This is a genomic window from Desulfonatronum sp. SC1 (assembly GCF_003046795.1).
GTDB lineage: Bacteria > Desulfobacterota > Desulfovibrionia > Desulfovibrionales > Desulfonatronaceae > Desulfonatronum.
Genome location: NZ_PZKN01000002.1, coordinates 115,343 through 173,013, shown reverse-complemented (window position 1 = coordinate 173,013; position 57,671 = coordinate 115,343). Strand labels below are relative to the sequence as shown.

Sequence of the window (57,671 nt, the reverse complement as noted above, 5' to 3'; positions counted from 1 at the left end):
GGCTTTGGACGTCCTCGGGCAGAACCCCGGCTTGGTCCATGCGCTCACGGTAAAACGGGCTGCCCGCGTAGGCGTGCGCCACGGTCCAGCGCAGCCCGGCGGTCTGGATGTCGACCAGTTGCTCGGGGGATGTTTTTGGGATGAAGGTCATTTGGAATAATGGTTGAGGGTTGAATGGTTCACGGTTTACGGTTTATTCCGTTTCGCGCTCAATGATACGGATAGCCTGGGCGTCCTCATAGTCGAAATCGAAATCGCTATCGCCGTCTTCCAATGACGGATTTACTTTGCTCGATTTCGATTTCGATCCTGGCTCCTGAATACTAATTTCCCCCCTCACTGCGCCCAATGAATCAATCCCAGGGAGTGCGGGTCCAGCAGGAGTTTGTGGTTGGGGAGCATGCGCACGGTGAAGCCGAAGCGTCCGGGGGCCTCCGGGATGAACTGGCCGGAGTAGCGGTACCAACCGTCCTTGAGGGGTCCTGTCAGGTCCATGCAGGCCGTGCCGCGTTGGGCGAAGGAGCCGTCCGCGGTGACCGGACCGGCATAGATTTCCACCCGGACGTCTTCAGGATTTAACCCGTTGAGGTAGACGTCTGCCTGGATGTCCATGGCCTGGGTTACGTGCAGGATATTGGGAACATTGGCCTGAACATTGGTGATCCGCAGGGCGTTCCACTTGGTCATGATTTCCATCCGCCAGGAGGCCAGCTGCTTGGCCGGGGCGAAGCTTTCCTCCATCAGGCTGACAGAGTTCTTGTAGGCCGGCTGGTAGGCGTTCTTGACGTAGTCCGCGACCATCCGGTGGGAGGTGAAAACCGGGGTGAAGAGCTGGAGGCATTTTTTCATCCGGCGGATCCACTCCCGGGGCAGGTTGGCCTGGCCTCGTTCATAGAAGGTGGGGATGACTTCCTTTTCCAGGAGAGTATAGAGGATCTGGCTTTCCACGAAGTCCTGGTAGGCCGAGTCTTCATACTCCTCGCCCTGACCGATGGCCCAGCCCACGGCGCTGTCCATGCGGTGCGCCTCTACCCACCAGCCGTCCAGGGTGCTGACCTGGAGCACACCGTTGGCAATGGCCTTCATCCCGCTGGTGCCGCAGGCTTCCAGGGGGCGGCGGGGGGTGTTCAGCCAGACGTCGCAGCCCTGGACCATGTACTCGGCCACCTCCATGTCGTAATCCTCCAGAAAGACCAAACGCTTGCGCACCTCAGGCTGCTGGCAGAACTGGACAAGCTGCTGCATGAACTTCTTGCCTTCGTTGTCGTGGGGGTGGGACTTTCCGGCAAAGATGAACTGCACCGGACGGTTGGGATCCGTGAGCAGGCGCAGGAACCGCTCCCGGTCCGCCAGGAGTAGGGTGGCCCGCTTGTAGGTGGCGAAACGCCGGGCAAAGCCGATGGTCAGGACTTGCGGATCCAGTACTTCGTCGGCTTCTTGCAGTTCCTTGCGCCGGGCTCCGCGCTGGACCAACTGTTCACGTAGACGAAAGCGGGCGTAGTCCACAACTCGCTCCCGCAGCCTTTCATGGGCCCGCCACAGTTCTCCGTCCGGGATGGTCTCGGCCTGCTGCCAGACCCGTGTGCAGTCCGGGTCTTCTTTCCAGTTGCCGCCCAGGTAGCGCTCGAAGAGCATGGCGATGTCCCGGGCCACCCAGGAGGCGATGTGCACGCCGTTGGTCACCGTGCCGATGGGGATGTCCTCAACCGGGTACTGGGGCCAGACCTTTTGCCACATCCGCCGGGAAACATGGCCATGCAACTCGCTGACCCCGTTGTTGAACCGGGAAAGACGCAGAGCCAGGACGGTCATGCAGAACCATTCCCCGTCGTTGCGCGGGTCTTCCCGGCCCAGGGCCAGGAGCACCTTGAAGGCTAGACCCAGGCTGCGGGCATAGCCGTCGAAATAGCGCTGCATCAGTTCCGCTGGGAAACGATCGTTGCCGGCTGGGACCGGGGTGTGGGTGGTGAACACGCTGGTGGAGGCGGTCAGTTCCATGGCTGCCTCAAAGGACAGCCCGTACTCGGCCATGAACACCCGGATGCGCTCCAGGCCGGCGAAGGCGGAGTGGCCCTCGTTCATGTGGATCACCCGGGGCGTCAGGCCCAGGGTGTTCAGAGCCTTGATCCCGCCGATGCCCAGTAGGATTTCCTGCCAGATGCGCATTTCCAGGTCTCCGCCGTAGAGCCGGGAGGTGATCTGCCGGAAGTGGGGCGGATTCTCGGAGATATTGGAGTCCAAAAGGTAAAGCTGGATCCGGCCCACCCGAACCTTCCATATCTGGGCGGACAGCGGCTGACCGGCTAGGTCCACGCTGATGGAGACCGGCTTTTGATCTTTATCGCGGACAAGCTCCATGGGCATTTGGGAGAAGTCGTAGTCCGGGTAGCGTTCGTTCTGCCAGCCATCCGCGGTCAGGTACTGCCGGAAGTAGCCCTGCTGATAGGCCAGGCCCACGCCCACCAGAGGGATGTTCAGATCGCTGGCGGACTTGAGGTGATCTCCGGCCAGGATGCCCAGGCCTCCGGAATAGATAGGCAGGCAGAGGCTCAGCCCGTACTCCAGGCTGAAGTAAGCCACCAGGGGCTGGTTTTCTTTGTAGGTAAAAGGCAGCGCGGTGCTCTTGCGCTCCATGTAGATGTCCTGGCTGTGCTTGACCGAACGCAGGCGCTCCAGAAAAAAGTCGTCCTTGGCCAGGGACTCCAGGGTGGCTTGGGGTAGGTGATTGAGAAAGGCGATGGGATTTCCGTAGCTTCTGGCCCATAACTTGGGGTCGATTTGGGAAAAGAGCCCGGTCACCTCGTGGTTCCAATCGAACCAGACGTTGTAGGCCAAGTCCCACAAAGTGTGCAGCTTGGAGGGGAGCTTGGGAATGACGCTGTAGGTGCGGAGCGGTTTCATGGAGTTCTCCTGAATCGAACATGTTGGGAAGGCCGGGAGTGTTCCGGAAGGCCCGTTTCCCGCGGGCCGATGCCGAGGGTGCGGGGAGAAGCGTCGAGGCAAGCCCCGGCTTGACTGAGAGTTTTGCCAGGGAACGGCCAAAAGTTCAATGGTCGAGGGCCGTATTATGGAAACAGCCCCAAAAACTGTTGATGCCGTGGCCGACGACTTGCGAGGGTTGGACGCAAGGGCTATTGAGAAACAACGCGACGGCACGCAGTAAAAAACATTTCATAAACCGAGGAATTTTTCATGCATTCCATTCCAGTCGATGTTCGCGTTCTCAGCCCGCTGTGGTCCCATTCCGATCTTCGGGGCGCGACGCCGGGGTCTTGCGGACTGGATCTGATGGCCTGTTTTACCGAAGAACAACGAGTCTTGCTTCCGGGAGAACGCACGGCGGTTCCGAGCGGTCTGGCCATCGACATCCGCCGACCGGGAATCGCCGGGTTCGTGTACTCCCGCAGCGGGCTGGGCACAAAGCAGGGCTTGGTGGTCAGCCAGGGTGTCGGGGTGATTGATCCGGACTACCGCGGCGAGATCATCGTCTCTTTGCTGAACACCTCCGGCGAGGAGCGGACCATCACCCGCGGCCAGCGCATTGCCCAGTTGATCTTTCAGTCCTATTTTCCGGCCGAGTTCACGGTCCGGGACGAATTGACCGCCACCCAGCGCGGGGCCGGCGGATTCGGGCATACGGGATGAGGGGGAAGGGAGAGGGCTGAGGGTTAAAAACTGAGGGCTGAAGTTAGAGATCTGTGGACTGACAATTGAGTTGCAGGCTTTGCCTCGTGTCCTTTATCAACATGCAACGAGTAACCTGACGAATTATGCCTACGACAACTTCTCTTGCCGCGCTCCAGAAGCGCGAACAGCGCGTATTGTGCCGGACCTACGGTCGTTATCCTCTGGCCGTGGCTTCAGCCTCGGGATGTACTCTCGTCGATCCGGACGGACGGGAGTATCTGGACCTGCTGGCCGGAATCGCCGTGTGCAACCTTGGGCATTCCCATCCGGAGCTGCTGGCCGCGATGCGGGATCAGGCCGAGCGGCTGATCCATGTCAGCAATCTATTCTACCAAGAGGAGCAGTTGGTCCTGGCCGAAAAGCTTCTGGACACCTGCGCCCTGGACAAGGCCTTTTTCTGCAATTCCGGAGCCGAGGCCAACGAGGCGGCCATCAAGCTGGCCCGTCGGTACATGCGCAAGGTCAAGGGGCGCGAAGCCTACGAGGTGATCTCCCTGGCCGGGTCGTTTCATGGCCGGACCCTGGCCACGCTGACGGCCACGGGCCAGGACAAGGTTAAGGACGGCTTCGGGCCGTTGCCCGAAGGGTTTAAGACCGTACCCTTCGGGGACTTCTCCGCCTTGGAGGAGGCCGTGTCCGCGAAGACCGCGGCCGTGCTCCTGGAGATCATCCAGGGAGAAGGCGGGGTGCTGCCCCTGACTGACGACTACCTTGCCGCTGTCCAGGAATTGTGCCGGGAGACGGGCGTGCTGATGATAGTGGACGAGGTGCAGACCGGGATGGGCCGCAGCGGCAAATTCTGGGCCCATCAGCATGCCGCGCTTCGTCCGGATGTCCTGACCACCTCCAAGGCCCTGGCCAACGGTCTGCCCATGGGGGCGATGCTCTGCACCGACGAGGCGGCCCTGGGGTTCGAGCCGGGCAGCCACGGCACCACCTTCGGCGGCGGCCCGGTCCCGTCCATGGTGGCCGCCAAGGTGATCGACATCCTGTTTCGGGACAACCTGCCCGACAGGGCCGCGCGACTTGGCGAACTGGCCCAGGGCCTGTTTCGCGAGGTTCAGGCTGCCCATCCAGGCAAGATCACGGACGTGCGCGGACGCGGCCTGATGCTGGGCATTGAGCTGGCTTTTCCCGGCCAGGACGTCTGGCGTGGGCTTCTAGAATCGGGCTTCGTCCTGAACCTGACCCAGGATCGGGTACTTCGCCTCCTTCCGCCGTTGGTGATCACGGAAGCGGACCTGCGGCGGTTCAGTCAAGCCTTGGGGGAAATCCTGGTAAAAAAGGCCTGACCGGGAGCGTCAAGGGGAGGGCAGGGGGGCTTCAGTGTCCTCCCCGTATTCCGGAGCGTCATGATCCCGGACGACTTCAATGCCTGTGCCCGGAAGCGGGACGTCTTCGTAAATCAGTTCCAGCGGCAGTTCCACGTTCAGGCACTCAAACAGGACCGAGCCCGAGGTCATGATTTGGCCGACCCAGTTCTCCGACTGGCGATGTACTTGAACCAGTTCGCGCTCCTGATCAACGAGCACGTATTCCCGCAGGCTGGGGATGGTGATGTAGGTGACCAGTTTTTCCTGCTGATCCACCCGGCGCGTGGAGGCGGAGAGAACCTCGACGATCAGGCACGGGCTGGTTCGGAAGTAGGGTTGCCGGTCCTTGGGGTCGCAGGACAGGACGAGGTCCGGGTAATAGAAGATGGTTTTGCCTTGAAGCTGGATGCGGACCTTCATGTCCGACATGAAAAGCTGGCATGGCGTGCCCCGGACGTGAGGCCGCAGGGCCGCGAAAATGTTCCCGGCGATCAGGCCATGTCGATCACTGGCGCCGACCATGGCGTAGACCGCGCCGTCGATATACTCGTGGCGGACGTCGCTTTCCAACTCACCGGCCAGGTAATCCCGGACGCTGATGGTCTCGACGGGTTGTGCTCTGCCCATGGTTGCCTCCGTCTGTAAGGATTCGGGTGTTGCGGATAGGGGCGTATTTGGCGGCCTTGGATGGTGGAGCAACGCCGTTGTCGGCAAGACAAGGTTTGACCGATCGTGGTCAAGGTAGGTAGAGTGTCTTATTCACAATCCAACAAGGATGATGACCATGGACGTTTCCTCGGCACAGGCCCAGGTTGCCGCGGCCAAGATCGAAGCGGAGCGAGAGCGGGGCAGGGAAATCGCGGAACAGGAGCGACTTCAACAGCAGGACATCCGCCGCCAGGAAGAGCTGGCTGAAGCCTCCAGATCCCCGGAGCAGGCCGCCGGACAGATCGTTAACGAAGCGGTGTAGTTCCCCTTCTGCTCATTCGTTAAATCGCATCGACACCTTGTTCCCCGGTACGGATGCGAATCACGTTTTCTACCGGAAGGACGAAAATTTTTCCGTCGCCGACCTTGCCGGTCATGGCCGTCTTCTGCACGGCCATGACCACGTCGTCGAGCATCGAGTCATCCACCACCACCTCGATCTTGATTTTCGGGGTGAACTCCACTTGATACTCAGTCCCGCGGTAAACTTCCTTATGGCCGCGTTGCCGACCAAAGCCCCTGACCTCTGTGATGGTCATGCCCTTGACTCCCAGGTCGGTCAAAGTCGTTTTCACGTCGTCCAACTTGAACGGTCGAGTGATGATCTCCACTTTTTTCATGACGTCGACTCCTTGGGCTGGAGGTTCACTTTTTTAGGCTCAGAGGCGAGCGGCATGCGCCGGGAAGAAGCACGGGACGACAACTGTTCAAACCGTCTGAGTAATCGTGGGACCGTTGGATCTCAAGGTTGATTCGTGAGAGCGAACCTTCGGAAACCTCACTGAAACCAGCGCAGAATCGTATCCAGGAGAGAGCGAAAGATGCCGCCTTCCTTGACGCTGCGCAAGGCCACCAGAGGGTGGTCAGCAACCAGGTCGTCTTCCAGATAGACCCGCAGTTCTCCCACGGGCTGTCCGACTTCTACCGGAGCTTCGATCCGTTCTTCGAGAGCTATTTCCAGACGAAGGCTTTCCCGACTGCCTTTGGGGATGGAAGCGAAGAACGTCGTGTCAACGCCCACGGGCAGGCGGGTCACCGCTCCGAACCACAGCCGAGGTTCAACGAGGATATCTCCGGGTTGTTGAATGGTCGCGGTTTCAAACTGCCGAAATCCCCAGTTCAGCAAGGCTTGAGATTGATCCGCCCGAGCCCGGCCGCCATCACGAGAGCTGGAAGCTTCAATGCCCATGACCACGGCCACCAACCGCATCTCGTCGCGCTGGGCCGAGGTTACCAGATTGTATCCGGCCGCCGAGGTCCAACCGGTTTTCACGCCGTCCACCGAGGGGTCCCGGCCCAAAAGAAGGTTGCGGTTGTGCTGGGTGATGTTGTTGTAGGTGAAGCTGCGTTCCGAGTAGTAGCCGTAATATTCCGGGAAGCTGGTGATCAGCTCTCTGGCCAAGGTGACGATGTCCCGGGCGGAGGTGTACTGCGCTTGTTCGCTGGGCAGGCCGTGGCTGTTCTGGAACTGGGTGTCGTTCATACCCAGGGCCAGGGCCTGGGCGTTCATCAAGTCCACGAAGGCCGCTTCGGTTCCGGCGATCCGTTCGGCCAGGGCCACGCAGGCGTCGTTGCCGGACTGGACGATCATCCCTCGGATCAGGTCTTCCACGGTGACGTGGCTGCCCACATCGATGTACATTCTGGACGCCCCGGTCATCCCAGTGCGCCAAGCCTGTTCGCTGACCAGTATTTCCTCGTCAAGGGTGAGCCTCTCGGCTTGCAATTCCCGAAAGACTAAATAGGCGGTCATGATCTTGGTCAGGCTGGCCGGTTCCACGCGCAGATCAGCGTCTTTTTCCGCCAGGGTCGCCCCGCTACGTGCGTCCATTAGAAAATAGTTGCGGGCCGTCAGTTCGGAGGGCGGACTGATGTGCAGGCGGGCGTGGACCGACGTGGTCAAAAGCAGAAAAATGAGAAAAAAGAAAGAAATACGTAACAGTCGCATGATACGCCATCCTGGGGAAATGTTTTCAGACAATGCGGAGTCTGAGGTTGAGGCATCCGCAATATGATCGGATGAACTTGAGACGGGAAGCACGGGAAATCAATTCCGCTCCGTCGACGTGAAAGGTTCGCATTATTGAAAACAAAACTCAACCGTGAACTCACCATGATCCGTGGTGAATGGAATGGCCATGATCGGCTCGGAGGATATATGGTGGATGGTGTGGCCTTTGCCCATGATCACCGTGGGCGTGGCGGATTGGATGGTCAGCCCGGTCTCGGCCAGAAGTTGACGAGATTTCCCGGAAATCATGTTCGTAATTTCCCCCACGGCGTCCTTGGTGTCCAAAATGATGTCTTCAACGGCGTCGCCCAGCATATTTTTGACAACAGCCAGAGCGCATTTTTGCGTGAAGGTCACGGAGATGGTCCCGGTCTTATCTCCGGTCAGACCGATCACGCCGGTGACGTCGCCTTTGGCCATGCTGTCCTTCTTGACGTACGGCTTGCCCGCCACGGGAGTGATCATGGCCATCGTGGATAGGACTTCCGTTGTTGCCTTGATGAAGGATTTGGCGATTTCTATGCTCATGGTTGGTGCTCCTTGAGGGATTGGTGACGGATCGGCATCAAGCCACAAAAAAAATGTAATGGCAATGGGTCATGGGCTAAAAGATTTGCCGCAACAGGTCTTCTTCCGAACTCGGCCGCCCCGTGCCGCCGTTCATTCGCGAACTGGCCACCCGCTGGGGCTGAGTCCCGGAAATAAAAGGCAGCAGGTAGGTTTCGCCTTCCCAGGCCGGTCCGGCCAGCAGACCGCTTTCAGCGTCGACCCGAGCCATGATCAGTCCGGGGGGAGGGGTGAAGTTTTGCGTGGGATACATGCTTTCCACCTCTTGGCGATAGGCCAGCCAAGCGGGCAGCGCGGCCCGTGAACCGGTTTCCAGGCGGCCCAGAGGGGCAAGTTGGTCGAAGCCGACGTAGACCCCGGTCAGGAGATACGGCGTGTAGCCGATGAACCACGCGTCGTGGTGGTTGTTGGTGGTTCCGGTTTTTCCGGCCACCGGGCGTCCCAGGGCGCGGGCCCGGCGTCCGGTGCCGTCGCGAACAGCCTCTTCCAACATATTGGTGATGATGTAGGCGTTCTGGGCGGATATGGATGGATAGACGTGAATTTCATTTTCCAGCAACGGTTCACCCCAAGCAGTATGCACGGAAAGGATGGTCCTGGGTTCCACGATGGAGCCGTCCCGGGCAAAAGCGGAAAAGGCCTGGCACATGTTCAACAAGTTGACCGGAATGGAGCCGAGGCTGACGGAGAGGTCGGGGGTGAAGTCGCCTTGCAGGCCGAGTTCCCGCGCCCGTTGGATGATGTTGGTGATGCCCACGGATTGGGCCACCCGGATGGTGACCAGGTTTCGGGACTTGACCAAGGCGGTACGGAGCAAAGTCGGGCCGTAAAACCGGCCTTCGAAATTTTCCGGTTTCCAGGTGTCGCGGGTCGCGGCGTCCGTGAAGACGATGGGCGCGTCCATCACGATGGATGCGGCGGTGTAGCCATGGTCCAGGGCAGCGGAGTAGACGACGGGCTTGAACGTGGAGCCGGGCTGGCGCACGGCCTGGGTGGCTCGGTTGAAATGGCTGCGCTGAAAGCTGTAACCACCGACCAGGGCCAGAACGTCGCCGGTCACGGGATCGATGGAGGCCAGGGCGCCTTCCACGGTGGGTTCCTGCTCCAGGGCCAGCTCCCATTTTCTGCCCAGTAAGGCTTGGACGAATTCATCGACCTTCTCGGCGTTCTTCGCTTCCAACTCCAGGGTCAATTCGTCCAGGCTTTCGTCATCCATCGGAAGCAGCGAGGCCCAGACAACGTCGCCGACCTCCAGGACGCGTTGAGCGTCCCGGACCGGGGGAACATCCTCCGGGGCCCGAGCCGGGTTCGGGGTCCGCGCCCAGCCCATGGTCGCGACGTCCAGCCATCCGTGGTACGGGCCGAAGCGGACATACGCGCCGTCGGCGCGCACGTCCGTGACCAGGACCCGAATCCAGTTGCCGTTCAGCACGGCGTCCATGTCGACCTGCTGGCCTTGCAGGAAATCGTCCGTCGCCGTGCCGGTCAGCCGCTCAATGGGACCGTGCCAACCTTGGCGTTTGCCCAGGGCGGTCAATTCGGAGCGCATGGCCTGTTCAGCGGCGACCTGGTGGCGCAGGTCCACCGCGGTGCGGACCTTCAACCCGCCGGTATAGACTTTTTCCTCCCCGTACTTGGCAATCAGGTCCCGGCGGACGTCCTCCAGATACCAGGCTCCGCGCCGCCAGGAGGGGTCGCTTCCGCTGTCGAAGACCAATTGTTGTTCCAGGGCCGCCGAGTATTCTTCCGGAGAAATCCATCCCAGGGCTTGCAGACGATCCAATACGTAGACTTGTCTGGACCGAGCCCCGGCGGCGTTGCGCAACGGATTGTTCACGGAAGGCGCCTTGGGCAGACCGGCCAGCAGGGCCACCTCGGCCAAATCCAGTTCATGGGCGTGTTTGTTGAAGTAGGTCCTGGCCGCGGCTTCGATGCCGTAGGCCCCGGCCCCGAAAAATATCTGGTTCAGATAGATGGTCAGGATTTCGTCCTTGGTCAGGTAGCGCTCCAGCCGGTAGGCCAGAATGGCTTCCTTGAGCTTGCGCTCATAGCTGCGTTCCGGGGTGAGCAGCAGGGACTTGATCACCTGCTGGGTGATGGTGCTGCCGCCCTGGACGATGCCCCGGGCCTGGATGTTGCGGATCAGGGAGCGCAGGATCCCGGAGATGTCGATGCCCTCATGGTGATAGAAGTTGCTGTCCTCGGCGGCAAGGAAGCTTTGGATCACGTGAGGAGGCAGGTCCGTGGACTCCACCAGAAAACGGCGCTCGTTGTAGAAGTAGCCCAGAACCTCGTCGTCGCGGCTCAGGACCGTGGTCACCAATGACGGGTTGTAATCCGTGATTTTTTTGAAGCTGGGCAGATCGCGCGCGGCCCAGACATACAGTCCAACGAGGCCTCCGGCCCCGGCCAAAGCCAGAAGAACCAACAGTATAAGGCCAATGATCAGCAGTTTGCGCATTATTTCCGTCTCGGCTCATCCGCGAAAAGCCCCCAGGCGGTCAGCAAGGAATCGTGCAGGGCGCGCAGGGCGGATGGATCGGTCTTGAACAGGGCGAACAGCCCCGAGGTTGACGAACAGGTGTTCACGGCCAAGCATTCCGACGAGGTCAACGTGAACAGCTTGGAATGAATAAACCAGAATGGATAGAGTCGGCAATAATAGGGGCGATCCTCCACGGGCAGAACACAGCCGTAGTGGTCGAGAAAAATACAGCTTCCGTCCGCGGTTACCGACAAACGAGAGTGAGTGTTTCGGGAGGGAAAGAGCTTCTGGATTTGTTCGCGGCGACCAGGAAACAGTTTGTGTACGGCCCGCAAGAAGCCTTCGGAATTGGGCTCATCCACGCAGACCGGAACATCCGGCCCAGAGGCGTGGAGCGTAAGGCGCGAGCGTTCCTCCGCGCTGATGGGGATGCAGGAGGCTTCCATGCCGGGAACAATCCGGCAACAAGTCGGAAATTTTTCGGCGCATCGAGCACAGATGTCGACTGGTTCGGCCTGGGTAATCATTGAATCTTTTTGAGCATATGCAAGTATGGTCTCGCCCGAAGAACTATCGGGCGAACTATCGGGCGAACTTGACGCCCCCCTTGCCCAGCAGGTCGTGCAGATGGACCATGCCCTGGAGGAGGCCAGCGGCGTCCACCACGGGCAGGACTGTAATGGCCGCGGACTCCATGACGTCCAGGGCCAGGGCCGCGGTTTGGTCCGGATGGACGCTTCGCGGGGACATGGTCATCACCGCGTCCACCGCGTCGGCCGGGTCCAGCCGTTCCTGACAGAGCATGCGCCGGACGTCGCCGTCCGTGAGAATGCCCGTGAGACGGCCGCTGTGGTCTTCCAGCACGGCCACCGTGCCCAGGCCGCCGGTATTCAGCACGGTCAAGGCCTGGGCCAGGGAAGCCCCGGCTCGGACCACTGGAATGTTTTCCCGATGCATGACGTCCCGAATCAGCAGCCGCAATCGTTGCCCCAGGGTGCCGCCCGGGTGGCAGCGCCGGAAGGCGCAAGCATCGAAACGCTTCCAGTGAATCAGGCAAACGGCCAGGGCGTCGCCCACGGCCAGGGCCGCGGTAGTGCTGGCCGTGGGGGCCAGCCCCAAGGGGCAGGCTTCTTTGGGCACGGCGACTTTAATCACGATGTCGCTCAGACCGGCCAGTGAGGAGCGCTCGTCGCGGGTCAGGGCCACGACGCGCACCCCCAGGGAGCGCAGGGCGGGCAGGATGGCGTTCAGTTCGTCGGTTTCTCCGCTGTTGGAAATGGCCAAGGCCACATCCTCGGGACGGATCATGCCAAGGTCGCCGTGAGCCCCTTCCACGGGGTGCAGAAAAAAGGCCGGAGTGCCGGTGCTGCTCAGGGTGGCCGCGATCTTGCGGCCCACCAAGCCGGACTTGCCCAGGCCGATGACCACGACCCGCCCGGAGCATTCGGCCAGGGCCTCCAGGGCGTCCAGAAAGCCTCGGCCCAGGTCGTCACGCACGGCAATCAGTCCGGCAATCTCCACATCCAGGACTTCGCGGGCCAGGGCCGGCCAGTCGCGGGTCAATGGTTGAGATGGGTCTTGAGATGAGATCTGAGAAGGAGCCTGGGGCGGAATCTGGGTCATCGTCGCCCTCCGGAGGTTATCCGCAACACTTGTCCTCCAGACACATCTTGGAGCAGGCGGGGTCCACGTCAACCGGGTAGCGGCCGTCGAAGCAGGCCAGGCAGTAGCCCATGTCCTTGCCAACGGAGTTCAGCAGCCCGTCGATGCTCAGGTAGTGCAGGCTGTCCAGGCCGATGTAGCGGGCGATGTCCGGAACCGGATGGTTAGAGGCGATCAGTTCTCCCTTGGAGGAGAAGTCGATGCCGAAATAGCAGGGGTGCCGGATGGGCGGGCAGCTGACCCGCATGTGGATCTCCCGGGCCCCCATCTCACGCAGCTTCTTGACCCTGGTGCGGATGGTCGTGCCCCGGACGATGGAGTCCTCGATGATCACCAGGCGTTTGTTCTTGATCAGCGAGCGGACCGGATTGAGTTTGACGCGCACGCCGAAGTCCCGCATGTCCTGGGAGGGTTGGATGAAGGTCCGCCCAATGTAGTGGTTGCGGATCATGCCTAGTTCGAAGGGCATGCCCGAAGCCTGGGCGTAGCCCACGGCGGCGTACATCCCGGAGTCCGGGAAGGGCATGATGAAATCCGCGTCCACTGGAGCTTCCTGGGCCAGAAGTTCCCCCATCCGCTTGCGGGCCGCGTAGACCTCCCGGCCGAAGACCAGGGAGTCCGGCCGCGCGAAATAGACCAACTCGAAGATGCAGGACTTGGAAGGCGCGGCCTCGGCGAAGCGCCGCGAGCTGAGGCCGTGATCCTCGATGACCACCATCTCCCCGGGCTCGATGCATCGCAGGTATTCCGCCTCCAGCAGGTCGAAGGCGCAGGTTTCCGAGGCTACCACGTAGGCGTCGCCCATCCGGCCCAGGGCCAGGGGGCGAAAGCCCAGGGGGTCGCGCAGGGCGATGAGCTTGTTGTTGGCCAGAATGACCAGTGAGTAGGCCCCTTGGATCCGGGAGCAGGCCAGGGCGACGGCTTCTTCCAGGCTTTTGCCGTTCAGGTTCCGGGCGATCAGGTGAACAATGACCTCGCTGTCCATGGTGGTCTGAAAGATGGACCCTTGCTCTTCCAGTTCCTGACGCAAGGCCTGGGCGTTGACTAGGTTCCCGTTGTGCCCGATGGCCAGACGGTATTCCCCGAAGCGGACCATGAAGGGCTGGGCGTTGCGCAGCAGGGAGGCTCCGGTGGTGGAGTAACGGGTGTGGCCAACCGCGGTGGAGCCCTTGAGTTCCTTGCCCAGATGGCGCTCGTTGAACACGTCGGCCACTAGGCCCATGCCCCGCTGCTCCCGGAGCTTGATCCCGTCCCAGGTTACGATGCCCGCGCTTTCCTGGCCGCGATGCTGCAAGGCGTACAGTCCGAAATAGGCCATCCTGGCCGCTTCCGGATGCCCGGAAATGCCGACGAGTCCGCAGTATTCTCGTTTCATTCGTTTATCCCGATTGTGTTCTCAAAGTGCGACGGTTCGGTTCAGCCTCGATGATACTCTTGCAAGCTCTTTACTTCCATACCCCGGCCTTTGAGTTCCTGGAGGGCCTGGGCCATGGCTTTGGCGCCGGCCAGGGTGGTGGTGTAGGGGATGCCGTAGAGCAGGGTGGTTTGCCGGATGGAGGAGGAGTCGTGCACGGTTTTCTTCCCGGAGGAGGTGTTGATCACAAGGTCGATGGCCTTGTTTTTGATATGGTCCACCACGTGGGGACGGCCCTCGTGGACCTTGAAGACTTGCTCCGCGGTCAGGCCATGTTCCTGAAGCAGGCCGGCGGTGCCCTTGGTGGCCAGAATGCGGAAGCCCAGTTCCTGGAATATTTTGGCCACGGGCAGGACGTCCTGCTTGTCCGCGTCGTTCACGGAGATGAACACCGTGCCGGATTCGGGCAAGCGTTGGCCCGCAGCGAGCTGGCTCTTCATGAAGGCCAAGCCGAAGCTCTCGTCAATGCCCATGACCTCCCCGGTGGAGCGCATTTCCGGTCCCAGGAGCACGTCCACACCGGGAAAGCGCCGGAACGGAAAGACGGATTCCTTGACCGAGATGTATTTCAGTGGAACCTGGTCCGGGATGCCCAGGTCCTTCAGCTTCTGGCCGAGCATGATTCGGGTGGCCAGCTTGGCCAGGGGCAGGCCGGTGGCCTTGCTCACGAAGGGCGCGGTGCGCGAGGCCCGGGGGTTGACCTCTAGAATATAGATCGTCCCGTCCTGGACCGCGAACTGGATGTTCATCAGCCCGATCACGCCCAACTCCCGGGCCAGGGCTTCGGTCTGGCGGCGGATTTCGGCGATGATCTCCTCGGGCAGGGTGTGCGGGGGCAGGACGCAGGCCGAGTCGCCGGAATGGATTCCGGCTTCCTCGATGTGCTCCATGATCCCGGCCACCAGCGTATCCTGGCCGTCGCTCAGGGCGTCCACGTCCACTTCGATGGCGTGTTGCAGGAATTTATCGATGAGAATCGGGTGCCCAGGGCAGACCTGGGCCGCCTCGGTGAAGTAGGAGCGCAACTGGGCCTCGTCAAAGACGATTTCCATGGCCCGTCCGCCGAGCACGTAGGAGGGCCGGACCACCACCGGATAGTCGATGCGTCCGGCGATGACGATGGCCTCGTCCGGGGTCATGGCCGTGCCGTTGGCCGGTTGGCGGAGATTCAGCTTCTGGAGCAGGGCCTGGAAGCGTTCCCGGTCCTCGGCCCGGTCGATGCTGTCCGGGCTGGTGCCCAGAATCGGCACCCCGGCGCGCATCAGGGGCACGGCCAGGTTCAACGGTGTCTGCCCCCCGAACTGGACGATCACCCCCTCGGGCTTCTCGGTCTCCACGATGTTCAGGACGTCCTCGAAGGTCAGGGGCTCGAAATAGAGGCGGTCCGAAGTGTCGTAGTCCGTGCTCACGGTTTCGGGGTTGGAGTTGACCATGATCGATTCCAAGCCCATCTCCCGCAGGGCGTACGAAGCATGGACGCAGCAGTAGTCGAACTCGATGCCCTGGCCGATGCGGTTCGGGCCGCCGCCGAGGATGACCACCTTGCGCCGGTCGCTGGTACGAGTTTCGCTTTCCTGCTCGTAGGTGGAATAATAATAGGGAGTGTAGGCCTCGAATTCCGCGGCGCAGGTGTCCACCAGCTTGTAGGCGGGCAGGACGCCCAGATCCTGGCGCAGCTTGCGGATGTCCGACTCGGCCCATTTCCAGGCCGCGGCCAGTTGGGCGTCGGAAAAGCCCATCTCCTTGGCCCGGCGCAGGATGTCCGCCATGTTCGGGTTGGCCGAGGAGAGGTTCTCGGCCAGAGCGAATCGCTTCAGTTCGCTCTCAAAGACGACGATCTCCGCGATCTGGCGGATGAACCACGGATCAATGCCCGTGGCCTCCACGATTTCGGTTTCGCTGAGTCCGGCCACCAGGGCCTGGCGCAGGACGAACAGACGCTTGGAGTGGGGCAGACGCAGTCCGCTGAGAATGGTTTCGTGGTCCGGGACGGACTGAGAAAGATCCGAGCTGAGCCCAGTGACTCCGACTTCCAGTGAACGCATGCCTTTTTGCAGGGCTTCCTTGAAGGTCCGGCCAATGGCCATGGTCTCGCCCACGCTCTTCATGGACGTGGTCAGGTAGTCCTGGGAGCCGGGAAATTTCTCGAAGGTGAACCGGGGGATCTTGATCACGCAGTAGTCAATGGCCGGCTCGAAGGAGGCCATGGTTTCCCGGGTGATGTCGTTGCGCAGTTCGTCCAGGGTATATCCCACGGCCAGCTTGGCCGCGATCTTGGCAATGGGGAAGCCGGTGGCCTTGGAGGCCAGGGCCGAGGAGCGGGAGACCCGGGGGTTCATCTCGATGACCACGAGGTCGCCATTTTTCGGATTGACCGCGAACTGGACGTTGGAGCCGCCGGTCTCCACGCCGATCTCGCGCATGATGGCCAGGGATGCGTTGCGCATCCTCTGGTATTCGGCGTCGGTCAGGGTCTGGGCAGGGGCCACGGTGATGGAGTCTCCGGTATGCACACCCATGGGGTCCAGATTCTCGATGGAGCAGATGATCACGCAGTTGTCGTTCTTGTCCCGCATCACCTCCAACTCGAACTCTTTCCAGCCCAGCACGGACTCTTCGAGCATCACTTCGGTTTTTATACTGGCGGTCAGGCCCTGTTCGGCCAAGGATTCCAGATCCTCCTGGTTGTAGGCCACGCCGCCGCCGGTGCCGCCCAGGGTAAAGGCCGGGCGGACGATGATCGGAAAACTGATCTCCCGTGCCGCTTGGCGGACTTGGTCCATATTCCGGGCGATCAGGCTCTTGGGAACCTGCAAGCCGATGTTGAGCATGGCCTGGCGAAATTCCTCCCGGCTTTCGGCCTTGCGAATGGCCTCCTGGGTGGCGCCGATGAGTTCCACGCCGTACTGGTCCAGGACCCCGGATTCGGCCAGGGCCAGCCCCGTGTTCAAGCCGGTCTGGCCGCCCAGGGTGGGCAGCAAGGCGTCCGGACGTTCCCGGGCGATGATCTTGGCCACCACCTCCGGAACAATAGGCTCAATATAGGTTTTATCGGCCAGTTCGGGATCGGTCATGATCGTGGCCGGATTGGAATTGACCAGGATGACTTCGTAGCCTTCTTCCTTCAGGGCCTTGAGGGCCTGGGTGCCGGAATAGTCGAATTCACAGGCCTGACCGATGACGATGGGGCCGGAGCCGATGAGTAGAATGCGGCGAAGATCGGTTCGTTTGGGCATGTCGGGATGTCTCGAAAACGGGTTCTGGGGTGATGGTGAAATGAATGGACCTGGAACGGGAACGCGTCGCGCCGCGACCATGGCCGTTCGTGATGGGCCGTTCGCCGGGCCGCTCGGTTAGGGGAGCCGCGGGGTCAAGGGTGGCAAGTCACGAATACGGTTGCGGGATACAGCTACGGCGCGTGGATCAACCGCTTGGTCGTTTACAAGAGAGCGCTTGTAAACGCAAACTCAACGACATTTAAAACTTGGCAGAATGAGACACTGAATGTCGTTCACTTTTGTATTTATTTTGGTTAAATGATTTGTTATAAAAATCACAATGATCTGCCGAATCGACGAACGCGGACAGGCTTATCCGCGACGCCGCGGCAATGAGGCGGCGTTCGCGAGGCACGACGGTGTGGAGCCCGGACGGTCGGGCCATGGACAATTATTCATGTCGGCGACGACGTCCCGCCGCGACAAACACGCGCGGAGGCAGGATGGGACAAGAGAACTTGGTTCAAAAAGGTCCGGAAGCCGAGCTGCTGCAACTGGTCACCTTCCACATCGGGGAAGAAGAATTCGGCGTGGAGATCCTCAAGGTCCAGGAAATCATCCGGATGTTGGGCATCACCAGGGTGCCCAAAGCTCCGGATTTCGTGGAAGGAGTGATCAACCTGCGGGGCAAGGTCATCCCTATCATCGATCTGCGCAAACGCTTCGGCATGACCGCCCAGGAACACGACAAGCACACCCGGATTATCGTCATCGAGATCAACAAGGTCATCGTCGGCTTCGTGGTGGATTCGGTTTCCGAAGTACTGCGCATCCCGGCGAACACGGTGGAACCGCCCCCGGCCATCATCTCGGGGATCGAGTCCGAATACATCAACGGCGTGGGCAAGCTGGCCGACAGACTACTGATCCTGTTGGACCTGGATCGCCTGTTGAGCCGGGGCGAACAAAACATGCTGGCCGGAATTTAAGCTGTTCTAGGCCTGAAGCGCGTTGGTTCGAATATCCGTTCACTTAACGAACGAAGGAGACTAAGCCAGTGAAGAACATGACCATTCGAATGAAGCTGATCATCGCTGGGGTGGCCGCGACCATCATTCCGCTGTTGCTTATCGCGGGTATCGCCATGTGGAAGGCCGAGCAGGCCGAGGAGATCGCGGCGGACGCGGTGGATCAGCTCGCAAGGAATCAGAATGAGGGCGTCGTGTCCGGGGTCGTGGCCATGGTCACCAGCATGCAGGAAGTGCTGGAGCAGAAGACCATCAGCGACCTAAACGTGGCCCGCGACATTCTGCGCCGGACCGGCCGAGTGCATTTCGCGGAGGAAACCGTGCAATGGCAAGCAATTAATCAATTTTCCCGGGAACAGATCAATATCCGCCTGCCGAGGATGATGGTCGGCGACACCTGGTTGGGCCAGAACGCCAACGTGGAACGTTACTCGCCGATTGTCGACGACACCCGTGAACTGGTCGGCGGAACCGCCACCATTTTCCAACGCATGAACGAGGCCGGAGACATGCTCCGGGTGAGCACCAACGTAGAGACCCTGGACGGAAACAGGGCCATCGGCACCTACATTCCGGCGCGCAATCCGGACGGGACCCCTAACCGGGTCCTGGAGCGCGTGTTGGCCGGGCAACGCTTTATCGGCCGGGCCTTCGTGGTAAACGCGTGGTACGTCACGGCTTACGAGCCGATCATGGACGCCGGAGGTCGGGTCGTGGGCGTGCTGTACGTCGGGGTGCCGGAGGAGAGCGCCGAGAGTCTGCGCCGACAGATCATGGAGATCATTGTGGGCGAGACCGGCTACGTGTTCGTGCTCGACTCCAACGGTCAGTATATCATCTCCCAGCACGGTGGACAGGACGGCGAAAGCGTGTGGGAGGCCAGGGACGCTGACGGGAGGTTCTTCATTCAGGAAATGATCGCCAAGGCCAAAGCCTTGAAACCCGGAGAATTCGCCGAAGATCGCTATCCCTGGAAAAATCCGGGGGAACTCAAAGCCCGGATGAAAACCGTCAGCATCGCTTACTTCACGCCTTGGGATTGGACCATCGGCGCGGGAACTTTCGACGAAGAAATTTTTCAGGATGTTGAACTGATCAGGACCACGAACAGCCAGGGCAGAATGGTCATCTGGAGCGTACTCGCGGCGACCTTAATTGCCGTGGTGGCCTTGTGGCTGCTGTTGGCCTCTCGGATCACCGGACCCATCAACCGTCTAATGAAATACGCTCAGGCCGTGGCCGGCGGAGACCTGCACGCTCAGTCCGACATCGACCAACGCGACGAGGTCGGGAAGCTGAACCGGAGCATTCAGTCCATGGTCGGCGCCTTGATCGAGAAAATGGAAGAGGCCGACGTCAAAACCAAGGAGGCGGAGCAGAAAGCCGCGGAATGCAACCTGGCTACCCAGGAAGCCGAGGAGGCCAAACGCCAAGCCGAACAGGCCAAGCGCGACGGCATGCTCCAGGCCGCCGGGCGCATTGAAGGCGTGGTGGAGCAGGTCGGTTCGGCCTCCGAACAGTTGGCGGCCCAAGTGGAGCAGGCCAGCCGGGGCGCGGAGGAGCAGCGGACCCGCACCGGTGAGACGGCCACGGCCATGGAGGAGATGAACGCCACGGTTCTGGAGGTGGCCAAGAATGCCTCCCAGGCCGCCGAGGCCTCGGATCAGGCCAGGACCAAGGCCGAGGATGGCGCGAAAGTGGTCAGCGACTCGGTCGTCGCCATCAACAAGGTTCAGAGCCAGGCCAAAGAGATGAAGAACAACCTCAGCCAGTTGGGCCAACAGGCCGAGCAAATCGGACGGATCATGAACGTGATCGAGGACATCGCGGACCAGACCAACCTCCTGGCCCTGAACGCGGCCATCGAGGCGGCCCGGGCCGGAGACGCGGGTCGCGGTTTCGCTGTGGTGGCCGACGAGGTTCGCAAGCTGGCGGAAAAGACCATGAATGCCACCAAGGAAGTGGGCGAAGCCATCTCCGCCATTCAGCAGGGCACCCGGAACAACATTCAGGGCATGGATCAGTCTGTGGCCGCCATTGAGGACGCCACGCAACTGGCCAACAAGTCGGGCGAAGCCTTGAAAGAAATCCTGGGTTTGGCCGAGCAGGCCGCGGATCAGGTCCGGTCCATCGCCACGGCGGCTGAAGAACAGTCCGCCACCAGTGAGGAAATCAACCGCGGGGTGGAGGACATCAACCGGATCGCTTCGGAAACCAGCGAGGTCATGAACCAGTCGGCCGAAGCCGTGTCCGAACTGGCCAGGCAGGGAAACGAACTGCGGGAGTTGGTCCGGCAACTGAAACAAGCCTGATACGCGTCAACCGTTCCTTCGCGGTCGTTGACGACCGCGAAGGAACGGTTCATCGCGTCTCGCTTGAGAATCATCCGGCTGGAAGGTGTCGCCTGATCGGCGACATCCAGCCGGATGATTCTTTTGTGAACTCCAAAAAACAAGAACATGCCTGAACCCACCATCACAGCGCGCCGATTCGGCGCGCGCCTGCGCTATTTGCGAACCTTGCGGAACATGACTCAAGCCGAACTGGCCGCCAAGGTGGGATTGAGTCCGCGTCAGATCAGCCGCATCGAACAGGGGTCGTCCTCACCGTCCTTCGCTGTGCAGGAAAAGTTCTCTCAGGTGTTGGACGTCAGCATGGTCAATCTGTTCCTGTTTCCGGACCAGGAACCTCCCGACCATTCCCCGGCCTCGAAAACAGTCTCATCTTCTGAGGAGGATCGTTCCTGGCGCAAGGATATCCGCGCTCTCAAGAGGATCGGCGTATGGACCCTGGGCGACGAGGCAAGGAGGATGCGCTGGAGCGCTTCGGTTTTCGACTTGTTGGGGTATCCGCCTTTTTCCGTCAAACCAACCCTGAAGCGTTTTCTGAAACATGTGTCTCCGGAAAAGCATGACGAGGTGCGACGACTCGTCGAGTACGCCAAATCAGGGTTCGGGCAAGGACGTGAAGGTGCCATCCTGATTCGGGTGGAAGCCAGGTCCCTGGGGACGCGAACCGTTTCCATCCATGTGGAACAAGGACAGGTCGAATCAGGGATGGATATGGCGGCTCTGTTGGTCCTCCAGGACGTCACGGACATGACGGCCTTGGCCGGAACCCTGATGCACAATCAGGAGGAATTGGAGAATCATGTCCGAAAACGAAGCAAGGATTTGGCCCTGGCTCTGGAAAAATATCAGCAAAAGGCCGAAGAAAAGGCGAAGGCCGAGCATCTTCAGCGCATCTGGGGGCTGATGGTGCGAAACTCCCAGGACGCCCAGGCCTTTGTCGACCGTTCCGGGACCATCGTCGTGGTCAATGAGGCGTATGAACAGCTTGTCGGCGTGCCGGCGGGCAAGCTCCACAGCGCCTGCTACGCCGATTTTCTCAGCCGATTCTGGGGAGAGGAGTTTTTCGAAAAGGAAATCCGACCCCACCTTGATCGGGCGTTGCTGCGAGGCGTCAAGGCCCAGCTCGAAGGCTGGGTGGATTATGGTCGCGGGCCGCGGTTCGTGAAGCGGACCTACATGCCGTGCCGGCACGACCGGAATATCGTGGGCGTGGTCGTGACGATCCACGACCTTACGGACATCATGACGGTCCAGGAGCAACTGCGCCATACCGAGGCGGCCCTGCGGGCCAAAATTGAAGAGTTGGACTGTTTTTTCTCGATTTCCCAGGATCTATTGGTAATCAAACAAAAAAACGGCTACATTCTGCGGCTCAGTCCGGCCTGGGAGCACCTCCTCGGCTACCCTCGGAGCGAACTGGAAGGTTATAAGTACCTTCGGTTCATTCACCCGGCAGACCAGACTGACAGCGTTGCCACCTTCGAAAAGCTGTCCACCGCCAAATACGTGCGGTCCCTCATCAACAGATATCGCGCCAGGGACGGCGGCTATCGAACCATCGAATGGAATCTACAGGCCATGGGCGAGTTCGTTTACGCCGTGGGCAGGGACATCACCGTCCGCAAGCAGGACGAGGACGCGTTGCAGCAGCGGGATCTGCTTCTGGAACTGGCGGCGACGACCGCGCTGAAGCTTCTACGTTCGTCGAGTCCGGACCAGAGCTTTCCGAGCATTTTAACCCAACTGGGTCTGCGCACGAATACGGACCGCGTCTACATCTTCAAAAATCACCAGAACGAATCGACCGGAAAGCTGTTTTCCAGCCAGATTCTGGAATGGTCCAGGACCGACGTGACCCCGCAGATCGACAATCCGATGCTGCAAAACGTCCCGCTTTGCGATCTTACCCCTCGCTGGGTGCGGGAAATGAACGCGGGGAACTCGATCATGGGATTCGTGCAGGATTTTCCGGAACAAGAAAGGCTCATTCTGGAGGCCCAGGAAATCCAAAGCCTGCTGGTGGTCCCGATTCAGGTGGATGGACGCTTCTGGGGCTTTCTCGGGTTCGACTCCGTGCGCACCCCCAGAATCTGGTCGGCGGCCGAGGAAAGCGTGCTACGCATCGTGGCCGCGGCCATCGGCGCGGCCATACCGGCGAATAGTCGCTAGTTTTCGTTGCAAGTGTTCAGTACGGTTTGCCTCGACCTCAGGAAAAAGCCACGGGTGGAGAGTCGTCGCGTGCAGGGCTGCACAGGAACGCAAGCCATCTTCAGGGCGTTGGGGAGCGGATCAGCAGCCTGTTGATAACCGATTCCGGGAGGCGGGCCACGGCCCAGGCCAGGATCCAGAGGAAGGCCAGGGAGAAGGCCATTCTGGCCCAGAGCACGCCGCTGACGTCCGCGCCCAGCAGGAGCATCAGCAGGGTGTCTTCGATCAGGCTGTGGCACAGGCCCATGAAGGTCAGGGCCAGGAAGACGTCCTTTGCGGGAATACGTCCGGAGCGGGCTTCGTGGATGATTAACCCGCCGCCGTAGGACAGGCCCAGAGTCATGCCGACGATGGTAATGGTCCCCGCTTCCCGGCCGATGCCCATGGATTTAAGCACCGGGGAGAGCAGGCGGATCATCAGGTCCGTGACGCCCAGGCGCTTGAGCACGTCCAGAAGCATGAGCATGATCAATACGATCACCGCGATCCCCGCCAGATTGCGGATTTCCCGCAGCATCCAGGCCGCCAAGCCCGTTGGCGGAGCGTCCGGAATCCAGGACGGCTGGACCGGCGCCGTACCCCAATTCAGCCATCCATAGCCCAGATGCAGCAGCCAGCCGCAGAGCATGGCCGCACCGATCCGCACGACAAATTGCGCGCGCACCCGGGCTCCGGAACGCCGGGCAATGCTCAGTTCCACGGGCAGACCGTGGGCGATGAGCATCATTGTCGCCAGGACCGTGACCTGGGCCGAGGTCAGGGGCGCTTCCGGCAGCAGGGTAATCAGGACCACCGCCGCGGCGTAGAGGTTGGTCAGCATGGCCGTGGCCCAGACCAGCCCCATGGGGCCGGGCAGTCCGAACAGTTCCATCATCGGCCCCATCACCTGGCCGACCACGGCTACCAGGCCCAGTTCCTGCAAGAGCTTCATCACGATCATCACCGGAATCATAATCTTGAACAGCACGGCGCAGACCTGCCGAGCGGCGAGGATGTTGCGGCGCAGGAAGTCTTGCGCGGCGTGCAAAGCGTTCGACAAGGGGTTAGAAGAGGGCATTTGGGGAACTGATCTTATTAGTGTGGAAATGGATGAGGCCTATGGAGGTCCGGCTCCGCTGTCAACCCGTTCGTCGTCGGACCTGCATGCACGGTTTATTCAGGCCGTGATTGACTTTGTCCGGACCTGTGCTCAGGATGCAACTTTTTGGTACATATCAATCATAATTGGCCGCTCACATCTTTAATCGTGCACGGCAAAGCGGTGTTCCTGCTCGAATCGAACTCCTCACGCGGTCGTAATTCATGAAACGACACTTCTTGACGGAATGGTTGCTGTTGGGGGCCCTGCTGGCGGTTCTCGGCGGGTTCTTCACTCTCCAGGTACTTTGCAAAGAGCATCTTTTGGCTCTGGGTGGCTTGTTCGCCCTGCTGACAGTGGTCTCCGTGTTTGTGCTCACGGTGAACCAGCGGCGACGGGCGCAAGTCGCGGCGAGCATGGCCGCGGCGGATGAGGCCCTGCGGAAAAAGAACGTTGAACTGGAGCGGTTTTTTAGCGTATCCCTGGATCTGCTTTGTATTGCCGACGTCCACGGGCGCTTTATCCGGCTTAACCCGGAATGGGAAAATGTGCTCGGATATCCGCTTTCGGAGCTTGAGGGCCGACCGTACCTGGACTTCGTCCATCCCGAGGACATGGACCAGACTCTGACCGTCGGCACAAACCTGGCCGCTCAGCAGGACGTGCTGTATTTCGCAAATCGCTTACGCGCGCGGGATGGCTCGTACCGGTGGATCGAATGGCGCTCCAAGCCCCAGGGGGGAAGCATTTACGCCGCGGCCAGGGACGTCACGGAGCGCAAGTTGGTTGAAGCTGCTTTGGTCCAGGCCAAGGAGACGGCGGAGGCTGCATCCAGAACCAAAAGCGATTTTCTGGCCAACATGAGTCATGAAATCCGCACCCCTCTAAACGCGGTGATCGGCCTGACCCAGCTTTGCCTGGAAACCCAACTGGAACCTCGGCAGCGCGACTATCTGCAAAAAGTGCTGCGCTCATCCAGGATGTTGTTAAGTATTCTCAACGATATCCTGGATTTTTCCAAGATCGAGGCCGGACGGATGGTTTTGGAGCAGCGGCTTTTCGCCCTGAACGAGGCCCTGGATCAATTGGCCGCGCTGATGGAGGCGCCGGTCAAGGAAAAGGGGCTGACGCTCTCTTTTTACGTGGAACCGGATGTTCCCCGGAGTCTCGTGGGCGACTCACTGCGCCTGGAACAGGCCCTGACCAATTTGCTGAACAACGCCGTGAAGTTCACGGAACACGGCGGGGTGGAACTGCTCGTCGGCCTGGAGCGCCGGGACGCCGAGCAGGTTCGGCTCCGGTTCTCCGTGAAGGATACGGGCATCGGCATCAAGCCCGAGGAGCGCGAGCGGCTCTGCAACGTTTTCTCCCAGGCCGACACGTCCATCAACCGTAAGTTCGGCGGCACGGGACTGGGACTGGCCATCAGCAAACACCTGGCCGAGATGATGAACGGCAACCTGGTCTTTGATAGCGTTCCAGGCCGGGGCAGCACCTTTGTACTCACCGCGAGCTTTCTACCCGCCACGGAATCGGAATCCGACCTATCTTCCACTCCCTGCACCGCCGCGAGCCCTCCGGATATCCGGACCTTGGTCAACTCCATTCGGGGGGCGCGGGTTTTGTTGGTCGAGGATGACGCCATCAACGAGGAAGTCGCCCGGGAACACCTCCAGCAGGCTGGACTGCGTGTCGTTGTCGCTCGAAATGGGTTGGAGGCTGTTCAGGCGATGCAAGGGACTTTCGGGGACGAGATTGTGGAGAACGCCGACCGGCCCAACCGATTCGACGCCGTGCTCATGGACGTCCAAATGCCGGTAATGAACGGCCTGGAGGCGACCCGGCGGATCCGCGCAGCGGAGGTTCACGGTTCACGGTTCAACGGTTCAACGGTTGGAGAAACGGCGAATATCGGTATTGGTGTAGGGGCGCACCGCGATGCGCCCGACGGAGTTGCGCCAATTGCAACCCATTCCGACGACACCACGGAAACAACCGTGAACCGTGAACCGCTGAATCCTGACCCCTACGATCGTGAACCCCATATTCCGATCATCGCCATGACAGCCGGGGCCATGGCTCAAGACCGGGAGGACTGTCTGGCCGCGGGCATGGACGACTATCTGGCCAAACCCATTGAGTCCCATGAATTGTTCACCGTTCTGGCCAAATGGATCGCCGGACGCTCCGATTCGGCGACGAAGCCGGTACCAGGGGCTTCCACCGCCGATGTCTGCTCGCCGGATATCCCTGTTTATTCAGATGGTTCCGGAGAACTGGACCCCGAGGTTTCCCTGGAAATCCTGGACAAGATAATCCGTTTGGTGGAAAGCGGAGACTTGGTGGAGGAAGCCGTCCTGGAACGATTGGAACGGGCCTTGGCCGGAGGAGAGCGGGGCTTGATGGAGGAAGCACGGCGATGTCTGGAACGCTTTGATTACGATTCCGCCTTCGCCGTCCTCCAGGCGATGCGAACCGCCGTGTCGTCGCGACCGGAACAAGGAGTATGACGCATGTCCGAATCCCAGGAGTTCCGATCCGTATTGATCGTGGACGACGTTCCCGTCAACATCCAGGTGCTAGCCGAAGCCCTGCGAGCGGACTACCGGGTGCGCATCGCCGCCAACGGCCCAAAGGCTCTGGCCATTGCCGCGTCCGACGACCCGCCGGACATCATCCTGCTGGACGTCATGATGCCGGAGATGGATGGATACGAAGTCTGTCGGCGGCTCAAAAACGTCCCGGAAACAAAGAACATTCCCGTTATCTTCGTCACGGCCAAAAGCTCCAGCGAAGACGAGGCCCTGGGGCTGAATCTCGGGGCCGTGGACTATATCTCCAAGCCGTTCAGCATCCCGGTGGTCAAAGCCAGGGTGCGCACCCAGATTCAGCTAAAAATTCGTACGGAAATGCTCGAAAAATTGGCCTTGGTGGATGGGTTGACCGGAATCGCCAACCGCCGCAGTTTCGATCAAAGCCTGGAGCATGAATGGAAGCGCGCATCCCGAAACGCCCTGCCCATCAGCGTGGTGATGGTCGATATCGACCATTTCAAGCACTATAACGATAACTACGGCCACGGAGCCGGAGACATCTGCCTGCAGCAGGTGGCCGGGGCGTTACGCTCCGTGGTTCAACGCCCGGCGGACATGGTCGCCCGCTACGGCGGCGAGGAGTTCGCGGCCCTGCTCCCGGAGACCGACTCCCAGGGGGCCGAGAGAATCGCCTCGGCCATGCGCGAGGCCGTCGCCAACCTCAAGCTCCCCCACGCGCACTCCCCGGTCGCGAACCACGTGACCGTCTCCCTGGGCCACGCCACAGGCTTCGCCACCGTGGACACTTCCCCCTTGGCCCTGGTGGACGCCGCGGACGGTGCTATCTACAAAGCCAAGGACACCGGCCGCAACCGGGTTCAGGCCGCGGCGAATTAAGATCGGTTTTTTTCGAATTATTCAGCTCGTCCGCGACATTTCGGACTGGATAGCCGGAAACGCATCGGCCTTCGTCGGTATATGACTAACAGGGAAACGACATGGTACGAGACGTCATGCCGGCGTAAGCCAGCATCCAGGTCTTTTCTCTGGCTTTGCTAAGTGGTTACGGCTTTCCTTAAACAAGAGCTTGAACTTTTACGGGTCAGACCGTTTGCGAATTTAAAAAAATTCACAAGTTGAGGCCCAGGAGGGCATGTCTGGCGAGCCGTTGGCGGTCCTGCAATTCAACGGGGTGGCTGCTCTTGAAAAGACGGGCAAGGGCTGTCTCGTCCGACGGAGGGGAGACGCCGGTCAATTCATTGGAAATCAGGCCGATACTGTCTTCGTCGTGGCCGTCGGAGTTATACACCGGAATAAGGTTGTACGCTTGTAAAGAGTGTTCGTAGAGGGCATGGTCCGCCGACACGAGCTTGGTGGGGTGCGCTACGGCATGGTCGCGCAGGATGTTGATTGACCGCATTTCCATTCCGTCGCAACAACCCAGAATTTGCTCCAGTTCGGGGGTTGAATACGGCTGGTAGCGAAAGGCGTGCGCGACGAAGAGAAACGTGTTGTCGCGCTCAGGGGCGACGAGGCGGTTAAGTTCGGAGAGGGAGAGTGGCGGAACGGAGCGATCCAGCAAACGAGCCCCGAACGCCACGACATGATACCCTTCCGTCAGTTCGATTTCGATTCCAGTGTAAAGCTTTAACTTCGGATTTGCGGACTGCAGGGCGTCGAGGCTGTCCTGATCCCAGTAGACGCCGTGTTCCGTAAAGAGCAGGGCGTCCAGCCCCCTGGAAACGGCTACTTCACACGCGGTTTTCGGGCTGACGAGAGAGCAGCGGGAGTGTGGGCTTGTATGGAAATGACAATCAATACGCATAATAACGCGGCAGACCCGGAGGCTCGGGCGACCATGATGATTAAAGAGATACTTGAAGGACTAAATGAGTGTCCAGGGCGGCGCTATGCTGACGACGCGAAAGGCGATGACAAGCAATGACGCCGGTGGAATCCAAGGCAGGCTACGCCTATGTTCTTCTGGCCGCAACTCTCTGGGGGATGATCGGCCCCTTGGCCTTGCTGGCATTTCAGCAAGGATTGACGCCGCTGGAGGTGGCCTTCTGGCGAGCGACCCTGGGAGCGTTGCTCTTCATGATTCATGTCTCGATTTGCGGACAGTGGCAAGTCCATCGTGCCGATCTACCTGCTTTTTTCTTCTTCGGCCTGGTTTGCGTCGGACTGTTTTACGGCGCATTCCAAAAGACCGTGGATCTTGGCGGCGCTTCCGTCGCCGCGGTTCTGCTTTATACCGCGCCGGCCTGGGTGGCCTTGCTGGCCTGGCTATTTCTCGGGGAAACACTGGGACGCATCAAGATACTGGCCGTGGGCCTGACGTTGTTGGGCGTCCTGGGAGTCAGCCTCGGCCCGGACGGCATGACCGCTCTGCGTGACGGTCTGTGGAGTCCGGCGGCGGTGGGGTATGGTCTGCTTTCGGGATTGACCTATGCCCTCTACTATATTTTCGGAAAGAGATACTTGAACAAGTACTCCGCGGCTACTGTGATGGTTGTCGCCTTGCCCATCGGAGCCATGGCCCTGTATCCTTTCGTGACCTTTCACGAGAAGACGTTTGTCGCCTGGACGGCCTTGTCCGCTCTGGCCCTTGTTTCCACCTATGGAGCCTTCCTGGCCTATTGCGCGGGACTCCGCCGCCTGGAAGCCACTCGGGCCTCGGTGGTGGCCACGTTTGAACCCGTCGTGGCCGCGTTGGTCGCCTTTGCGTGGTGGGGCGAACGATTGGGCTATCTCGGTATTTTGGGAGCAGCGCTGATCATTTTCGCCGTCTTGCTCATGGTCCGGGCCGAGAGCGAGACACGAAGCAGCTGCGCCCCACGCTGACTATCAGGTCCAGTCAAGACAAACGCATCGCCGCCCTTGACCAAGTCCAAGAACTTACAGTAAATATAAACCCTTTGCGCCAGTAGCTCAGTTGGATAGAGCATCGGCCTTCTAAGCCGAGGGTCGGGGGTTCGATCCCTCCCTGGCGCGCCAAATAAAGTCAAGGAGTTACAGCTTTCAGCTGTAACTCCTTTTTTGTTTTCTGGCCAAGCGGTGACAGCCAGTCCTATGCTCATTAACTCCGGGCAGAGAACTCGCCAACGCGGCACGCAATTCGTCATACCGGCACAGGCTGGTATCCAGTCAACATGTAATCCGCAGTTACAATTCCCATTCTCCAGCGTGGAAACGATCAACAGGCCGAAGAGGACCCTGATAAAAAGTTCAAGCAGGAATCTTCTCACAAACAATGAATAATCTTAAGGGATGGATTTGTGGCTCATAATGTAAATTATGTAAACTTTGATGTGTGTTGAGTTTTTCAACGTGCTTCGGAGGGACTGGCGTCCTACCCCTCCGTAGATGAATCGTAGCCCCCCGCCTCGTTCTCCTCTCCTTCGGGACGCGTTTTCCAGCGCCTGTGCATCCAGAACCATTGTTCAGGATAACGACGCACCATTCGCTCCACGGCCTGGGTGTAGAACCGGGCAATGGCTTCAACTTTTTCATGGCGATCTCCGGGTATGCTCTGGACGTCCAACGGCGCTTCAAAAACGAGTCGGAACTTATCCGAAGGCTCACGAACCAGAAAAGCCGGCCAGACCAAGGCCTTGGCCCGCAAGGCCAGCAAGGCCGGGCCGATGTTGACCGCGGCTTCTCGTCCCAGAAACGGCAAAAAAACCGCTTCTTCCCTCCGGCAATTGTGATCCACGAGAAAGCCACTCAAGCCATTTTGCTTCAAGTTGCGCAATACCTTGGGCACGGCTTGTTCGTGCTCGACGACGCGCACCGTCGGTTGGCTGCGCATTCGCCGAATGACGGAATACAAATATTGATCGTGGGTAGCTTTGACGATCACTTGCTTGTGTTCCTGGGGGGTTATCAGGTGCAGCAGCCCACTTATAAGTTCCCAGGCACCGAGGTGCGCCGTGGCTGCCACGCAGGGCCGCCCCCGCAGTTTATCAAGGGTTTCTCGGAAGAGTTCCGGATCATCGATAATCAACCTATCCCGGACGAACCGCCAATCGATCCTGCGGCACAGCAGGATTTCCAGAAAAGATCGGCCGTTGTGTAGAAAGCTGTTTCGAGCCGCGGCTCTTGCCTGGGCTGGGTCCAGCCCCAGACGTTCCATGATGGCGGTCGTGGCCAGCCTGCGTCGTGACGGCACTAAGGCCCAAATCAGTCGGCCAAGGCCTGCGCCCATGACTTGAACATGCCGAAAGTCAGCGTGCTGCCCAAGGGCGGCCAGTGTTTCATAAAGGATCGTGCGCATGCGTATTATTTGTGTTTTGCTTTAGGTATTGGATTCAATAGTTTGAAAAATATAATTATATTGATGCTGGTGTCGGGACAAGCCTGCTGGGAGGACAAATCGGCCCTGCGAGTGACACGGCCACATGTTGTTTTTTAACAAAAACTCGGATAATCTTTCAAAATGTATACGAATTGCATGGAAGGCACATGAGAATGAAGCAGTTAAGAGAATGAAGCAGTTAAAGCGCCTCTTTTTTCTCCACCACGATCAAACGCCCTTCTCGCCATGAGCATTATCTGGGAGCAGGCGTTTTCTCAAGCCCAGGATATTGCCTGGGCCGACCCTTGGACGTTCGAAGGCCTTCCGGAGTTCGGCACCCTTTCCGATTTGCGCCGTTTTCTGGACATGGTGCATGTCAAGTATTGCTTGATAAAACCTTATTTTGAAACGACCAATTACCCTCTTGTCGAAGCCAGGGAACTCCTTCCCTCCTTTGACGTAGACATCTTCGAATACAAGCATTTGCCCGGGTTCAGCCTGGTGGCTCTGGCCAGACCCCTCTCCTATTTCCAGGAAATTTTTCAATTCGACATCCTGCACTCCCCTTTTGAACACCTGGATCAGGACGATCAGTCCGTCTGCCCCCTGGAAATCCAGATCTCCCGCCAAAATCAATTGGCCTTCCAAAACCGCCTGCCCAGGCAGATGCACGACGAGTTTCAGTTCTATTTCTCCGAGCAGAATCTGACGGCATTGGAGCATTACCCGCGGGCGCTGTCCTTCCTGCTGCGCATGGAGCGCGGGCATGTTTTCTCCCAGCTTCCTCAAGGACCATTTATCTTTTCGGGAATCAACGCCTCCTTCCCTTCAGACCTGGACACGGAACTGAAACGCTTTGGCTTGCGCATCGGCAAGTTCAAGGTCGGCGACAACCGTTGCTACGAACGACACCGCAACTTCGTCTATCAATTTTTGATGGAATTGTACGGATTTGCCATTGTTTCCGAGCGCAGAACCTCATCCGCCCTGTTCGCGCGCCGTCTCTTCAAACTGAGCGAGGATTTCCTGATTCGCGTCCTCGGACAGTCGGACCGGACCATCACGACATTGCACTCCTCGCCACAGGCCAAATCCTATCCGCATGTGGACAAGATCGCCCTGGTCCGGATCGACCCCGACCAGGTTGACCTGATCAACCATCTTGGAGACCAGGGGGCTTTTGTCGACGCCCAAAAACAGGTCGTCATCCTGAGGGTGACCTACCGCCAGCATCGCTACGACCGAAACAACGTCCGCCAGGACCGGGCGCTCTCCGTTCTGCGCCAGGAAATCATCCACCCCCTGACCGGAGAGGTCTGCTGCGAAGCCAACGTGATCAAGGATATTTCCAACATGCTTCTGAAGCTGAACGATATCGTCAAGGGCGAATTCGCCGGGTCGATCCGCTTCAAGAAGCTGGAGGTCGTGGAAAACACGGACACTCATGAAAAACGGCTGAAGTTTCTGTTTGCCTGGCTGTCCAAGCACCAGCGCAGGATCATCGGATACAGCGACGAGTTCTATTCCGGGGTGGTCAAGGTTTTGGACGGGTACCTTTTCGACCCGAACAATACGGATATCTTCAAGCAACACCAGGGGCTGTACACCGATGTCTGGTCGCAGTATTCCTACATCCGGCAAGCCCGCAAGGTTCGCATCCTGGAGGATCTGACCCAGCGCTTCCGCAAGGGCCAGCCTCTCTCCTGGCTGGACATGCTCCAACAGATGAACGACATCCTGCACGACTTCAAATTTGAAATCCATCCGTATTTCGATGGGTTGATGGACAGGGTCGTCAACCTGTGCGAGCGGGTCCTGGGCAATGCCTATCTGAATAAACGCTACGTCCAGCTCAAGGACGACGAAGCCAGCGCCTACGGTCTGCGGGTCAAAACCCAGTTCCGCCGATTGGTGGGATTGCTGGACGAGTTGCGCGGCATTCGCAAGCAACGGCCGGAATCTCGCGATCCCGCGCCGGAAAAAGAAAGAGAGAAAAAGGTTTCGTGATGCTTAAGACGCCACTGCATGCCTGGCACTCGGCCCATCAGGGCAGGATGGTTCCGTTTGCCGGATGGGATCTGCCGGTGCAATACGCCGCCGGGATTTTGGCCGAACATGAACAGACGCGAACAAGGGCTTCCGTGTTCGACATCTGCCACATGGGGGAGTTTCTGGTCTCCGGAGGGGAAGCGGAAGAAGCGTTGGGTCGCGTCGTAACCCTCAATCTTCCCAAACTGCGCCCAGGCAGAGCCGGGTACGGGTTTCTGTTGAACCAACAGGGTGGAATTCTCGACGACCTGATCATCTACCGGCTGGAGCAAACCAGGTTCCTGCTCGTGGTCAACGCCGCCCGGATCGACCATGACCGGGAGTGGATCAAAAACCTCCTGCCTTCCACGGTGGTTCTGGAGGACGTTTCGGAGCAGACCGCGAAGATTGACCTGCAAGGTCCGCTTTCCCTGGAGGCGCTGCAAAGCGTCGTGCCGGGGGATTGGCGGGACTTGGGATATTTCTCCTTTCGCCACCACCGGTTTCAGGGCGAAGACGTTCTGATCAGCCGGACAGGGTACACCGGCGAGCTGGGGTATGAAGTCTATCTGCCGACATCATCGGCTCTCGCGTTCTGGGAAGCCTGCCTGCAAGACGACCGGGCGCGCCCGGCCGGACTCGGCGCCCGGGATACCCTGCGTTTGGAAATGGGCCTGCCGCTGTACGGCCAGGACCTGGACGAGCATCATACTCCGGCCGAGGCCGGGTACGCCGCCCTGCTCACCTCCCCTACCCCTTATGTGGGCAAGGAACGCCAGATGGACGTCCGGGAGCGCCTGATTCCGCTACTCATCCCCGGCAGGCGTAGCGCCCGCCACGGAGACATGGTCTACAGCACATCCGGAGACGCGCGAGGCCGGGTCACCAGCGGCAGTTTCGCTCCGTCCCTGGGACACGCAGTGGCCCTGGCCTACGTGGACACCCGGTTCGCCGATGATCCGGAATTCATGATCCGGACCGGGAAGGCCGAGTTGCCCGCACGGCGCACCACCCTGCCTTTTTACACTCAAGGGACCGCCCGAATAAAACTATAGGCGGATTTTCCGCACCAAGCCGTGAAATCCCTATATCTAGCCCCGGACCAATGGCGGGAACCGTTTCAACTGGAAGGTTCGGAAGCCCACCATCTGCTCACCGTCTTACGCACTCGTCCCGGAACCACCGTGCGGCTTTTCGACGGTCAGGGACGGACCGGCACGTTTCTCGTGCGAACAGCGGACCGTAAAACGGCCGGCTTGGAACTTCTCGATCAGCAAAAGTTTCCACGTCCGCGACGGGAAATCCACTTGGCCCTGGGCTGGAACAAGGCTTCACGTCGTGGGTTGATCCTGGAAAAAGCCGTGGAGCTGAGGGCCGCGGGGTTGATTTTTTGGCAGGCCTCGCGCAGTCAAGGAAAGGTTCCGGACCAACCCAAGGAGAGCTGGACCGATCTCCTGGTCAACGCGGCCAAGCAATGCGACAATCCCTGGCTGCCCACGATCACCACCATTCCCGGAGGACCCGAAGAAGTGATCCGCCTGTGCTCCAGCTTGTCCAACCACGCCTCTCCCCAAACAACTCCGGAGGCCGGAAAATTTTTGATCTGGGAAAACGCTTCCTTGAGCGGCCTGTTCGATCCCGGACAACTTCCAGGTTCCGACCCCACGGTCCTGGTCCTTGGTCCGGAAGGCGGATTGACCGAAGGCGAAGCGCAAGCCTTTATGGACAACGGCTATCTGCCCCGCTCCCTGGGCCGGTCCACCTTGCGCTGGGAAACCGCCGCCCTGCTCTGCCTCGGGCTTTGCTACTGGCGCATCCAGGGCGAAGCCTCCGAAGCCCCAGAAAATCCTGACGTCTGACACTCCCTTCAACAATCCTTCATCGCCGCGAGCCTGCCCCCATGTACTGTCCAAAATGCAAGCATACCAGTTTCGACCACTTGGCGAATTGTCCCAAATGCGGCTACGACTGGCAGTCGATTCGCACGGACCTAAACCTGAATTGGCTCCAATCAGCCGGACATGAATGGCTGCTCGATTCCGCCTCCGAGCCACCGGAAGCAGAGCCGGAACCGGGGCCTTCAACCAACCCGAAGCCGATGGCTTTCGAACCAGGTGCCGGAACCACCGAACACTTCGCTTTCGAGGAACAAGCGGCGGATATCGCCTCATCGCCGCATAAAAAGTCCCTGATACATGCGGAAACGCCTCCTCCCGTCACAAATCCCGAACTATCGCTTGCCGAAGACATTCCTCCTGTTTCCGAAGAGATTGCCGCTGCTTCCGTTGCCGCATCGAGCCAAGAGAATTTCGAGGTCGCCCCGCTGGATACACGGATCGAGTTGGACGTGACGGAGGATATATCCCTTGAGGCCGCCCCCCCCCATGTTGAAGTCGTTTCAGCCGAAGAAGCCGACGCGGCGATAACCGGCCACGCTGACGACGCAAAACCCGGTTTTTCCAAGGGAGCTGAAACCAACGAAGAAAGCCTGCCAGTCTGGGAGATCGAATTGCCCCAGGATCTGCTGCCCCAAGATTTTTTTCCGGAGCCGGTTGGAGAGGAGCGAGATCCCATGGAGAAGAACGGCGGAAACGAGCCGGAGGCCTTCGAGGTCGCCGGAGATATTGCCTACGATTTCTCAGAGGTGGAAGTGATCGTTCCGGAGCCGGGCGAAAAGGACCAGTCTACTTCCTCTAGCGACACGGCGTCCGATGAAGCGGCTGATCGGGAAGGTGCCGAGGGACCTTCCTCTTCCCCCTTCTCCAGGGACGACAAGGAGGGACGATGAGTTTCCAGCAACCCCTGGCCGCGGCCATCCGGCCGACCAAACTGGAGGACTTTGTCGGCCAGGATCATTTACGGATCAGGCTGCACGCCTTGTTTCAAGCCAAGCGCATGCCCAGCCTGCTGCTTTTCGGCCCTCCGGGCTGCGGCAAATCCACCCTGGCTCTGCTTCTGGCCACCTCCCGCAACAAGCCCTATCTGCGCCTGAGTGCTCCGGAGGTGGGACTGGCCAACCTGCGCAAGAAGCTGGAAAACATGGAAATCCTGGTGCTGGACGAATTGCATCGGTTTTCCAAGGCCCAGCAGGATTTCTTCCTGCCCATCCTGGAGAGCGGGGAAGTCACCCTGCTGGCCACCACCACGGAAAACCCGTCTTTCAGCGTGACCAAGCAATTGCTCTCGCGTATGCATGTCCTGCGCCTGCGACCGTTGAACCGTCAGGAACTGACCATCCTGGCCAATCGCGGAGCCCAAAGCCTCGAGGCCGCCATTCCCGAGACCAGCCTGGAAATTCTTGCCGGTTTGTCCAACGGCGACGCCCGGACCTTGTTCAACCTTCTGGAACTCACCGCGGAGCTGTCGCCGGAAAAATGGGCCGAGGACAAGCTGCGTCAAGCCTTGCCCGAAGTGGTTCTGCGCGGGGACCGGGAGGGCGACTCCCACTATGAACTTGCCTCCGCATTGATCAAATCCATCCGCGGCAGCGACCCGGACGCGGCCCTCTACTACCTGGCTTGTCTCTTGGAAAGCGGCGAGGATCCCCGCTTCATCTGCCGTCGCCTGATTCTCTCAGCCTCCGAGGACGTCGGCCTGGCCGATCCCCAGGCCCTTGGCTTGGCCGTGGCCTGCCAGCAGGCCGTGGAATTCGTGGGCATGCCCGAAGGCTTTATCCCCCTGGCTGAAACCACCGTCTACCTCTCCCTGGCTCCCAAGAGCAACGCCACCTACGCCGCCTACCTGGCCGCCCAAAAGGAAATCCGCGCCCACGGCCCACGGCCCGTTCCCCTGCACCTGCGCAACGCCTCCTCGGCCCTGCAAAAGGAATGGGGCTACGGCCGCGGCTACAAATACCCCCACGCCTACCCCGATGCCTGGGTGGAACAAGACTACCTCCCCGCCGAAGTCAACCTTCGCTTCTACGAGCCCAAACTTCAAGGCCAGGAACCGCGGCTCAACTCCTGGCTGGCCACGTATCGGAAGAAGCGGAAGGTTGGGTGAACAGATTGAGTTTTTAGCGAACCTGCGAAACGGCTTCTTTTTTGCAAATCACTTCCTGCCTTGCCTTCCGGATTATCAGATACGGTAAGCTTTTCCCAAACAACCCTTATGGTGACGGAGAGAGATGATCTGAATATCTCGTGCATTTCGATTCCGCCCTAAAGTTTTTTCTTCATCCGTCGATACAGTAGTCAAATACTGGGCGGCCCCACCCGCGGCGGGTGCGGATCATGTCCATGATGGACGGTTTGACGCCCAGGCAAGGAAGCCAACATATTGCAAGGAGGAAGTGCTATGTTAAGTATTAACAACAATCTCATGGCCATGAACGCGGCCCGAAACCTGGGTGGCAATTATAGCGCTCTGGCCACATCCACCCAACGCCTTTCATCCGGTCTGCGAATCAACAGCGGCGCCGACGACGCCGCCGGTTTGGCCATTCGTGAGTTGATGCGGGCGGAGATCGCCTCGTTGAACCAGGGTGTCCGCAACGCCAACGACGCCATTTCGATGATCCAGACCGCTGACGGCGCCCTGGCCGTTATCGACGAAAAGCTGATCCGGATGAAGGAACTGGCCACCCAGGCGGCCACAGGCACCTACAACTCGGACCAGCGGCTGATCATTGACTCCGAGTATCAGGCCATGGCCTCGGAAATCACCCGAATCGCGAGTGCCACGAAGTTTAATGGTATTTATCTCCTGAATGGGAATTTATCGGGAGGAGGCGTTGCAGGTAGTACGGACGCTGCTGGCAATCCTCACGGTTGGGGGGCAGGGCATATTGGCTCTGGCCTGCAGTCAACAGGCCCCCTGAAAGTACACTTTGGACCATCCAACGACAGCAGCGAAGACTATTACTATATTGCCATCGGCAACTCCACGGCTTCGGCGTTGGGCGTAGGTAATTTTGCTAACAGAGAGCATGTCAGTGGTATCGGCCTTCAAGGGGATGCCGGCTATTCCATATCCACCCAACAGGGTGCCCAGCGAGCCCTGGATGCACTGGAAAATGCCATTCTCTCCAAGGACAACATCCGAGCCAGCCTCGGCGCCCTGCAGAACCGGCTGCAAAACACCATCACCAATCTCCAGATTCAGGCTGAAAACATCCAGGCCGCGGAATCGCGGATTTCGGACGCGGACATTGCCTTGGAGATGACTGCATTCGTGCGCAGCCAGATTCTGACCCAGGCCGGCGTGGCCATGCTCGCCCAGGCCAACTCCCTGCCCAGGATGGCAATGCAGCTCATCGGCGGCTAACCATCAACCAGGGCTTGATCTTCAAGGCCGGGCCCTGTCCCAGGGTCCGGCCTTTTTTTGGTGATGGCGGCCAATCAAGATAATGGCATCGACTTTGCTTGAAATAACATGAGGTAAATCGAACCAGCAACTTTTTCCCAACAAGGTCGCATCATGGATACGGAAGCCCTTATATCAGGATCGATCAACTTCACGGGTCTGGGGTCCGGAACGGACTTCAAAACCATGATTGAGCAGTTGATCAACTTGGAGCGCAGACAAACCGCCCGCCTGGAACTCTGGAAAAAGGAGTGGGAGAAAAAGCAGGAAGGGTTTCGGGAACTGAATTCCAAGATGCTCAACCTGCGGACCAACCTGCAACGCATCAATACCATGGCCAAATTCATGGTCAAGGACGCGGACAGCGTCAACAAGAACGTGCTTACGGCCACGGCCACGGACAAGGCCCAAGTTGGCAGCCATGTGCTGGAAGTTCACCAACTGGCCCAGAACCACATTCGGACCAGCGAAACCTTCAAGCCCAGCACGACCGAGGACATCACCGGGGGCTCGGCCCAGGTGTTCAGCTATTCCTACAATGGCAAAACCAGGATGCTGAACCTGCCGTCCGGAGGCAGCCTGGAGGGCCTGCGCAACTTGATCAATACGGATCCGGAAAACCCGGGTATCCGGGCCAGCATCATCAAAAGCGCGGAAGGTGAGTACCACTTACAGCTTCGGGGCATGGACCTGGGAGCGAGCAAGATGATTGCCATCAACGATACCACCACGGTTCCCGGCTTTACGGACGCAGACTTCAATGAAACCCAAGCCGCGCAGAACTCCAAACTCAAGATCGACGGCTTCCCCCCGGGCGCTGATGACTGGATTGAACGCTCCACGAACACGATATCCGACCTGTTGGACGGCGTAACCCTCAACCTACGTCAAGCCGGCACGACCACGCTGAACATTGCCGTGAACAATGAAAAGGTTCTGGACAATGTCCGGGAATTCGTGGACCAGGTGAACGAGGTGCGAGCCCAGATCACCAAATTGACCAAGGTGGATCAAAGCGGCAACGGATCCATTCTGACCGGCAACTACGCCATCCAGATGATCGACTCGCGGCTGAAGTCCATCACCTCCGTGAAAAGCATTGGCTTTGACGTCAACAACGACGTGTTCAGCTCCCTGGGCATGATCGGGATCACCACGGATGCGGAACAAGGCTCCCCCACGTTCGGCATGCTCAAACTGGACGAGGAAGTTTTGGAGCACTCCTTGCGCAACCGTCCGGAAGCCTTTGCCCGGGTATTCGCGGCGGACTACATCGGCTCCAGCGATTCCCAGGACTTCCGGTATTTATCCAGCATTGACGGGGTGACCAAGGGCGGTGAGTACGTCGTGAAATACACAGTCAGCGACGGCAAGATCATCAACGCGACCATCAACGGCAACCAAGCCAACTACAGCGGCAACGGGGAAATCACCGGCAAGAGCGGCAAGCCGGAGGCCGGTATGGTCATCAAGGTGGACGATATGTCCGTGGATGGGGACTACTCCGGCAAAGTCTTCCTGAAATACGGCAAGATCCCTGAACTTGCCGATGCGCTCAAGGATTTGACGGATATCAAAACCGGACCGCTTAAAATACTTGAAGAGAACTACGACGACATCACCGATGGTATTGATCGAAAAATCGAGTTCGAACAGCGCCGCATCGCCCGCATGGAGCGGGACTTACGCGCTCGGTTCGCTCGTTTGGAAACCTTGCTCGGCTATTACGACCAGCTCGGTGCCTCCATAAGGTCACAGCTTGGGCAGTTGACTTCGGACACGAAGTAATCGGCATTAGCTTTTGCCCATCGTGATATTCTAATCCTCAAGATCTGGAGAAAAGCATGTACAACGCCGCAAAAGCCTACCTCCAAACCCAGGTCACCACGACCAACCCCGGAGACGTTGTCGTGTTGCTCTATGGAGGAGCGATCAATTTCTTGCAGCAGGCCAAGCAAAAGATGAAAGAACGGGATATGGAGCAAAAAGGACTGTTGATATCCAAAGCCCTGGACATCATCGGGGAACTGGACAGCAGCTTGAACACCCAAAAAGGCGGTGAGCTTGGCGAGAACCTGCACAAGCTCTATTTCTACTGCAACACGCGGTTACTAATGGCCAACCTCAAGCTGGACCCCAAGCTCATCGACGAGGTGATCACCATTCTTTCCGGTTTGAAGTCCGCGTTCGAGGAAATCAAAAACCAGAATCCAACTACTTTTTCCTCGACCACCTCCACCATGACCGCCTCTGCCTCCGGCTTCGCTGCTCCGGAGAGGAATACTCCGACCACGACCATGCGCTACGCCAGGAACGCCTACAAGTAATCACCCGGCAAGCCGCGTACGGCTTCACGCTTGCTTGCTTCTCTCCTCGGGACGGGCTAGGAATGAACGAAGTTGTTGAACGTTTGTCCCCGAGGAAACACCATGGAAATCACCTGTCCACAATGCGGCTTCGCCAGGACCGTTTCAGACGAAAAAATCCCGGAACGGGCGGAAATCGCCACCTGCCCGAAATGCAAACATAAATTTCAATTTCGAACAGCCGACGAAGCCGTCCCCCCTCCTCCCCTGCTTGCGGCTCCTCCAAGCGACGAGCCCGCTCCCCATCGAATCCAATCCGAGCCCCAAAGCGCCCCTGAAATCGACTCCGGCCATCAAACAGGCCGGGCCGATACCGCCGAAGACACTGCATCCCAAAAAGCGCCATTCGAGAAAACTTCGTCCGGGAAAACACCTACCGGCAATGGCGACTTCTGGGACAACCTCGCTTCCATGGGCTCTCCCCACCAGGAATCAGGAGATCCGCCCCCCACTGAAGAAGTCACGGGAGACGGCGAGATCGAGGTACCCTGGGAACGGCTGGATATTTACGGTTTTTTTCCCGGCATCTGGGAGACCATCAAACGAGCCATGCTCCGTCCTGTGGCTTTTTTTCAGGCCATGCCCGTGGGGGCCGGACAGATCAAACCATTGATCTTTTACCTGCTGATCGCTGAGTTTCAGATCGTCTTGCAAATGCTCTGGGATATGACCGGCGTGACGTCGGGCATGACCGGGGAAGGCGAGGCCATGGGGATCAGTGCCGCGATGCTGCTGGTGGGCTACCCGATCATTTTGACCATGCTCTTGTACGTCATGGCCATGCTGGTCCACGCCTGCCTGAGCATGGTCGGAGGAGCAACGCGGGGGTTCGAGGGGACGTTTCGGGCCCTGACCTACGGCAGCGCCCCCATGGTGCTGACGCTGATTCCGTTCATCGGCCCTTTAGTGGGCGCGATCTGGTCCTTGGTCATCACGTTTCTGGGCTACAAGTACATCCATCGGACGACGACGGCCAAAGTCATTCTGGCCATGTTGCTGCCCTTGATTCCGTTCATTCTTCTGCTGGCCATCGTCATGAGCATGGCTCAACGCAGCGGCGCGCCGATCTTCTGACCAACAACCCCGCGGCCGGACAACGGAGGAATTGTCGTCATGTTCTCTTGGTTGAAACGAATCTGGAATAATTACCGGGATTACCAGGAAGTCTCCAAACAGACCAGGCCGGAGGCCTTACTGGATTTGTCACGGGAAGTGCGGGCTTTGGCCGCCGCGGTGAACAGGTTTTGCGTCAACGAACCACAGCTTCAGACGCGGCTGTTGAAAGTTGAGCGGGAAATGAAAATGCTTGAGGAAATCATCGAGCGACCGAACTTTCGGCTTGTCACTCCTGAAAAGCGGCTCCAGTTGCGGGAGAACCTGATCGAATCCCGCGAACACTTACTCGAAGCCGTCAAGGAGGCCCCCACGGCCTCCCCCTTGCCCCAATAGCAGCTTTCTCCAAAGGAGAGCCTCGACCATGCGGAAACGAAACGGACTCGTCTTTGGGATACTGCTTTTGGCCTTGGGCTTTGCGATGCTTACCGGCTGCGAGATGGTCCGGCAAACAGGGGAGTATATCGGTGTGATTGGAAACTACTGGGAACCGCGTATCGGTCCCCAGGAAGTGACCACCGACGCCCCGATTTTCCGAGGCCCTCCCGTGATATCGATTTACCCCAAGAACACTCCAGCCGCCCCGCTATCGGCCCTTTTCTATCCCATGCAGGTCACCCAACCCACGGACAACCCCATCGTCCTGGGCCGGGCCCTGGGCCGCATTTTCTGGCAAACCTGGAGCCAGGCCGCGGTCTTTCCCACCTTTGTCTACGAGGAAGACGCGACCTGGCCGGGACTCCCCAGAGCTTTGGCCAAAGCCAAGTCCCTGGATGTGGACCTGATCATCCGCGGCGAAATCCCCTACTTTCTCAGCGGCGGCTCCAGGGGAACGACCAGCATCAGCATGCGCTTAGAGATCTTCGAAGTGGAGGGCGGCCAGCGCATCTGGATCATGGAACACGCCGGTCGCATGGAACCCCAACCCCGCCGCGACTACATCATCGCCCACCACACCCGCCGCCTCCCGGAGGAACCGGCTGCCTCAATCATGACCATCCTGGCCTGCGACCTGGCCATGAACGTCGGCCAATGGAACAACAATTGGACAGCCTACCCGGCTTGCCCTTGGTGAGAACGAAGTCTGAGAGTTTGATTCGTTGATGGCTGATCCTTATTCGAAGCTCGATGCTCGCCCCCGCATCTTGGCATCCGCCCTGTTTACGCATATGTTCCCCGGATGACCGACCACGCACTGCTTCTCCCAAAAACCATCGACATCGTCCGCGAAGCCGGGGATCTGCTGATGCGGTACTGGCACGCTCCGCGAGAAATCCGCCATAAGGGCCGGATTGATCTGGTTACCACAGCGGACCTGGCCCTGGAAAAACTGCTCAAGGAACGTCTGGGGAATTTGCTCCCCGATGCCGATTTCTTGGCTGAGGAGTCGGCCTCCACCGACGACCTGGGAAAAAAACTGAACGGCCCCACCTGGATCATCGACCCTCTGGACGGCACCACCAACTTCGCCCACGGCTTTCCCTTCGTGGCCATCTCCGTGGCTTTGTGGGACGAGGGGGATGTCCAGCTCGGGCTTGTCCACTTGCCCGTACTCAACGAGCTGTTCCATGCCGCCAAGGGCCGGGGCACCCACCTCAACAACGCTCCGGTCCATGTTTCCACCGTCCCGGATTTGGAAAATTCGCTGGTCGCCACCGGATTCCCCTACTCCGTCCGGGAGCAGTTGCCGCCGATCCTGGGATGGATGGAAACCATGCTCAGCCTGACTCAGGGGATTCGACGGCCCGGCTCCGCGGCAAGCGACCTGGCCTATGTCGCTTGCGGTCGCTTTGACGCGTTCTATGAGATTAATCTCAAGCCGTGGGACATGGCCGCGGGCTGGCTGTTGGTCCGTGAGGCCGGAGGATTGGTCACCCGAATGGACGATTCGGCGTTCGAACTGCACATCCCCTCCATCCTGGCCAGCAATGCCTTGGTCCATCAGAGGATGGTCGAGGCCCTCGGGCGGACCGCTGGCTGATACTACCCGCGCCCGCACCAAGAAAACGGATCAGCCGCAGTGCCCTGCGTCTTACTGCTCTCTCGCGACGAACTCCCGGATGTTGTTTCGCTGGAGGCCGAGCTTTTCCCCGACCCATGGTCCCTCGGACAGTTCCAGAACGGTCACGATCAAGGCACGTGCCGCATACATGGAGTCCGTGACCACATGACGCTGGTCGGCTATATAAGCTGCCAGGTCCTGCCTCCGGAAATGGAAATTTTGAACATGGCCGTTTTACCCGGTTTCCGGCGCCGCGGGATGGGCCGTGAATTGGTGACCGCGGCTATGGATCACGGATCGGCCCTGGGAGTCGTGGTCTGTCACCTGGAGGTGGACGAAACCAACATTGCCGCTCTGCACCTCTATACTTCGCTGGGTTTTTCACGGATAGGACGCCGCAGGGGGTACTATCCGCACCCGGAGGGAGCGCGAGATGCCGTTCTGATGCGGCGTGATCCGCGAAGCGTCGCGGCAAGCCGTGGCCCAATGGCTTTTGCCAATGTTTGATCTACACGACAGATGCCCCTGTCGCACTCAAGCCAGGAGGAAAACGATGAGCATTACGTATTTGAAAGACGTGGATGTCCGGAATAAACGCCTGTTGGTCCGCGTGGACTACAACGTGCCCATGGATCAAGGCGTCATCAAGGAGGATACCCGCATCCGAGCCAGCCTGCCCACCCTGAAACTGGCCCTGGAACGCGGAGCCTCGCTGGTGCTCTGCTCCCACATGGGGCGTCCCAAGGGCCAGGTCGTAGCGGAATTGAGCCTGCGGCCTGTTGCCCGCCGCCTTTCCGAGCTGCTGGGAAAGGACGTGGCCATGGCCCCGGACTGCGTGGGGCCCGAGGTTCAGGCCATGGCCGAAGCCCTTGAGCCCGGGCAGATTCTGCTGCTGGAAAATCTGCGCTTTCATGCCGGAGAAACCAAGAACGATCCGGATTTCAGCGCCCAGTTGGCCAAACTGGGGGACGTTTTCGTCAGCGACGCCTTTGGCACGGCCCACCGGGCCCACGCTTCCAACGTCGGCGTGACCAAGCTGATTCCGGCCTGCTGCGCGGGTTTATTGATGCAAAAGGAATGGGAGTACCTGGGCCAGGCCCTGGCTGATCCCAAACGACCTTTTGTGGCCGTTTCCGGTGGAGCCAAGGTCTCCGGCAAGCTGGAACTGCTGAACAACCTTTTGGAAAAGGTGGATCGAATGATCATCGGCGGGGCCATGGCCAATACCTTTATCAAGGCTCAAGGCTTCGGCGTGGGTGCCTCCCTGGTGGAAGACGATCTTCTGGATACGGCCCGAACCGTCCTGGCCAAAGCCAAGGAACTTGGGACAGCGCTCTATCTTCCCGTGGACTTTGTGTATGCCGAAGGTCTCAAGTCCGAGCGGGCCGACGGGGTTTGCCCGTACCAGGACATTCCCTCGGACAAAATGGTCCTGGACATTGGCCCGGCTACTCAAGCGCTGTTCGCGGAAGTCCTGGCCGGGGCCGGAACCGTGGTCTGGAACGGTCCCATGGGCGCGTTTGAAAACCCGGCCTTTGCTTCCGGCTCCATGCGCGTGGCAACTGCCGTGGCCGAATCCGCCGCGGTGAGCATCGTCGGCGGCGGTGACACGGACGCCATGCTTCACGCCTCGGGCATGGCGGACAAGGTCAGCTTCATCTCCACCGGAGGCGGAGCTTTTCTGGAATTCATGGAAGGCAAGGATCTCCCCGCCTTCAAAGCCCTTAAGGAGTGTGCCGCATGAGCACGGCCCCAAAAACATTGATCGCCGGAAACTGGAAAATGTACAAAACCGAGGCCCAGGCGGTGCAGTTGGCCGTCGCCTTGTCCGCCGGCCTTCGGGACTCCTTGCCCGAGGACCGTGAAGTCCTGCTGCTGCCGCCCTTCACCGCGCTCAAGGCCGTAGCCGAAACCATCCGCGGACAAGGGCGACTGTTCCTGGGTGGGCAAAATTTTTATCCATCCGCTGAAGGCGCTTTTACCGGAGAAGTCGCCCCGTTCATGCTCGCGGACGCCGGATGCACCCACGCCCTGGTCGGCCATTCCGAACGCCGCCACATACTCAAGGAGTCCGATCGATTCATCGCCCAAAAGACCGCCTTCGGCCTGCAGGCCGGGCTGCACATGATTCTGTGCATCGGCGAAACCCTGGACCAGCGTACCCACGGCAGTGTCGAAAACGTCCTCAAGGGGCAACTCCGGCTGGGATTGGCCGAGGTAAACAAGGATGGCATGACCCCGGACCAATTGACCATCGCCTACGAACCGGTCTGGGCCATCGGCACGGGCAAGGTGGCCCAGACCGAGGACATCGTCGCTGCCCACGTCCTTGTTCGCAAGACTTTAGAGGATTTCTTCCCGCATTGCAGCGGCGAAATCCGCATTCTCTACGGCGGCAGCGTCAAGCCGGACAACGCCAAAACGATCCTCGGCCTTGACAATGTGAACGGCGTGCTGGTAGGTGGTGCAAGTTTGCAGGTTGACAGCTTCACGGCCATTGCCACGGCTGTCTGAAATATCGCAAGGAGTATCGTTTTGAGCGCACTGATCATCACTATTCACGTTATGGCCTGTATCGCCCTGGTCATTCTCATTTTACTGCAATCCGGCAAGGAAGGCATGGGAGTCATCTTCGGCGGAGGAAGCAGTTCCGTCTTCGGCAGCAGCGGTGCCGGGGGGCTGCTTAAAAAACTGACCATCAGCGTGGCCAGCATTTTTATCATCACCTCCCTGAGTTTTACCTACATGAGCGGACAGCGTACCGCCGAAGAATCCGTGATCCTTGACTTCCCAGCCGATTTACCGCAAGTTCCCGCCTCTCCCGGAAGCATTGAAGAGCAGATATCTATTCCCGTGGAACCTCAGAATACTACTCCGCAATCACAAACCGAAACACAGTAATCCTTCCCAAATCAAGCGCCGAAGTGGTGGAATTGGTAGACACGCCATCTTGAGGGGGTGGTGAGGGAAACCTCGTGGGGGTTCGAGTCCCCCCTTCGGCACCAGAATATTACTAGGGATTCAAGCTGTAAGCGCTTGAATCCCTTTTTTTGTTCCTTTCCGTATACATAAAAAAAGGATACGACTCTTGTCGTATCCTTTTGATTTTGTTTATGGTGCGCCCGGCACGATTCGAACGTGCGACCAACGGATTCGTAGTCCGGTACTCTATCCAGCTGAGCTACGGGCGCGCTAAAGCGGTAATATATATTTGAGACATGAGCATCTTGTCAAGTGTCTTTGGCGAGTTTTTGTAAGATCTCTTGGCCCTGGGCATGCGGGCATCGCAAAAAGCTTTCAAACCTTGACGAGAAAGCGTGCATGATGCTTTAAGACCGTTTGGGGGGTGAACCAATTGCTTTTGCTTTGCCATTCTCTCCTCAAGGGTGGAACGAGTCCGAGTTTTTCTAATTGTCAATAAAGCATTTTCATCAAGAACGACAACACGGGTTGAACATGACAGATTGTCCAGAAGTTATTGAGCGATTCCATGTCAAGGATCCGGAAGTTCTGCGCGAAGCTGCTCAGGATGCTGGAGATTTCGGTTGTGAGGAAGCTATCCCCGGACTGATCATTCTTTTGCAAAATCCGAACTTGGGGGTCCAAGAGGCCGCGGACTTGGCCTTGCGGCAATTGGGAGGCGTCGAGGTAGTGCGGGGGCTTTGCCCGTTGCTTCGAGCCGAGGATGCCCAGGTACGAAATCTGGCCATGGACATTCTCCGGGAGGTGGGCAACCAGGACATCAATCTACTCGTCGCCCTGCTGGAGGACGATGACGTTGACATCCGCATTTTCACCTCGGACATCCTCGGTTCCACTCGAAACATCCTCGCCGTACCGCATTTATGCCAAGCCCTGCTCAAGGATCCCGAGGTCAACGTACGATATCAGGCCGCCGTCAGCCTAGGCAGTTTAGGATTTGCCGAAGCGGTTCAAAGTTTGAACCAAGCCCTCTCTGACGAAGAATGGGTTCAGTTTTCCGTTATCGAGGCCTTGTTGAAAATCCGGGACGAATCCTCCATCAACGCCCTGATCCAGGCCATTCCTCAGTCCACGGACTTGGTGGCTTCAATGATCGTGGACGCCCTCGGTGAAATGGGAAACTTGAAGTCCATTCCATTGCTGCTCAAGCGACTTGACGAATCGCCCCGCGCTTTACGCAACAAAATCGTCAAGGCCGTGGTCCAAATCATGGGAGGGCGGACCCTGAATCTGCTGCCGACCCTGGAACAAGCTAATTTCAAGGACTATCTCCTCTCCGCCTTGGAAGACGAAGACGAAGAAATCCAGGACGCATCCATATCCGGCTTGGCCTTTTTAAGGGTATCAGAAGCAGTCGTCCCGATCATCAAGATGGCCGCCAAGTTGAATCCGGACTTCGAGGCCCACCAGGACCGCCTGGAAACCATCGCCGACGCCCTGGCCCAAATCGGCTCCACCGAACCTCTTCGTCTTATCCTGCGAGAGACCGACCCCGCTGCCACGGCTTTGACGGTAAAGACCCTTGGACGCCTGCCGGGAGCGGACTCCAGTCACTTGTTGATGGATATATTTTGGAAGCATGACCGGGACGTGCAACGAGATTTGATGGATGCCTTATGCGTCGTGGCCGGAGATGAAGCCGAGCCCTTTTTCCTGGATCTGCTCGATCGTCACAATGACGGACATGTCCTCAAACAGGCGATGCGTTTTCTCAGCCGAGGTGCCGCACGGGAGAGAGACAACTCCGGACTTGCCGGCAAACTCTTTACCTTTCTGGATCATCCCTACCCCGATGTCCGCGCCGTGGCCCTGGAGGCCTGCATCAGCCTGGGCGAAAAATCCCTGGTGGAGAAGTTTCATCAAATGTTCGCCTCTCCGAACGCGGATAAACGGGCTATGGCCATTCTTGGGCTGGGCAATCTAGGATGCGATACGCACTTGAACGTGATTCGCACGGCCCTGGAGGACGAATCTACCGCCGTGCGCAAAGCGGCCTTGGAAGCCGGCATCAAACTATGCGGCCTTACCGAGGAAGTCTTTAAAATGATTTCACTGCGATTACAGGATGAAGACCGGGACGTTCGCCTGACCCTGGTCACCCTGCTCGGTGATTGCGCGTGCAGCATGGTCAATGTCGCGCCGATTCTGAAATCCGCTCTAAGCGACGCCGACGATTGGGTCCGAATCCGAGCCATCGAGGCCTTGGGGCGATTGAAGGTCAAGGATGCGATAAAAGATTTGGCTCCTCTTTTGCAAGAAAACAATCCACTAGTTTCCATCAAGGTAGTTGATGCGTTGGGTATGATCGGAGGACAGGCTGCCTTCCAGATTCTGCTTGGCATGCTCAACAACGACGACCCTGAATTGATCAACGCCGTGGAGGACGCCATCGCCGTACTCCAGGAACATGAGGAAGGGTAGGCCGGGCAATGAGCGCCGCTGAAACGGAGGGCATCAAAGATGCCGATTTTTTGCAGCTCCGAGATTTTATTTACGCGCAAAGCGGTATTTTTATTCCGGACAACCGGAAATATCTTCTGGAAAAAAGGCTTTCCAATCGCGTCAAAAATCTGAACTTAAAGAACTACGGAGAGTATCTCCATTTTTTGAAATATGACAGCGGACGCCGTCAGGAACTTCCCAGACTGTTCGAGGTCATCACAACCAATGAAACCAGCTTTTATCGCAATCCGCCCCAACTGAACGTCTTCCAGAACATCGTTCTGCCGCAGATACTGGAGCGACTTCGCAAGAAAGGAAAACACGGCCTGCACATCTGGTCCGCGGGCTGCTCCACTGGTGAAGAGCCGTACACCCTGGCCATTATTCTTCATGAGGTACTCAATTCTGAGCTTGCCTCCTGGAACATCCGAATTACGGCCAATGATTTGTCTGAAGCCGTCCTGCGAACCGCGCGTCAAGGCATCTATTCTGACTACGCTCTGCGCACCACTCCCAAGGATATCGTCAGAAAATATTTCATCGAGGAAGCCGGACGGTTCAGGGTTCGTCAGGAATTGAAAAACATGATCACCTTCGGCCAACTCAACCTGAACGATCGCAGTCAAGTAAAGCTGGTACCGCGCTCGGAGGTCGCTTTCTGCCGCAACGTCATCATCTACTTTGACGACGCAATGAAAAAACGGGTAATAAGTGCTTTCTACGACAATCTGGTTCCGGAAGGCCTGCTGTTCATCGGCCACTCCGAATCCCTGCACCATGTTTCCAGAGCCTGGCAACCCAAACACTACCCCGGAAGCATTGTCTATTACAAGGAAGCATGACCTGATCCACGGACGATCACGATAAGGTCACGTGAACAAGCCGAAGCGTCAGCCGCTTGATGTCGCGTCCACGCCCGGACGCTATTTTTCCAAGGCCGTAAGCCCAGAGATTGACTCACGATCAATACAAAATGGAGTACCCCATGCTTACTGAAGAAGAAAAACGAGCCCATGTCCGGCTGACCAAGCCATTTGAGGTAAAAATCAGGCCCTTCGCTTTTCCCCTGCAACGTCAGCCCACATCCGAGGTCCACTCCGCGGACATCAGCGAAGGCGGACTGCGGATACATTGCGCCAGACGATTCAACGTCGGGGATAAGTTGCAAGTGACCATTTTCATCCCCAGCCTGAACAAGCACCACCCAGGCTTCTTCAAGGTGTTCGAAAGCGATGTGGACCAATCCTTGACCGCGGTGGCCGAGGTGGTCAGGGTTCAAGAGGTGACCCCCCTGCGTGATTACGCCTTGGGATTGAAATTTTTGGACATCTACGAGGATGACTGGCAGGCGTTGCGTACGCTGATCCTCAAGGAACTGCGCAAACAACAGGATACCGCGTGAAAACGACGGTCCTGGCCGTGGCCAACCAGAAAGGCGGAGTCGGCAAGACCACCACCGCCCTGAGTCTCGGCGCCGCGCTCGGCGAAATGGGTCGTCGCGTTCTGATCATGGATCTGGACCCCCACGCCTGCGCCAGCATTCACCTGGGCTTCTATCCCGAAGAAAAGCGTACGACTCTCTACGAACTGTTTCTTGAAGAAGCCCCCGCCAAGCGAGCCAATCTTCTGGACGCGATGATCGCACCCTCCGAAGAAGCCGGATTCGACGTCGCTCCCAGCCACATCAGGCTCTCCGAGTTGGAGATGGATCTCCGGGACCGGGCGGGCAAAGGAGCGATACTCAAACAATGCATGGATCACCTGGATAGCAGGTATGACTACGTGATTCTGGACTGTCCGCCTCATGTCGGTATATTGCTGATCAACGCCCTCGTGGCCTGCAACCTGGTGATCATCCCCATGCAGACGGATTTTTTGGCCCTGCACGGCGTACGCCTGATCTTCGCGACCATGAAGACCCTGAATAAAGCCTTGCCCAAACCCATCGACTTTCGGATTTTAGCCACCATGTTCGACCGCCGCGCCGGCGCTTGTCAGCGGGTATTGCGCCTGTTGCGCCAAAAAGCGGCCTCCAAGGTGTTCGAGACCATCATCCCCATGGACACCAAATTTCGGGAAGCCAGCGGCCTGGGAAAAACCATCCTGGGCGTGGCCCCATCTTCCAGGGGGGCGCAAGCCTACCGACAACTGGCCAGGGAGTTGACCGCCCATGAAAACGCTTGAGCAGTATTTCAAGGACCAGCCGCTATTGCCCGAAGACCTCGCGGTCCCTCGGGACGGCGAGGAGCTGACCAGCGCGGAACAGGCTTTTTTGAGAAAATATCTCGGTTTTGGGAGCCCTTCCTCTGACCAGGGCCCAGCGATCCAGACCGTCAATCCGGAGCAGGTCATGTCCGGTCCCGCGCCTCAAGCCGCCGTCGCCCGGAGAGACGCGGGTACGACGGATCCGCGCGGTACGTCATTGGGCTCGGACCCGGCGGAACTGCAAAAAAACTTGCGCGAACAGCCCGAGCTGCAACTGATCGGCTTTCGCTTGGCGGACCAGGATTACGCTCTGCCCATTGAAGTGATCCAGGAAGTCATCCGAACCGTGGAAGCAACCAAGCTGCCCTCCGCGCCGACGTTTCTTTCCGGCGTGGTCAATTTGCGAGGCCGGGTCACGCCCCTGATTTCTTTGCGCAACCTGCTCCGGCTGACTCCCGGCGAAGATCAGTTCATCATCGTCTGCCGTCACGGCGGCTTGCAGGTCGGCTTGCAAATCCAGGCCGTATCCACCATGCACCGAGTCAAGCAGGAGCGCATCGACTGGGCGGTGGAATCCTTGCTGGGCGTACAAAACGAGATGATTTGCGGTTTGATTCGTTCCGAGAATAAGCGTTTGATCAGCATTCTCTCACTTGACCACCTTGTTCAATCCTTGGTGAAATCATGAGGTTTTTTTCGTGAAGCATATTCTTATCGTCGACGACTCCAAAACGGTTCGCAACCTCGTCGCCTTCATCATGAAACGGGAAGGCTTTCGGGTGACCATGGCCGAAGACGGCATGGACGGTTTGGAAAAACTTTATTCAGCCGGAGAATTGGACCTGATCATCAGCGACATTAACATGCCCCGAATGGACGGTTTCACTTTTATCAAGAATATTCGCGAGCAGGATGCTTTTCGCGATATCCCGATCATCGTCCTGTCCACCGAAGGCCAGGAAAAGGACATCCAAAAAGGGATCGGCCTGGGTGCGAACCTATACATGGTCAAACCGGCCCAGCCCGAAAAACTGGTCCGCAACGTGAAAATGCTTCTGGGATAGCCCAACAGTCCATTGAAAAACTCCCCAATTGCAGCGACGCGGTATTTTTTTTTTTGAACGGACTGGCGGATAAGATTTTCGCAACACTTAGCCAACCTCTCCCCTTCTCCCGCCAAGAGGTACGCGCATGAACCAAGAGTTCTCGGATCCGGAAATATTTGCTGATTTCATCGTCGAAGCCAAAGAACATCTGGAAACCATCGAGCCCAACCTGCTGCTTCTGGAAAAACAGCCGCGGGACGTGGGTCTTTTGGACGCCATTTTCCGGCCGATGCACTCTTTGAAAGGAGCCTCCGGATTTCTGGGCCTGCCCCAGATCAACAATTTGGCCCACAAGGCCGAAAACATCCTGGACGAGCTGCGCAAGGGAAAATTTCAGGTCACTCCGGAGATCATGGACATCATCCTGGCGACCACCGACGCCTTGCGCACGATGATCGACAACCTGGAGATTAGCGGTGAAGAAGGAAATGTGGAAACCAGGGAAATCATCACACGCATCAACGACGTTCTAGAGGGCGGCGGCATCACCTCCGCGCCGATCACCCAGGGAGCCGCTGCTGCTCCGGAAAACGCATTTTCGACATCGTCTCCGCCACCCTCCAAGGACTCATCCCAAGCGACTTCTAAGTCATTCGAGCATACACCCGATCAGAGCACACCTCCTTCCCAGGCTTCTGCGGACACGGGAAACGGCTCTTCGCCCACGCTTGGGGCATCTTCGGACAGCTACCCCTTGAACGCCGTCAGTGCGGAACATCTGGCGGACTTCCTGGAAGAGGCCCAAGAGATCGTCGCCAACCTGAATCAATCCCTTCTGGAACTGGAGCGAACCCCGGAAGGAAAAAACGAGTTGATCAACGATATTTTCCGCTACATGCACAACCTCAAGGGCAACAGTGGTTTGCTGGGTTTTATGGAACTCAACTCTCTGGCCCATGAAGCTGAAAGCCTGCTGGGGCAAGTGCGCAAGGGAGAGATAGCTCTGGAGCGAGACCTGATCGACCTGCTCCTGGCCGCCACGGACCAGATTGACGGCTTGGTGGCCAAGGTAGACGCCGAATCCATGACCGTCGCCGCGACGGATGTTCAGCCGATGATCAGCAAGCTGTACCAGGCTCGCACTGGAGAATCGCTCGTGGAAGAGCAATCGGACGCAACCAGCGACGTGCAAAACGCGGCCGCTCTTCACCAAGACCCGCCGCCACAAGCGCCTGCATACACCAACATCGTCCCTCCTCCCCCCCCGACACCAAACGGAATAGATCCGGAAGATTTCGTTATTTTTCGTGAAACCTCCCGCCAGCAAGTGGAAAACATGGGCTTGGCCTTGAACCTTTTGACCGAGAATCCCGCCCATAAAGACTCCATCGACGGCTTGTATCGCTCCTTGCTGACTCTCCAAAACTCATCCAATTACATGGGCTTCGACGATCTGAACGTGTACGCCGAGCGCACGGCCAAGCTCGTGGACCAGGCCCGTAACGCGGACATGGGGTTTGAGTTGTTTCTGGATTTGCTCAATCAGGAAAAAGAGATCATCGCGGACATGGTCGAAGCGGTGCTGAACAAGCACGCGCCTAGCGACGCCATTTCCCCAAAACCTCAACTTGACGCGCAACCCGGCGAAGAACAAGAGCCAGTCGCATCTCAAGTATCTCAATCCCAACCAGTTCAGGAAGAATCCGTCACGGACACCTTTCCCAAGGATGCGCCTTCGCCGGAACCCGTAGTAGCCGCGGTCCCGCCTGCCTCAAACTCGGATAAGGGGCAGGCCGCCAGCGACAATCCGCCTCTCCCCTCTTCCTCTGAAGCCCCCGGCCAACGTCCGCATCCCGCGTCGCCCCCCCCTAAGTCCGCTTCTGGTCAAGATCCCGCCGCGCCCAAGACCAAAACGTCCACCACCATCCGCGTTGACCATGAACGGCTGGATCATTTGATGAACCTGATCGGCGAGTTGATCATCAACCGCAACCGTTTCGCCATGCTTTCCAAATCGCTGGAGGAAAACCCGGATCAGGTGGAACAGGTCGCCCAGCAGTTGACCGAATCCACCTACGCCATGGCCAGGATTTCCGACGACCTTCAGGACACCATCATGCAGGTGCGCATGGTCGCGGTGAGCGCGGTGTTCTCCAGGTTTCCCCGGCTTGTTCGGGACTTGAGCCGCAAAAACGGCAAGGAAGTGGAACTGATCACCGAAGGTGAGGAAACCGAACTGGACAAAAGTATCGTGGAAGTCATCGGCGACCCCCTGGTCCACTTGATCCGCAACTCCATGGACCACGGCCTGGAAGGCCGTGAAGAACGCGTTGACGCGGGCAAGCCCCCCACCGGACGGATTTGGTTACGCGCCTACCACAAGGGGAATTCCGTGGCCATCGAGGTGGAAGACGATGGTCGGGGCATTGATCCGGAAAAAATGCGCAAGGTGGCGGTAAAAAAAGGACTGATGTCCGAGGAGGAAGCCGCCAGACTCGACGACCGAGAGGCGGTCGAGCTGATCTTTGCCCCGGGGTTCTCATCGGCCGAGAAGATTACGGACATTTCCGGTCGAGGCGTGGGCATGGACGTGGTCCGGACCAATATCAAGAACCTCAAGGGCACGGTCAACGTGACCTCCGAACTGGGCAAGGGGTCGAAGATGACCTTGGTCCTGCCCCTGACCCTGGCCATTATCGACGCCCTGATGGTCACCGTGGCCGGGGCCACGTACGCCATCCCTCTGGACGCGGTATCCGAGACAACGAAGATCGAGGCCGAGTCACTCACCGACGTCAGTGGCCGCAAGGCGGTCACCCTGCGGGACGAGGTGTTGGGCATCATCGAGTTGACCGACCTACTCGGCCTGCCCAAAAATATCCACCAACGAGAGATTCTCCCGGTGGTGGTGATCACGGACAACGACCGTCGTCTGGGCTTGGTGGTGGATCGCTTGCTGGAACGCCAGGAGGTGGTCATCAAACCGCTGGGCACCTACCTGGGAGACATCGACGGTATTTCCGGGGCCACGATCATGGGCGACGGCAGCGTGGTCCTGATTCTCGATCCTCACGAAGTCTATGCTCTGGCCACTTCCCGCTCGGGGAGGTAGATTCCCGGAGCCTTTCTTCGCTTTTTTTCTCCAGAATCTTGTCGTGCTCGAAATCGACTGCCTTCCCACGCTTTCCAGCTTGATCTCGATTACGAGCACGAGCACCGCCTCGCTGAAGACGAGTACGATAAAGCCACCGCCCCCATTCTCAGCCCTCCGGTTCCTGACTTCCGACTTCTGAGTTCTTCCCTCCCCCGGCGTTTCCGGCCAAGGGATGGGTTTGATCGTAGACCTGGACGATCCGGGCCAGATCCAGGTGGGTGTAGCGCTGGGTGGTGCTGAGCCTAGCATGACCCAGAAGTTCCTGGACGCTGCGCAAATCCGCTCCGGATTCCAGCAGATGAGAGGCGAAACTGTGGCGCAGGACGTGGGGGCTGATCCGGCGCTCCAACCCGGCCAGGGCCGCGATCTTGTCCACGATCTTGGCGGCCTCGCGCCGATTCAACCGTCCGCCGCGCAATCCAAGAAAAACCGCCCGTTCCTCAGGCTTGGCGCAAAACGCTCCCCGGTGTTCCAGGTAGGCGCGCATCCGCTCCACTCCGGGCTCGGTCATAGGCGCCAAGCGCTCCTTCCCCCCTTTTCCCAGAACGCGAACCATGCCTTGATTCATGTCCACGTCGTAGAGGTCCAGGCCCAAGGCCTCGCTGATCCGCAACCCCGATCCATACAGCAGTTCCAGCAGAGCCATATCCCGCAACGAGCGGGGATCCGGCTCATGGGCGGCCTCCACCAGCCGCAGAGCCTGATCCACGTTCAAGGTCGTCGGGTGACGGACGTCCTGTCGAGGGTTGGTGATGGCGGCGCAGGGGGTGACGCGAAGAATGTCCTGGCGGATCAGGAAGCGGAAGTAGGAGCGCAGAGCAGCAAGCTTGCGGGCCACGGAACTGCGTTTGATGCCTTGGCGGTGCAGATCGGCCAGATAGCCGCGCACCGTGTCCCGGGTAACGCTCTCCGGGGACTCGGGGGCAAGGCCCTTTTCCCGGACGAAATGCTCGAACTGGAGCAGGTCCACTCCGTACGCGTCCAAAGTGGCTTCGGCGTAGCCCTTTTCCACGCCCAGATGCGCCATGAACATCCGTCCAAAGGAGGACAGATCATTCTTGTCGGCGGTCCAGGACATAGGAACTGCCAGGGATGGATTTGGCCTTCTTTTTCAGGTTCATGGCGATCTGAGAGGCCTCCCCGAAGTGTTTGAGCCGACCGTCGGTGTTGAAAATCACGGCGATGGACACGGACATCATGGAAAACCGCTGCATGTTGCCCTTGCGGTCCGTGGAAAGGATGAAGCCGCGCTCCTGGTCGTCCTGATCGTAAAAATGGGGGACGATGCCGTCGAAGCTCTCCACAATCCGTTGACAGGCGGACTCCACCGTGTCCGGGGGCAGAATGAAGACGAAATCGTCTCCGCCCACGTGCCCTACAAAAGTGAGTTTTCCCGCAAAGGAGCGGATGGTGTTCACGATGACCCGTGCGGCCATCATCAGGACTTCGTCGCCTCGGGAAAAACCGTATTTGTCGTTAAAGGACTTGAAATGATCCAGGTCCACGTAAGCCAGGGCGAAAGGCTCCTTGCGGTCGATCAAATCCTGGATGCGCTGAATGATGGAAGTATTGCCGGGCAGCTTGGTCAGTGGATTGGCATCCAACTCACGGGAAGCGCGATGCAGGGTCAGGCTGAGCCGGGACCGGGCTTCCAAGGGCGAAATGGGATAGACGAGAAAGTCATCCATCTCCACCGCATGAAAATCCATGTTTTCCAGCGGTTTTTCCTCGGTCAGGCAAAGAACCACGGGCAACTGACGATAGACGTTCTCACTTTTGACCATGTTCACCAGGGTCGGCCCGGAAAGCTGGGGCAGGTCGTCGTCCACCAGGAGCAGATCCGGCGGGGCGTTGAAGACTTGCTCCAGGGCCATGGGGCCGCGTTGGAACACCGTCCACTCCACCTGGTCCGGCGGCCAGAGACTTTGGAAAAACGCCACCCGGTCCCGGTCCGCGCAAACCAGGAAAAAACGCAGCTTGCGCCCGAACAGCACGGTTATCCCAGCCCCATGGACAGCCCGTCGCCTTCGATCTCCGCGAGCATGACGTCCAGAACCTTGTCCAATTGGCTCATGTCCAGCTGCAGCAAGGCCAGTGCCTCGGGATCGAGGCGGGGCACCAAGTCGTCGCCGCCGGAGCCTATTTCCAGAGTCCGGATCAGAACGTCGCCCACATGCACCACGCAGGCCATTTTGGGATAATGCTGCGCGGTAACGGGACGATGATGGCCGGAAATGCCAATCTTCAGGTTCACGGGCAGGTTCCAATGATCCGCGACCCAGGCGTTGATCCGGTCATGGCCGAAGCCGAGCACCTTCTTTTCCGCGTCCAGATAAAGCACGTCTTCCTGGCGGACCACGGCGTCAATCTCTTCCTTGGCCGTCGGCATTTGCAGAGCCACGATGACCTTCCCCAGATCGTGCAGCAGACCGGCAACGGCATATTCCTCGGGATCCTTGAACCCGGCC

49 protein-coding genes and 3 tRNA genes (2 of these 52 running past the window's edge) are annotated in these 57,671 nt (G+C 58.8%); 34 read left to right on the top strand and 18 right to left on the bottom strand.

Going from position 1 to position 57,671, the window contains the following annotated elements; all coding sequences use genetic code 11:
• A protein-coding gene (locus tag C6366_RS02115; RefSeq protein WP_107735696.1) for a phenylacetate--CoA ligase family protein crosses the window boundary here: on the bottom strand, nucleotides 1-151 show its 5' end (the start). The gene continues 1,166 nt to the left of window position 1, outside the view; only the first 151 of its 1,317 coding nucleotides appear in the window; the start codon lies at nucleotides 149-151; its stop codon lies beyond the left edge, outside the window.
• A gap of 185 nt (nucleotides 152-336) precedes the next feature.
• Nucleotides 337-2,901, bottom strand: coding sequence for an alpha-glucan family phosphorylase (gene glgP / locus C6366_RS02110; RefSeq protein ID WP_107735695.1), 2,565 nt, complete (start codon nucleotides 2,899-2,901; stop codon nucleotides 337-339).
• Between the two features lie 291 nt (nucleotides 2,902-3,192).
• Here glgP and dut point away from each other — a divergent pair, with 291 nt between their 5' ends.
• Together dut and C6366_RS02100 are read left to right on the top strand one after the other, a co-directional pair.
• Nucleotides 3,193-3,645 carry a dUTP diphosphatase gene (gene dut, locus C6366_RS02105; RefSeq protein ID WP_107735694.1) on the top strand — a complete coding sequence of 151 codons (453 nt, stop codon included), beginning with the start codon at nucleotides 3,193-3,195 and terminating at the stop codon, nucleotides 3,643-3,645.
• Nucleotides 3,646-3,770: 125 nt separating this feature from the next.
• Nucleotides 3,771-4,979 (top strand): aspartate aminotransferase family protein, encoded by a 1,209-nt coding sequence (locus C6366_RS02100; RefSeq protein ID WP_107735693.1) that lies wholly within the window; start codon nucleotides 3,771-3,773, stop codon nucleotides 4,977-4,979.
• Between the two features lie 9 nt (nucleotides 4,980-4,988).
• Here the strand turns inward: C6366_RS02100 and C6366_RS02095 are convergent, their stop codons facing one another.
• Complete coding sequence (locus C6366_RS02095; RefSeq protein WP_107735692.1) at nucleotides 4,989-5,627, bottom strand: Uma2 family endonuclease; 639 nt, start codon at nucleotides 5,625-5,627, stop codon at nucleotides 4,989-4,991.
• A 157-nt stretch (nucleotides 5,628-5,784) separates the two neighbouring features.
• Between C6366_RS02095 and C6366_RS02090 the strand changes: the two genes are divergently transcribed.
• Nucleotides 5,785-5,970: a hypothetical protein gene (locus C6366_RS02090; RefSeq protein WP_107735691.1), complete on the top strand. Its 186-nt coding sequence runs from the start codon at nucleotides 5,785-5,787 to the stop codon at nucleotides 5,968-5,970.
• Between the two features lie 19 nt (nucleotides 5,971-5,989).
• Here C6366_RS02090 and C6366_RS02085 read toward each other — a convergent pair whose 3' ends face one another.
• The 8 genes from C6366_RS02085 to carB all read right to left on the bottom strand — a co-directional run bounded on the left by C6366_RS02085 (nucleotide 5,990) and on the right by carB (nucleotide 17,083).
• The gene (locus C6366_RS02085) at nucleotides 5,990-6,328 is read right to left on the bottom strand and encodes a P-II family nitrogen regulator (RefSeq protein ID WP_107735690.1); all 339 of its coding nucleotides are present in this window, start codon (nucleotides 6,326-6,328) and stop codon (nucleotides 5,990-5,992) included.
• 158 nt (nucleotides 6,329-6,486) lie between these two features.
• Nucleotides 6,487-7,656, bottom strand: a complete 1,170-nt coding sequence (locus C6366_RS02080) for a D-alanyl-D-alanine carboxypeptidase family protein (RefSeq protein ID WP_107735689.1) — start codon at nucleotides 7,654-7,656, stop codon at nucleotides 6,487-6,489.
• 132 nt (nucleotides 7,657-7,788) lie between these two features.
• A complete protein-coding gene (locus C6366_RS02075) occupies nucleotides 7,789-8,247 on the bottom strand; it encodes a chemotaxis protein CheX (RefSeq protein ID WP_107735688.1) in 459 nt (152 codons plus the stop codon).
• A gap of 76 nt (nucleotides 8,248-8,323) precedes the next feature.
• Nucleotides 8,324-10,747, bottom strand: a complete 2,424-nt coding sequence (locus C6366_RS02070; protein ID WP_107735687.1) for a penicillin-binding protein 1A — start codon at nucleotides 10,745-10,747, stop codon at nucleotides 8,324-8,326.
• A complete protein-coding gene (locus tag C6366_RS02065; protein WP_107735686.1) occupies nucleotides 10,747-11,217 on the bottom strand; it encodes a YkgJ family cysteine cluster protein in 471 nt (156 codons plus the stop codon). The genes C6366_RS02070 and C6366_RS02065 overlap by 1 nt, the downstream gene beginning before the upstream one ends.
• 136 nt (nucleotides 11,218-11,353) lie before the next feature.
• Nucleotides 11,354-12,394, bottom strand: coding sequence for an SIS domain-containing protein (locus C6366_RS02060; protein ID WP_107735685.1), 1,041 nt, complete (start codon nucleotides 12,392-12,394; stop codon nucleotides 11,354-11,356).
• Between the two features lie 16 nt (nucleotides 12,395-12,410).
• Entirely contained in the window at nucleotides 12,411-13,808 is a 1,398-nt protein-coding gene (gene purF / locus C6366_RS02055; RefSeq protein WP_107735684.1) for an amidophosphoribosyltransferase, read from the bottom strand.
• Nucleotides 13,809-13,849: 41 nt separating this feature from the next.
• Nucleotides 13,850-17,083: a carbamoyl-phosphate synthase large subunit gene (gene carB, locus C6366_RS02050; protein WP_107735683.1), complete on the bottom strand. Its 3,234-nt coding sequence runs from the start codon at nucleotides 17,081-17,083 to the stop codon at nucleotides 13,850-13,852.
• Nucleotides 17,084-17,568: 485 nt separating this feature from the next.
• Here carB and C6366_RS02045 point away from each other — a divergent pair, with 485 nt between their 5' ends.
• The 3 genes from C6366_RS02045 (at nucleotide 17,569) to C6366_RS02035 (ending at nucleotide 22,613) form a co-directional block, all read left to right on the top strand.
• A complete protein-coding gene (locus tag C6366_RS02045; RefSeq protein WP_107735682.1) occupies nucleotides 17,569-18,054 on the top strand; it encodes a chemotaxis protein CheW in 486 nt (161 codons plus the stop codon).
• Between the two features lie 77 nt (nucleotides 18,055-18,131).
• Nucleotides 18,132-20,405 (top strand): methyl-accepting chemotaxis protein, encoded by a 2,274-nt coding sequence (locus tag C6366_RS20185; protein ID WP_233248364.1) that lies wholly within the window; start codon nucleotides 18,132-18,134, stop codon nucleotides 20,403-20,405.
• 147 nt (nucleotides 20,406-20,552) lie between these two features.
• Nucleotides 20,553-22,613, top strand: a complete 2,061-nt coding sequence (locus C6366_RS02035; RefSeq protein WP_107735681.1) for a PAS domain S-box protein — start codon at nucleotides 20,553-20,555, stop codon at nucleotides 22,611-22,613.
• A 100-nt stretch (nucleotides 22,614-22,713) separates the two neighbouring features.
• On the opposite strand, the gene C6366_RS02030 is transcribed toward C6366_RS02035, so the two are convergent.
• Nucleotides 22,714-23,709, bottom strand: coding sequence for a nucleoside recognition domain-containing protein (locus tag C6366_RS02030; protein WP_107735680.1), 996 nt, complete (start codon nucleotides 23,707-23,709; stop codon nucleotides 22,714-22,716).
• A 245-nt stretch (nucleotides 23,710-23,954) separates the two neighbouring features.
• On the opposite strand from C6366_RS02030, the gene C6366_RS02025 reads away from it, so the two are divergent.
• On the top strand, nucleotides 23,955-26,240 hold the full coding sequence (locus tag C6366_RS02025) for an ATP-binding protein (protein WP_107735679.1): 2,286 nt from the start codon (nucleotides 23,955-23,957) through the stop codon (nucleotides 26,238-26,240).
• A 3-nt stretch (nucleotides 26,241-26,243) separates the two neighbouring features.
• A complete protein-coding gene (locus C6366_RS02020; protein ID WP_107735678.1) occupies nucleotides 26,244-27,161 on the top strand; it encodes a diguanylate cyclase in 918 nt (305 codons plus the stop codon).
• 232 nt (nucleotides 27,162-27,393) lie between these two features.
• On the opposite strand, the gene C6366_RS02015 is transcribed toward C6366_RS02020, so the two are convergent.
• Nucleotides 27,394-28,089, bottom strand: coding sequence for a PHP domain-containing protein (locus tag C6366_RS02015; protein WP_107735677.1), 696 nt, complete (start codon nucleotides 28,087-28,089; stop codon nucleotides 27,394-27,396).
• Nucleotides 28,090-28,205: 116 nt separating this feature from the next.
• On the opposite strand from C6366_RS02015, the gene C6366_RS02010 reads away from it, so the two are divergent.
• Both C6366_RS02010 and C6366_RS02005 read left to right on the top strand, forming a co-directional pair.
• Complete coding sequence (locus C6366_RS02010) at nucleotides 28,206-29,108, top strand: DMT family transporter (RefSeq protein WP_107735676.1); 903 nt, start codon at nucleotides 28,206-28,208, stop codon at nucleotides 29,106-29,108.
• 76 nt (nucleotides 29,109-29,184) lie between these two features.
• Nucleotides 29,185-29,261 (top strand) — tRNA-Arg (locus tag C6366_RS02005).
• A gap of 355 nt (nucleotides 29,262-29,616) precedes the next feature.
• Here the strand turns inward: C6366_RS02005 and C6366_RS02000 are convergent.
• Complete coding sequence (locus tag C6366_RS02000) at nucleotides 29,617-30,540, bottom strand: lysophospholipid acyltransferase family protein (RefSeq protein ID WP_107735675.1); 924 nt, start codon at nucleotides 30,538-30,540, stop codon at nucleotides 29,617-29,619.
• Nucleotides 30,541-30,807: 267 nt separating this feature from the next.
• Here C6366_RS02000 and C6366_RS01995 point away from each other — a divergent pair, with 267 nt between their 5' ends.
• The 17 genes from C6366_RS01995 to C6366_RS01915 all read left to right on the top strand — a co-directional run bounded on the left by C6366_RS01995 (nucleotide 30,808) and on the right by C6366_RS01915 (nucleotide 46,379).
• A complete protein-coding gene (locus C6366_RS01995) occupies nucleotides 30,808-32,568 on the top strand; it encodes a hypothetical protein (RefSeq protein WP_107735674.1) in 1,761 nt (586 codons plus the stop codon).
• A complete protein-coding gene (gcvT, locus tag C6366_RS01990) occupies nucleotides 32,568-33,644 on the top strand; it encodes a glycine cleavage system aminomethyltransferase GcvT (RefSeq protein WP_107735673.1) in 1,077 nt (358 codons plus the stop codon). The genes C6366_RS01995 and gcvT overlap by 1 nt, the downstream gene beginning before the upstream one ends.
• 21 nt (nucleotides 33,645-33,665) lie before the next feature.
• Nucleotides 33,666-34,448 (top strand): 16S rRNA (uracil(1498)-N(3))-methyltransferase, encoded by a 783-nt coding sequence (locus tag C6366_RS01985; RefSeq protein WP_107735672.1) that lies wholly within the window; start codon nucleotides 33,666-33,668, stop codon nucleotides 34,446-34,448.
• A 41-nt stretch (nucleotides 34,449-34,489) separates the two neighbouring features.
• Complete coding sequence (locus C6366_RS01980) at nucleotides 34,490-35,377, top strand: hypothetical protein (RefSeq protein WP_146164742.1); 888 nt, start codon at nucleotides 34,490-34,492, stop codon at nucleotides 35,375-35,377.
• Nucleotides 35,374-36,591 (top strand): replication-associated recombination protein A, encoded by a 1,218-nt coding sequence (locus C6366_RS01975; RefSeq protein ID WP_107735670.1) that lies wholly within the window; start codon nucleotides 35,374-35,376, stop codon nucleotides 36,589-36,591. The genes C6366_RS01980 and C6366_RS01975 overlap by 4 nt, the downstream gene beginning before the upstream one ends.
• A 294-nt stretch (nucleotides 36,592-36,885) precedes the next feature.
• Entirely contained in the window at nucleotides 36,886-37,854 is a 969-nt protein-coding gene (locus C6366_RS01970) for a flagellin (RefSeq protein ID WP_107735669.1), read from the top strand.
• A gap of 153 nt (nucleotides 37,855-38,007) precedes the next feature.
• Nucleotides 38,008-39,681, top strand: a complete 1,674-nt coding sequence (gene fliD, locus C6366_RS01965) for a flagellar filament capping protein FliD (protein ID WP_107735668.1) — start codon at nucleotides 38,008-38,010, stop codon at nucleotides 39,679-39,681.
• A 56-nt stretch (nucleotides 39,682-39,737) separates the two neighbouring features.
• Nucleotides 39,738-40,220: a flagellar export chaperone FliS gene (gene fliS, locus C6366_RS01960; RefSeq protein WP_107735667.1), complete on the top strand. Its 483-nt coding sequence runs from the start codon at nucleotides 39,738-39,740 to the stop codon at nucleotides 40,218-40,220.
• A gap of 102 nt (nucleotides 40,221-40,322) precedes the next feature.
• Nucleotides 40,323-41,333, top strand: a complete 1,011-nt coding sequence (locus C6366_RS01955) for a YIP1 family protein (protein WP_107735666.1) — start codon at nucleotides 40,323-40,325, stop codon at nucleotides 41,331-41,333.
• Between the two features lie 39 nt (nucleotides 41,334-41,372).
• On the top strand, nucleotides 41,373-41,708 hold the full coding sequence (locus C6366_RS01950; protein ID WP_107735665.1) for a hypothetical protein: 336 nt from the start codon (nucleotides 41,373-41,375) through the stop codon (nucleotides 41,706-41,708).
• 28 nt (nucleotides 41,709-41,736) lie between these two features.
• Nucleotides 41,737-42,447, top strand: coding sequence for a hypothetical protein (locus C6366_RS01945; RefSeq protein WP_107735664.1), 711 nt, complete (start codon nucleotides 41,737-41,739; stop codon nucleotides 42,445-42,447).
• 105 nt (nucleotides 42,448-42,552) lie between these two features.
• Nucleotides 42,553-43,353 (top strand): inositol monophosphatase family protein, encoded by an 801-nt coding sequence (locus C6366_RS01940; protein WP_107735663.1) that lies wholly within the window; start codon nucleotides 42,553-42,555, stop codon nucleotides 43,351-43,353.
• 39 nt (nucleotides 43,354-43,392) lie between these two features.
• Nucleotides 43,393-43,881 (top strand): ribosomal protein S18-alanine N-acetyltransferase, encoded by a 489-nt coding sequence (gene rimI / locus C6366_RS01935; protein ID WP_107735662.1) that lies wholly within the window; start codon nucleotides 43,393-43,395, stop codon nucleotides 43,879-43,881.
• 46 nt (nucleotides 43,882-43,927) lie between these two features.
• Nucleotides 43,928-45,118 carry a phosphoglycerate kinase gene (gene pgk, locus C6366_RS01930; protein WP_107735661.1) on the top strand — a complete coding sequence of 397 codons (1,191 nt, stop codon included), beginning with the start codon at nucleotides 43,928-43,930 and terminating at the stop codon, nucleotides 45,116-45,118.
• The gene (gene tpiA, locus C6366_RS01925; protein WP_107735660.1) at nucleotides 45,115-45,888 is read left to right on the top strand and encodes a triose-phosphate isomerase; all 774 of its coding nucleotides are present in this window, start codon (nucleotides 45,115-45,117) and stop codon (nucleotides 45,886-45,888) included. Before pgk ends, tpiA begins: the two co-directional genes overlap by 4 nt.
• Nucleotides 45,889-45,909: 21 nt before the next feature.
• Nucleotides 45,910-46,275 (top strand): preprotein translocase subunit SecG, encoded by a 366-nt coding sequence (gene secG, locus C6366_RS01920; RefSeq protein ID WP_107735659.1) that lies wholly within the window; start codon nucleotides 45,910-45,912, stop codon nucleotides 46,273-46,275.
• Between the two features lie 17 nt (nucleotides 46,276-46,292).
• Nucleotides 46,293-46,379: transfer RNA gene (locus C6366_RS01915), tRNA-Leu, on the top strand.
• 109 nt (nucleotides 46,380-46,488) lie between these two features.
• Here C6366_RS01915 and C6366_RS01910 read toward each other — a convergent pair.
• Nucleotides 46,489-46,565 (bottom strand) — tRNA-Arg (locus C6366_RS01910).
• A gap of 265 nt (nucleotides 46,566-46,830) precedes the next feature.
• Between C6366_RS01910 and C6366_RS01905 the strand changes: the two genes are divergently transcribed.
• The 7 genes from C6366_RS01905 to C6366_RS01875 all read left to right on the top strand — a co-directional run bounded on the left by C6366_RS01905 (nucleotide 46,831) and on the right by C6366_RS01875 (nucleotide 55,161).
• Entirely contained in the window at nucleotides 46,831-48,777 is a 1,947-nt protein-coding gene (locus C6366_RS01905; protein ID WP_107735736.1) for a HEAT repeat domain-containing protein, read from the top strand.
• An 8-nt stretch (nucleotides 48,778-48,785) separates the two neighbouring features.
• Entirely contained in the window at nucleotides 48,786-49,640 is an 855-nt protein-coding gene (locus C6366_RS01900) for a protein-glutamate O-methyltransferase CheR (protein ID WP_107735658.1), read from the top strand.
• 143 nt (nucleotides 49,641-49,783) lie between these two features.
• On the top strand, nucleotides 49,784-50,200 hold the full coding sequence (locus C6366_RS01895) for a PilZ domain-containing protein (protein WP_107735657.1): 417 nt from the start codon (nucleotides 49,784-49,786) through the stop codon (nucleotides 50,198-50,200).
• On the top strand, nucleotides 50,197-50,982 hold the full coding sequence (locus C6366_RS01890; protein WP_107735656.1) for a ParA family protein: 786 nt from the start codon (nucleotides 50,197-50,199) through the stop codon (nucleotides 50,980-50,982). Before C6366_RS01895 ends, C6366_RS01890 begins: the two co-directional genes overlap by 4 nt.
• Entirely contained in the window at nucleotides 50,969-51,691 is a 723-nt protein-coding gene (locus tag C6366_RS01885; protein ID WP_107735655.1) for a chemotaxis protein CheW, read from the top strand. Before C6366_RS01890 ends, C6366_RS01885 begins: the two co-directional genes overlap by 14 nt.
• 10 nt (nucleotides 51,692-51,701) lie before the next feature.
• The gene (locus C6366_RS01880) at nucleotides 51,702-52,067 is read left to right on the top strand and encodes a response regulator (protein WP_107735654.1); all 366 of its coding nucleotides are present in this window, start codon (nucleotides 51,702-51,704) and stop codon (nucleotides 52,065-52,067) included.
• A gap of 127 nt (nucleotides 52,068-52,194) precedes the next feature.
• On the top strand, nucleotides 52,195-55,161 hold the full coding sequence (locus tag C6366_RS01875; protein WP_107735653.1) for a chemotaxis protein CheA: 2,967 nt from the start codon (nucleotides 52,195-52,197) through the stop codon (nucleotides 55,159-55,161).
• A gap of 148 nt (nucleotides 55,162-55,309) precedes the next feature.
• Here C6366_RS01875 and C6366_RS01870 read toward each other — a convergent pair whose 3' ends face one another.
• The 3 genes in view from C6366_RS01870 to C6366_RS01860 are tightly spaced (at most 56 nt apart) and all read right to left on the bottom strand, a layout consistent with a single transcriptional unit that may run on beyond the window.
• Nucleotides 55,310-56,281 carry a tyrosine recombinase XerC gene (locus tag C6366_RS01870; protein WP_107735652.1) on the bottom strand — a complete coding sequence of 324 codons (972 nt, stop codon included), beginning with the start codon at nucleotides 56,279-56,281 and terminating at the stop codon, nucleotides 55,310-55,312.
• The gene (locus tag C6366_RS01865) at nucleotides 56,256-57,143 is read right to left on the bottom strand and encodes a GGDEF domain-containing protein (protein WP_233248362.1); all 888 of its coding nucleotides are present in this window, start codon (nucleotides 57,141-57,143) and stop codon (nucleotides 56,256-56,258) included. Before C6366_RS01865 ends, C6366_RS01870 begins: the two co-directional genes overlap by 26 nt.
• Nucleotides 57,144-57,199: 56 nt before the next feature.
• On the bottom strand, nucleotides 57,200-57,671 hold the 3' portion of the coding sequence (locus tag C6366_RS01860; protein WP_107735651.1) for an HDOD domain-containing protein. The gene runs 371 nt beyond the window's last position; the window shows 472 of its 843 coding nt (coding positions 372-843); its start codon lies off the right edge, out of view; the stop codon is at nucleotides 57,200-57,202.

Coding starts and splice junctions, on each gene's coding strand:
- glgP (WP_107735695.1), bottom strand. CDS start 2,901: ATGAAACCGCTCCGCACCTACAGCGTCATTCCCAAGCTCCCCTCCAAG.
- dut (WP_107735694.1), top strand. CDS start 3,193: ATGCATTCCATTCCAGTCGATGTTCGCGTTCTCAGCCCGCTGTGGTCC.
- C6366_RS02100 (WP_107735693.1), top strand. CDS start 3,771: ATGCCTACGACAACTTCTCTTGCCGCGCTCCAGAAGCGCGAACAGCGC.
- C6366_RS02095 (WP_107735692.1), bottom strand. CDS start 5,627: ATGGGCAGAGCACAACCCGTCGAGACCATCAGCGTCCGGGATTACCTG.
- C6366_RS02090 (WP_107735691.1), top strand. CDS start 5,785: ATGGACGTTTCCTCGGCACAGGCCCAGGTTGCCGCGGCCAAGATCGAA.
- C6366_RS02085 (WP_107735690.1), bottom strand. CDS start 6,328: ATGAAAAAAGTGGAGATCATCACTCGACCGTTCAAGTTGGACGACGTG.
- C6366_RS02080 (WP_107735689.1), bottom strand. CDS start 7,656: ATGCGACTGTTACGTATTTCTTTCTTTTTTCTCATTTTTCTGCTTTTG.
- C6366_RS02075 (WP_107735688.1), bottom strand. CDS start 8,247: ATGAGCATAGAAATCGCCAAATCCTTCATCAAGGCAACAACGGAAGTC.
- C6366_RS02070 (WP_107735687.1), bottom strand. CDS start 10,747: ATGCGCAAACTGCTGATCATTGGCCTTATACTGTTGGTTCTTCTGGCT.
- C6366_RS02065 (WP_107735686.1), bottom strand. CDS start 11,217: ATGGAAGCCTCCTGCATCCCCATCAGCGCGGAGGAACGCTCGCGCCTT.
- C6366_RS02060 (WP_107735685.1), bottom strand. CDS start 12,394: ATGACCCAGATTCCGCCCCAGGCTCCTTCTCAGATCTCATCTCAAGAC.
- purF (WP_107735684.1), bottom strand. CDS start 13,808: ATGAAACGAGAATACTGCGGACTCGTCGGCATTTCCGGGCATCCGGAA.
- carB (WP_107735683.1), bottom strand. CDS start 17,083: ATGCCCAAACGAACCGATCTTCGCCGCATTCTACTCATCGGCTCCGGC.
- C6366_RS02045 (WP_107735682.1), top strand. CDS start 17,569: ATGGGACAAGAGAACTTGGTTCAAAAAGGTCCGGAAGCCGAGCTGCTG.
- C6366_RS20185 (WP_233248364.1), top strand. CDS start 18,132: ATGACCATTCGAATGAAGCTGATCATCGCTGGGGTGGCCGCGACCATC.
- C6366_RS02035 (WP_107735681.1), top strand. CDS start 20,553: ATGCCTGAACCCACCATCACAGCGCGCCGATTCGGCGCGCGCCTGCGC.
- C6366_RS02030 (WP_107735680.1), bottom strand. CDS start 23,709: ATGCCCTCTTCTAACCCCTTGTCGAACGCTTTGCACGCCGCGCAAGAC.
- C6366_RS02025 (WP_107735679.1), top strand. CDS start 23,955: ATGAAACGACACTTCTTGACGGAATGGTTGCTGTTGGGGGCCCTGCTG.
- C6366_RS02020 (WP_107735678.1), top strand. CDS start 26,244: ATGTCCGAATCCCAGGAGTTCCGATCCGTATTGATCGTGGACGACGTT.
- C6366_RS02015 (WP_107735677.1), bottom strand. CDS start 28,089: ATGCGTATTGATTGTCATTTCCATACAAGCCCACACTCCCGCTGCTCT.
- C6366_RS02010 (WP_107735676.1), top strand. CDS start 28,206: ATGACGCCGGTGGAATCCAAGGCAGGCTACGCCTATGTTCTTCTGGCC.
- C6366_RS02000 (WP_107735675.1), bottom strand. CDS start 30,540: ATGCGCACGATCCTTTATGAAACACTGGCCGCCCTTGGGCAGCACGCT.
- C6366_RS01995 (WP_107735674.1), top strand. CDS start 30,808: ATGAGCATTATCTGGGAGCAGGCGTTTTCTCAAGCCCAGGATATTGCC.
- gcvT (WP_107735673.1), top strand. CDS start 32,568: ATGCTTAAGACGCCACTGCATGCCTGGCACTCGGCCCATCAGGGCAGG.
- C6366_RS01980 (WP_146164742.1), top strand. CDS start 34,490: ATGTACTGTCCAAAATGCAAGCATACCAGTTTCGACCACTTGGCGAAT.
- C6366_RS01975 (WP_107735670.1), top strand. CDS start 35,374: ATGAGTTTCCAGCAACCCCTGGCCGCGGCCATCCGGCCGACCAAACTG.
- C6366_RS01970 (WP_107735669.1), top strand. CDS start 36,886: ATGTTAAGTATTAACAACAATCTCATGGCCATGAACGCGGCCCGAAAC.
- fliD (WP_107735668.1), top strand. CDS start 38,008: ATGGATACGGAAGCCCTTATATCAGGATCGATCAACTTCACGGGTCTG.
- fliS (WP_107735667.1), top strand. CDS start 39,738: ATGTACAACGCCGCAAAAGCCTACCTCCAAACCCAGGTCACCACGACC.
- C6366_RS01955 (WP_107735666.1), top strand. CDS start 40,323: ATGGAAATCACCTGTCCACAATGCGGCTTCGCCAGGACCGTTTCAGAC.
- C6366_RS01950 (WP_107735665.1), top strand. CDS start 41,373: ATGTTCTCTTGGTTGAAACGAATCTGGAATAATTACCGGGATTACCAG.
- C6366_RS01945 (WP_107735664.1), top strand. CDS start 41,737: ATGCGGAAACGAAACGGACTCGTCTTTGGGATACTGCTTTTGGCCTTG.
- C6366_RS01940 (WP_107735663.1), top strand. CDS start 42,553: ATGACCGACCACGCACTGCTTCTCCCAAAAACCATCGACATCGTCCGC.
- pgk (WP_107735661.1), top strand. CDS start 43,928: ATGAGCATTACGTATTTGAAAGACGTGGATGTCCGGAATAAACGCCTG.
- tpiA (WP_107735660.1), top strand. CDS start 45,115: ATGAGCACGGCCCCAAAAACATTGATCGCCGGAAACTGGAAAATGTAC.
- C6366_RS01905 (WP_107735736.1), top strand. CDS start 46,831: ATGACAGATTGTCCAGAAGTTATTGAGCGATTCCATGTCAAGGATCCG.
- C6366_RS01900 (WP_107735658.1), top strand. CDS start 48,786: ATGAGCGCCGCTGAAACGGAGGGCATCAAAGATGCCGATTTTTTGCAG.
- C6366_RS01895 (WP_107735657.1), top strand. CDS start 49,784: ATGCTTACTGAAGAAGAAAAACGAGCCCATGTCCGGCTGACCAAGCCA.
- C6366_RS01885 (WP_107735655.1), top strand. CDS start 50,969: ATGAAAACGCTTGAGCAGTATTTCAAGGACCAGCCGCTATTGCCCGAA.
- C6366_RS01875 (WP_107735653.1), top strand. CDS start 52,195: ATGAACCAAGAGTTCTCGGATCCGGAAATATTTGCTGATTTCATCGTC.
- C6366_RS01870 (WP_107735652.1), bottom strand. CDS start 56,281: ATGTCCTGGACCGCCGACAAGAATGATCTGTCCTCCTTTGGACGGATG.